Consider the following 55,543-nt stretch of genomic DNA (forward strand, 5'->3'; position numbering starts at 1 on the left):
GTGGCGCCGTACGCCCGTCAACCTGCTGACCGTGGACGGCACGCAGTACCTCGTGGCGCCGCGCGGCCACGTCCAGTGGACCCACAACATGCGGGCGGCCGGCGGCGGCGAGCTGCACCTGGGCAAGCAGGTGCAGCCGTTCACCGCCGTCGAGCTGACCGACGACGAGAAGCCCGCCCTCCTGCGCGCCTACCTCAAGCGCTGGAAGGCGGAGGTGGGGGTCTTCTTCGACGGGGTCGGCCCGGACTCCACGGACGCCGAGCTGCGCGCGATCGCCCCCAAGCACCCGGTCTTCCGGATCACTCCGACCGCGTGACCCCGGAACCCGAGGGGCCCGAACCGTCGGACGCGTCCGGCCCGTCCGTCGGCCCCACCGCGCCCGGCCCCGCCGCGCCCGGACCTGCCGACTCCGGATCCCCGGACACGTCCGGCGCCTCCGAAACGGCGGCCGTCACCTCCGCCGCACCGGCCCCGGGGTCGACCGAGGCCGCCCCCGACCCCGACTCCGACTCCGACCGCTCCGACTCCGCCCCCGCCTGCGCCGCCTCCGACTGCGCCGCCACGCCTCGGAGCGTCGTCCCGCCCGTCGGCGCCATCCGGCGGTCGAGGACGTCGAGCGCCCGCCGGGCGACTCCGTTCGAGCGGACGAGGCCGGCCAGCGAGCTGGAGCCCCGGGTGATGTCCGCGAACGCGTTCCAGGCCGGGCGCAGCCCCGTGAGCGTGGCGTGCAGCAGTCCGGGCCGGCGCTCGAAGAGGGCGAGCATCCGCCGTCCGACCGCCATCTCCACGCCGAGGCCCGCCTTGATGGCGAAGGCGTAGTTCAGCGCCTGGCGGCGCGCGTCGACGGCGTCGTTCGACTCGGCGATCCGTACCGCCCACTCCCCCGCGAGGCGGCCCGAGCGCAGCGCGAAGGAGATGCCCTCCCGCGTCCACGGCTCCAGGAGTCCCGCCGCGTCGCCGCAGACCAGGACCCGGCCGCGCGAGAGCGGCGAGTCGTCGCTCCGGCACCGCGTCAGATGCCCGGAGGAGATGGACGGCTCGAAGCCCGCGAGCCCGAGGCGGGCGATGAAGTCCTCGAGATAGCGCTTGGTGGCCGCGCCCTCGCCGCGCGCCGAGATGACGCCGACGGTGAGCGTGTCGCCCTTGGGGAAGACCCAGCCGTAGCTGCCGGGCATCGGCCCCCAGTCGATGAGGACCCGTCCCTTCCAGTCCTCGGCCACCGACGCCGGAACCGGGATCTCCGCCTCCAGGCCGAGGTCGACCTGGTCGAGCTTCACTCCGACATGGGCCCCTATCCGGCCCGCGCTGCCGTCGGCGCCGACGACGGCCCGGGCCAGCAGGGTCTCGCCGTCCGCGAGGACGACGGCGACCGTGCGCCGGTCGGGCACGGCGGGGCCGTGCTGTTCGACCCGGGAGACGGTGACGCCCGTGCGCAGCTCGGCGCCCGCCTTCTGCGCCTGCTCGACGAGACCGGCGTCGAACTCGGGCCGGTTGATGAGGCCGAAGAGCATGCGGCGCGAGCGGCGCGTGCGTGCGAAGCGGCCGTTCAGGGAGAAGGTGACGGCGTGCACCCGGTCCTGCAGGGGCAGTTCGAAACCGGGCGGGAGCGCGTCCCGCGAGGGGCCGATGATGCCTCCGCCGCAGGTCTTGTACCGGGGCAGTTCGGCCTTCTCCAGGAGCAGCACGCGGCGTCCGGCGACCGCGGCCGCGTACGCCGCCGAGGCGCCGGCGGGACCGGCCCCGACGACGACCACGTCCCAGACCGTCGCGGCGTCCTGCGACTCTTCCGCGCGTACCTCTTCGGCGTCTGCGTTCTCGCTGCTCACGATGTGCTTCTGCTCCTGATCCGACGATGATCCAAGCTCTCGGGGCATCCTACGGCGCGGCCCTCGGGACCCCGCGCCGTAGGATCGGCGATACGTTCGCCGTACCACCGATACACGGCGACACCCTCACAACGTCGCACCCACCAGGAGCGTGCCCATGACCGCGAATCCGATCGCCGAGACCGTCGCAGGCCTGATGCCCCGTGCCAAGACGGAGCTCACGGAACTCGTGGCATTCGAGTCGGTGGCGGACGAGGCGGTGGCTCCCCGCAGCGAGTGCGAGGGGGCGGCGAACTGGGTGGCGGACGCGCTGCGCGCCGAGTCCTTCGAGGACGTGGCCCTGCTCGACACCCCCGACGGTTCGCAGTCGGTCTACGGCGTGTTGCCCGGCCCGGCCGGCGCGCCGACCGTCCTCCTCTACGCGCACTACGACGTGCAGCCGAAGCTGGACGAGTCGGCGTGGGTCACGCCGCCGTTCGAGCTGACGGAGCGCGAGGGACGCTGGTACGGGCGTGGCGCGGCGGACTGCAAGGGCGGGTTCATCATGCATCTGCTCGCGCTGCGCGCCCTGAAGGCGAACGGCGGGGTGCCCGTCACGGTCAAGATGATCGTGGAGGGTTCGGAGGAGCAGGGCACGGGCGGGCTCGAGCGGTACGCCGAGGCGCACCCGGAGCTGCTGACGTCGGACGCGATCGTGATCGGCGACACGGGCAACTTCCGGCTCGGTCTGCCGACGGTCACCGCGACCCTGCGCGGCATGACGATGATCCGGGTCCAGATCGACACCCTTGAAGGCAACCTGCACTCGGGCATGTTCGGCGGCGCGGCGCCCGACGCGCTGGCCGCGCTGATCCGGGTCCTGGACACGCTGCGCGCCGAGGACGGTTCGACGGTCATCGACGGTCTGCCGGCGGACGCGGTGTGGGAGGGCCTGCAGTACCCGGACGACGACTTCCGTGCGGACGCGAAGGTCCTGGCGGGCGTCGGTCTCCCGGGCAACGGCACGGTCGCGGACCGGCTCTGGGCCCGTCCGGCCGTCACCGTCATCGGCATCGACTGCCACCCGGTGGCCGGTGCGACGCCGTCGATCCCGTCGACCGCGCGGGCGCAGATCAGCCTGCGGGTGCCGCCGGGCCAGGACGCCGCCGAGGCGACGAAGCTGCTGTACGCGCACATCGAGAAGCGTGTGCCGTGGAACGCCCGGGTGTCGTTCGAGCAGGTCGGCCAGGGCCAGGCGTTCCGGGCGGACGTGACGAGCCCGGCGTACGTCTCGATGGCGGAGGCGATGAAGGTCGCGTACCCCGGTCAGGAGATGCAGACCTCCGGCATGGGCGGCTCGATCCCGCTCTGCAACACGCTCGCCTCGCTCTACCCGGAGGCGGAGATCCTGCTCATCGGTCTGAGCGAGCCGGAGGCGCGGATCCACGCGGTGAACGAGTCGGTGTCGCCGGAGGAGCTGGAGCGGCTCGCGGTGGCGGAGGCGCACTTCCTGCAGAACTACGCCCGCTCGAAGCAGGGTTGAGCGGACCGGGTTTAAGCGTTGGGCGAAGCTCGCCGAAAGCGTAGTTCGATGCGGCGGACCTGCGGGGCTCCGTAGGTTCGCCGTATGGAACTGATGGAACTGAGCGAGATCAATCCCCGACTGCACATGCTGCACTTCTCCATAGGCCAGGCCTATCTGTGGCGGGACGGGGAGGAGTTGACCCTGATCGACGCCGGCTGGGTGGGCTCGGCGGACGAGATCGAGACGGCGGTACGGGGCGTGGGCCTGGACCCCGCCCGTATCCGCCGGATCGTGCTCACCCACTGCCACCGCGACCACGTGGGCTCCGCGCAGGAGTTGGCCGACCGCTTCGGCGCGCGGATCCTGGCCCACCGCCTGGACGCGCCGGTGATCCGGGGCGAGGCCCCGGTCCCCGAACCGGACCTGCTCGACTGGGAACTCCCGCTGTACGCACACGGCCTGACCGTCCCCGAGGCCCCGCCCACCCGCGTCGACCGGGAGGTGGAGGACGGCGAGGAGCTGGGCTTCGGCGACGGCGCGATCGTGGTGCACACCCCGGGCCACACGCCCGGTTCGATCGCGGTCCATCTGCCGGAACACGGCGTCCTGTTCACCGGCGACACGGTCGCGTCGGTGCAGGGGGTGACCTTCGGCGTGTTCCACGTGGACCGCGATCGCGCGATGCAGTCGATGCGCCGCCTGGCCGACCTGAAGCCCTCGGTCCTGTGCTGCGGCCACGGCGCCCCGGTGACGGAGGACACGGCACGCCAACTGGCGGAGGCGGTGGGCTAGTTGTTACGGGAGGCGGCCAGAGTGGTCAGCCGACGGGGACGCCCGCCTCCAGGTTGAGGACCGTGCCGCGTTCGCGGGCTCTGAGGGCCCAGCGGAGGCGGCGGTAGCGGACCGGGGGGAGGAGTTCGGCGGCCTCGTCCTCGGTGACGAAGCGCCAGCCGCGGAGTTCGGCGCCGGGCAGCAGGAGCCGGTCCGCCTCCGCCGAGGCGAGGCGGCCGCCGTCGAAAAGGAGGCGCAGGCCGCCGAAGCCGGGGGGCTGGGGGCGTTCCCAGTCGACGAGCAGAAGCCGGGGAACGGCGTCGAGTTCTATCCCTATCTCCTCGGCCACCTCGCGCATGCCCGCGCGGGCGGGCGGCTCGCCCGGTTCGACGACGCCGCCGGGGAACTCCCAGCCCGGCTTGTAGGTGGGATCGACGAGAAGGAAACGATCCTGCTCGTCGAAGAGCAGGACTCCGGCGGCCAGCGTCTCCCCGGTGGGTTCGGGCGTCTGGACGATGCCGCAGGGGGCCGCGAGGCCGGCGTGGACGGCCTCGGCGACGGCCTTGGCGGTCTCGGCGGGCGTGAGGAGCGAGTTGTCGACGGTGTAGGCATCGGCGGCGAGCCAGCCCAGCGCGTCGCGGAACGGCTCGATCCGGGCGTGGCACCACTGGCGGGCGCGCTCGGCGCCCTCCGGATCGTCCTCGCCCGCGGCACGGCTGTCGAGGCGGGCCCGCAGGATCGTTTCATCGGGGGCGAGCACCACATGCCGCACCTCGATACGGCGCGCCGCGAGACCGCCGAAGATCTCGTCCCGGTACTCCTGCCGGATCAGCGTCATGGGGACGACGAGCACCCCGCCGACCTCGGCGAGCAGCGCGGCGGCGGTGTCGACCACCATCCGGCGCCACATCGGCAGGTCCTGGAAGTCGTCCACCTCGTCCCGCCGCTTCTGCGGCAGCAGCAGGTCCAGGAAGCCGCCGGTGAGCTCGGGGTCGTACAACGTGCTGTTCGGGATCAGATCGACCAGCTCACGCGCGGTGCTGGTCTTGCCCGCGCCGAACGCACCGTTGATCCAGACGATCACGATTCCCCCTCTTCGGTAGCCCCAAGTGGCTTGCCCGCAACACCCTGCCATGGAAACCCCCGGGCACACCCCGGGCTGGGCGGCCACCCCGCGAACGTCCGTGCGGGCCGGTGCGTAACACTTCGGCGCGGACTCTCGTTGGTCCGGCGAGGCAAGGGGGTGCGGTGATGACCCGTACGGTATTGCAGAGGTTTCCCGCGGGCGGCCCGCGGGGCAGTTGGCCCGCCGAGGAGTTCGCGAGCGCGCGCCGGGACGAGGGGCTCCCGGCGGAGGTCGTGATGGACCTGGAGTCCGACGCGTTCCTGGTGGTCGTACGGCAGCGGATGCCGGAGACGGTCGGCCGGTACGCGGGGAGGCGCGGTGCGGTGACGACGGCGGGCGTCTGACGGCCTGGGTTGGCTGCCCTCGTAGGGGCCCCGCCGCGCCGTCACATGGACGCGCGGGCCGCCGCCGCGGCGCCGAGGAGGCCCGCGTCCGTGCCGGTGAGGGCCGGGGCGACGGTGAGGTCGCGGACGAACGAGAGCGTGGCGTACTCCCGCAGGCTGCGCCGGAGCGGCTCGAAGAGGACGTCCCCCGCGCCCGCGACGCCGCCGCCCACGACGGCTATCGAGACCTCGACCAGGGTCGCGGTCGCCGCGATCCCGGCCGCGAGGGCCCGTGCGGCGCGCTCGTAGGAGGCCACGGCGACCGGGTCGCCGGCCCGCGCCGCCGCCGCGACCGCCGCCGCCGACGTGTCGCCGTCGGGGCCAGGACGCCAGCCGCCCTCCAGGGCGCGGCGGGCGATCTGCGGGCCGCTGGCGATCCGTTCGACGCAGCCGCGCCCGCCGCAGGCGCACAGGTCGCCGTCCAGGTCCACGCTGATGTGACCGATGTGGCCGGCGTTGCCGGTGGGGCCGGGGTGGACCCGCCCGTCGAGCACGAGACCGCCGCCGACGCCCGTCGAGACGACGAGACAGAGGGCGTTGTCGTGGCCCCGGGCGGCGCCCTGCCAGTGTTCGGCGGCGGTCATGGCGACGCCGTCGCCGACGAGCGTGACGGGCCGTCCGCCGGTCGCCTTCCCGACCCGCTCGACCAGCGGGAACCCGCGCCAGCCGGGGACGTTGACCGGGCTGACCGTACCGGCGGAGGCGTCCACGGGGCCCGCGCTGCCGATGCCGACCGCGCGCACCGAAGGCCACAGGGGCGAGGCCTCCAGGTCCGCGAGCACCGCCTCGACCGCCCGCATCACCGTCTCGCCGTCCTCCTGGGCCGGAGTGGGCCGCTGGGCCCGTACGAGAATGTCGCCGGCGCCGTCGACCAACGCACCGGCGATCTTGGTGCCGCCGAAGTCGAGGGCGGCAACGAGGTCAGTCTGCATGTGCGCGGTGTCTCCAGAGAGGCGAGAGCGGTAGATCGCTGTGACGTACAGTCTCCCCTGCCCTGACAACGTTGTCCAGGGCCTATGCTCGGACGAGACAGAGCCGATACCGAGGAGATTCGCAGACTGTGGCCGACACCGCCCGCCGCCCCGAGCACCGTTACGGCAATCGGCCCACGATGAAGGACGTCGCCGCCCTGGCCGGCGTCGGGCTCAAGACGGTCTCCCGCGTCGTCAATGGCGAACCGGGGGTCACCCCGGACACCGAGCGCCGCGTGCAGGAAGCCATCGACTCGCTCGGCTTCCGGCGCAACGACAGCGCCCGCGTGCTGCGCAAGGGCCGTACGGCTTCCGTGGGTCTGGTCCTGGAGGACCTCGCCGACCCGTTCTACGGTCCGCTCAGCCGTGCCGTCGAGGAGGTCGCCCGAGCCCACGGGGCGCTGCTCATCAACGGCTCCAGCGCGGAGGACCCGGACCGGGAGCAGGAGTTGGCGCTCGCGCTCTGCGCGCGGCGGGTCGACGGACTGATCGTCATCCCGGCCGGTTCCGACCACCGTTACCTCGAACCGGAGATCAAGGCCGGTGTCGCCACCGTCTTCGTGGACCGCCCGGCGGGCCGGATCGACGCGGACGTCGTCCTGTCGGACAGCTTCGGGGGCGCGCGGGCCGGGGTGGCCCATCTGATCGCCCACGGGCACCGCCGGATCGGGTTCATCGGCGACCAGCCCCGGATCCACACGGCGACGGAGCGCCTGCGCGGCTACCGGGCGGCCATGGAGGACGCCGGGCTCGCCGTCGCCCCGTCGTGGGAGTCGCTCGGGACGACGGAGCCCGACCGGGTACGGGAGGCGCTGACCGCGATGCTCGCGGGCCCGGAGCCGGTCACCGCGCTCTTCGCGGGCAACAACCGGGTCACCGTCACGGCGGTCCGCGCCCTGGCCGGCCGCGCGCACCCGGTGGCGCTCGTGGGCTTCGACGACATCGAACTGGCCGACCTGCTCGGCATCACCGTGATCGCGCAGGACGCGGCGGCGCTCGGCCGCACGGCCGCCGAGCGCCTCTTCCGCCGCCTGGACGGCTTCGAGGAGCCGCCCGCCCGCGTGGTCCTGGACACCCGGCTGATCCCCAGGGGCTCGGGCGAGACGCCCCCGCCGGCGACCGCGTAGCCGGTACGTCAGGTCCGTCGGGTCCGCCAGGTCCTTCGGGTACGTCTGGCACATCCGGTACGTCACAGGGGGCCGCGCACGACCGCGAACGTGGTGCAGTCCGTGTCCTCGTTCACGATGTCGCCGTTCATGGCCAGCGGCTGCTCACCCGGCGGCACCCGCGCTTCGAGGTCGGCCATCAGATAGCCGGCCGGGTGCTTGATCCAGCGATCGCCGCGCAGCACCATCCGGCGCCCGGCCTCCTCGTACGCGCCGACCATGCGGAACGACCCGCTCGGCACACCGGGGTTGTCGGGGTGGGCGGAGAACGAGAACACCGCCTCCAGGGCCCCGGTCGAGGTCGCGGTGATCCGTAGCGAGAGCCGGGTCACGCCCTGGGTGCAGTGGTAGCTCCCGCGCCAGTTGCCGACCACGGGAATCGGCGCGGGTGTGGGCGACGTCGTCGTCGGGGCCGGCTGTGGGCCGAGGGACGCGCTGGAGGCCGAGACGGACGAAGTCGGCGTACCTGTCGGGGAGTGGGCGCCTCGCGCGCCCCCGGGGCCGCCGGCCACGTACCAGGTGAGGCCGCCCGTCGCCAGGACGGCGGCGGCGACCGCGGCGGCGATCGGGCCCCCGCGCACGCCCTTCCGTACGGGAGGCTGCTTGCCGGGCACGGTCGCGCCGGCGGGAGCGGGCGGCTCGGAAGGTTCGGGCACGGCAGGCGGTGCAGGCGGCAGGGGACGTACGGCGGACTGGGTCGGCGCAGCCGCGTCCAGCGCAGCCGCGTCCGGCACCGCCGCGTCCGTGACGGTGGGCGTCGGGGTCGGCGTGTCCGCCACCGGCCCCTCAGCCTCCCGCACGGAGTCCGCCAAGGCCCCCGGCAGCCAGGCCGGGCCCGCCGCGGCGGCCGGTGCGAGGTCGTCGAGGAGCTGGCGTACGGAGGGCCGGTCGCCGGGTTCCTTGGCCAGGCAGCGGGCGACGATTTCGCGAACCCGGGGCGGCAGGCCGTCGAGTTCGGGCTCCTCGTGGGCGACGCGGAACATCACGCGCGCGGGGCTCGCTCCGTCACCGCCCGCCGACGTGCCGCCGAACGGCCCGTGGCCGGAGGCGGCGAAGGCGAGGACCGAGCCGAAGGCGAAGACGTCGACGGCGGGCGTGACGTCGGCCCCGGTGAGCTGCTCGGGAGCCATGAAGCCCACGGTGCCGAGGACGACTCCGCTGCGGGTCAGCGCGGAGGTCGCCTCGGCCGAGGCCGAGATGCCGAAATCGATGACGCGCGGGCCGTCGGCGGCGAGCAGGATGTTGGACGGCTTCAGATCGCGGTGGACCACTCCGCAGGCGTGGATCGCCTCCAGGGCCTCGGCGAGCCCCGCCGCCAGCGACAGCACCGACGGCTCCGGCCAGCCGCCGTGGCGCCGTACCGCCTCGTCGAGGGAGGGGCCCGGCACGTGGACCGTGGCCAGCCAGGGCGGGTCGCCGTCCGGGTCGGCGTCGACCACACCGGCGGTGAAGACCCCGTTGACCGCGCGGGCCAGCCGGACCTCTCGGGCGAACCGGCGCCTGAACTCGGCGTCCCGGGCGAGTTCGGGCCGGATCACCTTGACGGCGAGAGCCCGGCCCCCGCGCGAACGCGCGAGATAGACGGAGCCCATACCGCCTCTGCCCAGCAGACCGGTGATCGCGTACGGGCCGACCTCCTCCGGGTCCTCGCCCGCGAGCGGCCGCACACGGTTCTCCATCCCGCCCCACCCCCTGGGGAAATCCTAGGGGTGCCACGCCGATCGGTCCGCTGTTCGGAAGATCGACCGGCACCCCTGGAGCGGTGCGTTCGGGACGGCGCCTCGGCTACTGCGCCGTCGCCGTCAGGTCGCCGCGGCGCGGGGCCGCGAAGCGGTCCAGGTCGGCGCGGGTCAGGCCGGTGAGGGCGTCGACCTCGGCGGTGTCGAGGGCGCCGCAGTCGATGCCGCGCAGGAGGTAGGAGCTGAGCGCCTTCGCGGTGGCGGGCTCGTCCATGACGTCGCCGCCGGCGTGGTTGGCGTAGGCGGAGAGGCGCTTGGCGGCGGCCTCGAAGCCCTCGCGGTAGAAGGCGAAGACGGCGGCGTACCGGGTCGGGATGTGGCCCGGGTGCATGTCCCAGCCCTGGTAGTAGGCGCGGGCGAGGGCGCGGCGGGTGAGGCCGTAGTGCAGGCGCCAGGCCTCGTGCACGTGCTCGGTGGAGCCGACCGGGAGGACGTTGGTGGAGCCGTCGGAGACCCGTACGCCCGTGCCCGCGGCGGCGACCTGCATGATCGCCTTGGCGTGGTCGGCGGCCGGGTGGTCGCTGGCCTGGTAGGCGGCGGAGACGCCCAGGCAGGCGCTGTAGTCGAAGGTGCCGTAGTGCAGGCCGGTCGCGCGGCCCTCGGCGGCGCCGATCATGCGGGCGACGGCGGCGGTGCCGTCGGTGGCGAGGATGGACTGGCTGGTCTCGATCTGGATCTCGAAGCCCAGGCGGCCGGCGTCCAGGCCGTGGGACTTCTCGAAGGCCTCCAGGAGGCGGACGAAGGCCGAGACCTGCTCGGGGTAGGTGACCTTGGGGAGGGTCAGGACGAGGCCGTCGGGCAGGCCGCCGTTCTCCAGGAGGCCGGTGAGGAAGACGTCGGTGGTGCGGATGCCGCGGTCGCGTACGGCGGCCTCCATGCACTTCATCCGGATGCCCATGTACGGGGCGGCGGTGCCGTTCGCGTACGCCTCCGAGATCAGCCGGGCGGCGCGGGCGGCGTCCTGGTCCTCGTCCTGGCCCGCGTACCCGTCCTCGAAGTCGACCCGGAGGTCCTCGATGGGCTCGCGCTCCAGCTTGGCCCGTACGCGGCCGTAGACGTCCTCGGCGAGGGAGTCGGAGAGGCCGAGGACGGCGGCGAAGGAGGCGGCGTCGGGGGCGTGCTCGTCGAGGGCGGCGAGGGCCTGGTCGCCCCAGGAGCGGATGGTTCCGGCGTCGAAGACGTTGCCGGGGACGTAGACGGTGTGGACGGGCTGGCGGGTGCCCGGGTCACCCGGGTAACGCCGGTCGAGCTCGGCGTCCACGCTTGCGAGGGAGGCGCTGATGCCCTCGCTGACCGCGCCTGCGAGGCTCGTCGACACCTTCTCCTGCTGACCCATCCCACATCCTCCTGTTTTCCGCTTCACGGAATCAACAATCCGTATAGCGAAGTTAGTAGCCCGTCAGGACCTGAGTCAATGGTTGTCCGAAACGGCCGGGGGCCGCGCGGTGATCATCACCACGCGGCCCCCGGACCGAACAGAACCCCAGGTCAGCCCTTACGGGCCTGAACCTCCTGGGTCAGCTGCGGCACGACGTCGAAGAGGTCGCCGACCACGCCGTAGTCGACGAGGTCGAAGATCGGGGCCTCGGCGTCCTTGTTGATGGCCACGATGGTCTTCGAGGTCTGCATACCCGCGCGGTGCTGGATCGCACCGGAGATGCCGGAGGCGATGTACAGCTGCGGCGAGACCGACTTGCCGGTCTGGCCGACCTGGTTGGAGTGCGGGTACCAGCCGGCGTCGACGGCGGCGCGCGAGGCGCCGACGGCGGCACCGAGCGAGTCGGCGAGCGCCTCGATGATCCCGAAGTTCTCGGCGCCGTTCACGCCGCGGCCGCCGGAGACCACGATGGCGGCCTCGGTCAGCTCCGGGCGACCGGTCGACTCGCGCGGGGTGCGCGAGGTGACCTTGGTGCCGGTGGCCTGGGCGGAGAAGGTGACGGCGAGCGCCTCGACGGCGCCGGCGGCCGGGGCGGCCTCGACGGGGGCCGAGTTCGGCTTGACCGTGATGACCGGGGTGCCCTTGGAGACACGGGACTTGGTGGTGAAGGAGGCGGCGAACGCGGACTGCGTCGCGACCGGGCCCTCGTCACCGGCCTCCAGGTCCACGGCGTCGGTGATGATGCCGGAGCCGATGCGGACCGCGAGACGGGCCGCGATCTCCTTGGCCTCGGCGGAGGACGGGACGAGCACGGCGGCCGGGGAGACGGCCTCGTACGCGGCCTGCAGCGCGTCGACCTTGGGGACGACGAGGTACTCGGCGAACTCGGGGGCGTCGGCGGTGAGGACCTTCACGGCGCCGTGCTCGGCGAGGGCCGGGGCGGTGGCCTCGGCGCCGGCGCCGAGGGCTACGGCGACGGGCTCGCCGAGGCGGCGGGCCAGCGTCAGCAGCTCCAGGGTGGGCTTGCGGACGGCGCCGTCGACGTGGTCGACGTAGACGAGAATCTCAGCCATGGGGATTCAATCTCCTGCGAACGAAAAGGGGGCGGGTCTCAGATGGCTCGCGCGAGCCCTAGATGCTGTGCCAACCCGGGGGATGACCCCCGGGCCCCCAGCGGCTAAATGAACTTCTGGCTCGCGAGGTACTCGGCCAGCTGCTTGCCGCCCTCGCCCTCGTCCTTGACGATCGTGCCGGCGGTGCGGGCCGGACGCTCGGCGGCGGAGTCGACCGCGGTCCAGGAACCCGCCAGGCCGACCTCCTCGGCGTCGATGTCGAGGTCGTCGAGCTCCAGGGACTCCACCGGCTTCTTCTTGGCGGCCATGATGCCCTTGAAGGACGGGTAGCGCGCCTCGCCCGACTGGTCCGTCACCGACACGACGGCCGGGAGGGACGCCTCCAGCTGCTCGGAGGCGGTGTCGCCGTCACGGCGGCCCTTGACGACGCCGTCCTCGACGGAGACCTCGGAGAGCAGCGTGACCTGCGGGACGCCGAGGCGCTCGGCCAGGATCGCCGGGAGGACACCCATGGTGCCGTCGGTGGAGGCCATACCGGCGATGACGAGGTCGTAGCCGGTCTTCTCGATGGCCTTGGCGAGCACGAGCGAGGTGCCCATGACGTCGGAGCCGTGCAGGTCGTCGTCCTCGACGTGGACCGCCTTGTCGGCGCCCATGGACAGCGCCTTGCGCAGCGCGTCCTTGGCGTCCTCGGGGCCGACCGTGAGCACGGTGACCTCGGCGTCGTCGGCCTCTTCGGCGATCTGCAGCGCCTGCTCGACCGCGTACTCGTCGAGCTCCGACAGCAGGCCGTCGACGTCGTCGCGGTCGACGGTCAGGTCATCGGCGAAGTGCCGGTCGCCGGTGGCGTCGGGCACGTACTTCACACAGACAACGATCCTCAAGCTCACGCCGGCTCTCCTACTGCATCGTCATAACTTGGCTGCCTTGTTGCTCGCAGCATAGGCGCCTGAAGGGCGGGTTTCCGGTCGGGGCGGCCGACCGCTCCCACCGGGATATTACTCGCCAGTACAGCCGTTCCGTTACCGCTGAGCAAGCGCTCAGGTGTGTGACCTTGGCAACGTCCAGGTTAGGGCACCCTCAGTCACGCAGAGCGTTGAAGCGTCCCTGGTGGTAGAGGAGCGGACGCCCCTCCCCCGCCGGGTCTCCGGCGACGGCCTCGGCGATCACGATCCGATGGTCCCCGGCCGGGACGCGGGCCACCACCCGGCACACCAGCCAGGCGAGGACGTCGTCCAGGATCGGGACGTCCTCGGGGCCCACGCTCCACCGGGTCGGGGCACCGAACCGGTCGGCGCCGCTGCGGGCGAAGGTGGCGGCGAGCTCCTCCTGGTGTTCGCCGAGGACGTGGACGCCTATGTACTCGACCTCGGAGACCACGGGCCAGCTGGAGCTGGAGGTCCCCACGCCGAAGGAGAGCAGGGGCGGTTCGGCGGCCACGGAGGTGAGGGAGGTGGCGGTGAAGCCGACGGGGCGGTCCCCGTGGGCGGTGATGACCGCGACCCCGGCCGCGTGCCGCCGGAAGACGGAGCGGAGGAGGTCGGGAGAGGCCGTTCGGGCGACCGGAGGGGCGGATCGGCGCTGGGCGCCGATCGCGCGGAGGTCGGGCGTGACCGTCGTCTGGGGCGTGACCGTCGTGTCGGGCGTGACCGTCATGGAGTTGTCCTTCTGCGGGGGCGACGTGCGGGGGGACCGGGGGTTCTCAGACACCCGGACAGCGCGCGCTCGCGTGACGGGCCAGGTCGACGTGGACCCGCCCGTGGAGAAGGAGTTCGGAAGACACGTCGTCAGCCTGACGATCGATGGCCGGTGCAGTCAAGCGGGTACCGGGATGTGGGAGATGTGTCACCGCGTCAGACCGCTCGCCCCAGGGCCGCGATGACGTCGGCGCGCCGGGGCTGGCCCGAGGCCCGTACGACGACGCGCCCCGCACGGTCGAGGACGAGCACGGTGGGGGTGCGGACGATGGCGTACTTCCGTACGAGGTCGAGGCGCTCCTCGGCGTCGATCTCGACGTGGCCCACGCCCTCGACCATTTCGGCGACCTCGGCCAGCGTGCGCCGCGTGGCGCGGCACGGCTGGCAGAACGCCGTGGAGAACTGGACGAGGGTGGCCCGCTCCCCCAGCTCGACCCCCGCCTCCGTACCGAGCCCACCGTCGCCCGGCGCCACGGACCGTCCCGCCATGTCTCCGTCTCCCTCTCGCTCCCCGAAACCCAACGCTCCCCTACTCTCCCCCGTGCAGCGCCCGCGACCGCCGAACGATTCCCGTCACGGCCACCGGGGGTGACGATTATCTCCCCGTACGAAGCCGTCAGGACTGGTCAGCAGGGCCCACATGGGGCACGATCTGCCCAAAGCCGAAAACCTACGGCCGCGTAACTTCCGCCGGGAGAACCCTCCCCAGGCACAGAAGAAGGGGTTCCTCTCAGATGGCAGAACTCGTGTATCGGCCGGTCATCGGTGCCGCACTGACCCTGTTCAAGGCACTGGACCTCAAGATCGACACGCAGGGTTCGGAGCACATCCCGCGGACCGGCGGCGCGGTGCTCGTCAGCAACCACATCAGCTATCTGGACTTCATCTTCACGGGCCTGGCCGCGCTGCCGCAGAAGCGGCTCGTCCGCTTCATGGCCAAGGACTCGGTGTTCCGGCACAAGGTGTCGGGCCCGCTCATGCGCGGCATGAAGCACATCCCGGTGGACCGTTCGCAGGGCGAGCACGCCTACAAGCACGCGCTCGAGTCGCTGAAGGCCGGGGAGATCATCGGCGTCTTCCCCGAGGCGACCATCTCGCAGTCCTTCACGCTGAAGAGCTTCAAGTCGGGCGCGGCGCGGCTCGCGCAGGAGGCCGGGGTCCCGCTGATCCCGATGGCGCTCTGGGGCACGCAGCGCATCTGGACCAAGGGCCGGCCGCGGAACTTCAAGCGCAGCCACATCCCGGTGACGATCCGGGTGGGCGAGCCGGTGGAGGCGCCGGCGGACCAGTACGCCGGCGCGATCACCCGGCGGCTGCGCGAGCGCTGCCAGGAGCTCCTCGAGGCCGCGCAGCGCGCCTATCCCGTACGCCCCAAGGACGCGAGCGACACCTGGTGGGTGCCCGCCCACCTCGGTGGCACGGCGCCGACCCCGGCCGAGGTGAAGGACGCCGGCTGACGGCGTAGCCGTACAGCCGGACCGTACGCCTCGATCGAGCCCCGCGGGCCCGCCGTTCCTACTCCGGGTCGCGGACGGTGATCCGTGCCCCGGGGCTCAGCTTCTCCAGCGACTCGGCGAGCTCCGCGCCGGCGGCGAGCAGTTCCTCGCGCGTCATGGGCGCGAGCGACTCCAGCAGGAAGATCGCGTTCACGGTGGCCTCGTCGATCCGGGTGCGCGGTCCCTGGCGCCAGTTCCAGCGGCGGCAGGTGACGCCGGCGTCGTCGCACCAGACGATCTCGCCCGGCTCCGGGTGCTCCACGGTCTCCTCGCCGCCCGCCACGGTCACGAACGGCTCGTCGCCGCCGGCCCGGACGAGGCGCATGGAGCCCTGGATGCGGTCGAGGTCCTCGCCGCCCGCCGGGATCAGGTGCGCGACGCTGATGGCGTTGTAGGCGTCGACGAGCCGGTTGATCCGGGGCAGTCCGCCGTCGGCGAGCGCGCGCTTGGCGAGCGCCTCCGCGGAGTTGCGGGTACGGGAGGGCTTGGCGCCGAACGCGGCGTACGCGGCGCGCCAGGCCGCGATGTGCGGGTCCTTGTCCGGGGCCTGGCCGGCGAGCCGCTCGGCGAGGCGGCGCGCCGCGTCGTCGAGGAGGGCCGCACTGGTGGCGTCGCTGGGGCCGTTGACGAGCCCGTGGGCCTCGACCGCGAGGTGCGTGAAGCCGGGGACGAGGGCGCGCACCTCGTCGGAGACGGTCAGGGTGAGGGGCATGGTCGTCCTTGCGTCGGAGGTCGTCAGAGGGCGGTCGGCAGGATCCGCAGGAGCTCCGAGCTGTCCCGCGCCGTCCGCATGGCGCTCACCACTCCCACATGCGGTACAGCGTACAGCACCGGATAGTCCACTTCACTGAACTCCGGATCGGGCAGGAACGCCAGCTTCTCCCCCTCCAGCGAGAACGCGGCCTCCCGGCCGGGCTCCCCACCGCGCGGATCCTGCCGGTGCCAGGTGTCCGAGCCCGGCAGCCGGATCGCGACCAGGCCGTGCAATACCTCGAACTTCTGGTAGCTGAACGCCGTCGGGATGGACTCGGCCCGCAGCAGCGCGGCGAGGGCGTGGGCCTTGGCGTGACAGACCCCGGTGCGCCGATCGAGGACGTCGGAGGCGCGCCAGGTGACGCGGGGGTCGCCGGTGTCGCTGGAGTGCGGGATCTCGTCCCGTACGAACTCGAACGCGGCCTGGGCGTATGCGTATACGTCGGGATGCCGGGCGCGCAGGGCGGCGGCGGTCTCCCGCACGAGGGGGTGCTCGTGGTCGACGACCTCGTCCGCGACGAGATATGCGGCGAGTTCGGGGTCCTGTTGGATCAGCTCCATAGCCGGGGACCCTAAGAAGACGACGGGCCGGAAGTCAATGGATTTCCGACCCGCCGCATACTTATGTTGATCGTGGAGCAGTTGGAGGGGCGCGCTACCGCGCCATCTCCTCCTTCAGCGCCTGGAGGAAGGCGTCGACGTCGTCCTCCGTGGTGTCGTACGCGCACATCCAGCGCACGTCGCCCGCGGCCTCGTCCCAGAAGTAGAAGCGGAACCGCTTCTGCAGCCGGGTGGAGACCTCGTGCGGGAGCCGCGCGAAGACCGCGTTGGCCTGGACCGGGTAGAGGATCTCCACGCCGTCCACCTCGCGCACGCCGGCCGCGAGGCGCTGCGCCATCGCGTTGGCGTGCTGGGCGTTGCGCAGCCACAGGTCCTTGGCGAGCAGCGCCTCCAGCTGCACCGACACGAACCGCATCTTGGAGGCGAGCTGCATGGACAGCTTGCGCAGGTGCTTCATGTGGCTGACGGCGTCCGGGTTGAGGACGACCACGGCCTCGCCGAACATCATGCCGTTCTTGGTGCCGCCGTAGGAGATCACGTCCACGCCGACCGCGTTGGTGAACGCCCGCATGGGCACGTTCAGGGACGCGGCGGCATTGGCTATCCGGGCACCGTCGAGGTGCACCTTCATGCCCTTGCCGTGGGCGTGCTCCACGATGGCCCGGATCTCGTCCACGGTGTAGACGGTGCCCAGCTCGGTGTTCTGGGTGATCGAGACGACCTGCGGCATGGCGCGGTGCTCGTCCTCCCAGCCCCAGGCCTGCCGGTCGATCAGCTCGGGGGTGAGCTTGCCGTCCGGGGTGGGCACGGTGAGCAGCTTGAGGCCGCCCATCCGCTCCGGCGCACCGCCCTCGTCCACGTTGATGTGCGCGGACTCGGCGCAGATCACCGCGCCCCAGCGGTCGGTCAGCGCCTGGAGGGCGGTGACGTTCGCGCCGGTGCCGTTGAAGACCGGAAAGGCCTCGGCGCTCGGCCCGAAGTGGCTGTGCATGATCCGCTGGAGGTGATCGGTGTACTCGTCCTCGCCGTACGCGACCTGGTGCCCGCCGTTGGCCAGCGCGACGGCCGCGAGCACCTCCGGGTGGACACCCGCGTAGTTGTCGCTGGCGAAGCCCCGGACCGACGGGTCGTGGTGACGACGGGCGTCGGTCTTCGCGGGCAGGCCGGCGGCGGTGGCCGGGTTCACGGCTTGGAGGTCAGCCACAGACGCTGTCCATTCACTTCCTGTGCGGGCCGCTCCCAGACGGAGGCGATCTCGTCGGCCAGATCCTTGACGTCGGTGAAGCCCGCGAACTTCGCATTCGGGCGCTCGGCGCGCATGGCGTCGTGCACCAGTGCCTTGACCACCAGGATCGCAGCCGCCGCCTTGGGCCCTTCGTCGCCCCCCGCCTTGCGGAAGTCGTCGCCCATGGCGAGCGTCCAGGCCTCGGCCGCGGCCTTGGCCGAGGCGTAGGCCGCGTTGCCCGCGGTCGGCTTCGAGGCGCCGGCGGCGCTGATCAGCACATAGCGGCCGCGGTCGCTGCGGAGCAGCGGCTCGTGGAAGGCGAGCGAGGTGGACTGGACGGTACGGATGAGGAGCTTCTCCAGGAAGTTCCAGTCCGCCAGGTCGGTCTCGCCGAAGGAGGCGCCGCCGCGCCAGCCGCCGACGAGGTGGACCAGACCGTCGATCCGGCCGAACTCCTTCTCGGTCTTGTCGGCCCACTCCCGGGCGGCGCCCAGGTCGAAGAGGTCGACCGTGTCGCCGATGACCGTGGCACCGCCGTGGGCGTACCGCGCGGCGTCGACCGCCTCGGCGAGGCGGGCCGGGTCGGCGTCCGCTCCGACGACGATGGCGCCGGCTTCGGCGAGGCGCATCAGCGTCGCCCGGCCGGCCGGACCGGCCGCGCCCGCGACCGCGATGACGGCACCTTCCAGCGACCCGCCGTTCCCGTTGCCGTTCATGGTCGTCCCCTCCTCCTCCGTGACTGGGTTCACGCGGCAGCCTGCTCGGCCCGCGAAGCGTTGGCGGCGGTGATGCCCTTGGTGGAGGCGATCACGCCCTTCAGCTTCTTGGAGAGGGCCTCATAGAACATGCTGAGCGGAAACTCGTCCGGAAGCACGTCGTCGACGAGCTTGCGGGGCGGGAGCGTCAGGTCCAGGGCGTCGGGGCCCTTGGCCCAGCGCGATCCGGGGTGCGGGGCGAGGTAGGTGGAGACGAGGTCGTACGCCTTGAACCAGTGGACCAGCTTCGGGCGGTCGATGCCGTCGCGGTACAGCTTCTCGATCTCGGCGCAGAGCTGGTTGGTGACCTCGGGGGCACGCTGCCAGTCGATCTTGAGCTTGTTGTCCGTCCAGCGCACCACGTCGTGCTTGTGGAGGTACGCGAAGAGGAGCTGGCCGCCCAGACCGTCGTAGTTGCGGGTGCGGTCACCGGTGACCGGGAAGCGGAACATCCGGTCGAAGAGCACCGCGTACTGCACGTCGCGGCCGTGCGTGTTGCCCTCGGACTCCAGCTTCACGGCCTCCTTGAAGGCGGTGAGGTCGCAGCGCAGCTCCTCCAGGCCGTACATCCAGAACGGCTGGCGCTGCTTGATCATGAAGGGGTCGAACGGCAGGTCGCCGTGGCTGTGGGTGCGGTCGTGGACCATGTCCCAGAGCACGAAGGCGGCCTCGCAGCGCTTCTGGTCCTCGATCATGGCCGCGATGTCCTCGGGCAGCTCGATGCCCAGGGTGTCGACGGCGGCCTCGGTGACCTTGCGGAAGCGGGCGGCCTCGCGGTCGCAGAAGATGCCGCCCCAGCTGAAGCGCTCGGGGGCCTCGCGCACGGCGATGGTCTCGGGGAAGAGGACGGCCGAGTTGGTGTCGTAACCGGCGGTGAAGTCCTCGAACGTGATGCCGCAGAACAGCGGGTTGTCGTAGCGGGTGCGCTCCAGCTCGGAGAGCCACTCCGGCCAGACCATGCGCAGCACGACCGCTTCGAAGTTGCGGTCGAGGTTGCCGTTCTGGGTGTACATCGGGAAGAGCACCAGGTGCTGGAGCCCGTCCTGACGGTCGGCGGCCGGCTGGAAGGCCAGCAGGGAGTCCAGGAAGTCCGGGACCTCGAAGCCGCCCTCGGCCCACTTGCGCAGGTCGGCGACGAGCGCGCGGTGGTACGCGGCGTCGTGCGGGAGCAGCGGGGAGAGCTGCTCGACCGCGGCCGCGATGCGCTCGACGGTGGCCTCGACGAGGGCACGGGACGGCGCGCCCTCGCCCTCGAGGTCGATGGAGCCGTCCTTGCTCTGCCACGGACGGATCTCCTCCACGGCATTCTTGAGCTCGGGCCAGCCAGGGTGCTCGACCACCGGAGCAGCGGCTGCTATCCCCCCACTGGTCACGTCAGCCACAAGAATTTCCGTCATTTCACTTCCTCCACAGGAGAACCTCGCGTCAAGACACCGTATCCGTCCGCGGTTCCCCCGGACAAGGGGGGTAAGAGAAATTATCCTGCGGCACCCCCATGGTCACCGTGAATTTTCCTGCCGGACGGCGCCGAGGCGCTCGCATCCGCACCTGCGGGGCGGGCCCGGCTCGTGAAGTGCGGGATGACCTTGTCGCCCCATTGACGCAAGGTCTCCAGACAGGCCTCCTGCGGCACGGTCCCCATCTGCATCAGACACATGACCTCGTCGGCCCCCGCGTCCCGGAGCTGCTCCACGTATGCGATCGCGTCCTCGGCGGTGCCGTAGGCGTGGTCGGCGTTGAAGGTGGCCGTGGCGGTGGGGCGGACCGGGATGCTCTGCTCGTGCAGCCGCGCCTCGACCTGCTCTGCGGCGCGGCGCATCTCCGCCGCCTCGTCGGCGCCGTCCACCACCGCCTCGTCGGGGACGCCCGCGCCCCCGTACCAGTGGCCGATCGACTGCGCGAAGAACCGCTGGCCCCGGATGCCGATCCGGCGCGCCTCGGCGCGGTCGTCGAGGACGATCGTGGGGCAGAGCACGGAGAAGTGGTCGTTGACGACGGTGGAGACGAACCGCTCCCCGGTGCGCTCGGCGCGCGCGGTGTCGTAGACACGGCGCATCCCGGCGATCGACTCCGGGCCCGCGAAGCCCATGACCAGCGCGCCGATGCCGAGCTCGGCGGCCTGGACGAGCGTCTCGGTACGGCTGCAGGCGAGGAAGAGGGGCGGGTGCGGGGTCTGCCGCGGGCGGGGCAGGATCGGATGCGGATCGATCCTGATCAGCTCGGAGCGGTACTCCAGCTCGTCCTTCTGCCAGGCCCGGCCGATGATGCGCAGGGCGTCCTCGACCTCCTGGGTCGTCCGGTCCCGGTCGACCCCGCACAGCGAGGTCTCCTGCGCGGTGCCGCCGCGCCCGGCACCGAGGTCGAGTCGGCCGCCGGAGAGGAGGTCGAGCATGGCGGCTCGTTCGGCGACGCGGGCGGGGTGGTTGAAGTTGAACGGCATGCAGACGACACCGTGGCCGACCCGGATCCGGCTCGTGCGCGCGGCGACGTAGCTGAGGAAGATCTCGGGGGCGGACATGTGGGCGTACCACTTCAGGGAGTGGTGCTCGACGGCCCAGATCCGGTCGAAGCCCATCTCCTCGGCCAGGACGGCCTGCTCGACGCAGTCGTGGATGACCTGATGCTCGTGTTCTACGGTGGGGTCGGCCAGCTGTGCCTCGAAGATCACGGAGAACTGCACGTGCCCTCCAGGGGGTTGTCTCGGGGTGCTGCCCTCTCTTTCAATTCGTCATATGACTAGTCGTCAGTCCAAGAAGAGGCAAGAGCCGGAGCGGGGATTGCCGCAGACGGCGTGGGCGGTGCTCGGACTGCTCTCGTTCCCCGGCGAGCGCACCGGCTACGAGCTGAAGAAGTGGGCGGACGCGTCGCTGCGCTTCTTCTACTGGTCGCCGGCGATCAGCCAGATCTACGCGGAGCTGCGCCGGCTCGAGACGTGCGGGTACGTGACGTCCGCGCGCTCGGGCCCCGAGGAACTCCGGGCCAAGCGGCGGTACGCGATCACCGAGGCGGGCCGGGCCGCGCTCGCGGAGTGGGCCGGCGGCGACGGTGGTGCGGTGGTGCTGAAGCACCCGCTGGTGCTGCGGGTCTGGCTGGGGCACCTCGCCGAGCCGGACCGGCTGCGGGCGCTGGTGGAGGAGCACATCGACCGGACGCGCGCCGAACTGAAGGAGGCCCGGGACGCCCTGGCCCACGCCGAGGCCGTACCGGAGTGGCGCCATCCGGCGGTCGCGCTGCGCTGGAGCGTACGGCAGCACCTGGCGGAGCTGGAGCTCGCGGAGGCGATGCTGGCGGACCTGCGGGCTCCCGGGGGTCCCCCGCCCGGCCCCTAGGACGCTGGGCGGGTACGTCGGAGGGGTGGGTTCCGACGCCCCGCGCGCATGCGCTTCCTTCTTCCGGTGAAGTCATTAGGCTGCGCCCCGAGCCGCACCGGGAGCCCGGAGGGACCTGGGCCCGGACATCGACGGAAGCGAGAAGATCTTGAGTTTCCTCACCATCGGTCACCGCGGAGTCATGGGCGTCGAGCCCGAGAACACCCTGCGTTCCTTCGTCCGCGCCGAACAGTCCGGCATGGACGTCATCGAACTGGACCTGCATCTGAGCAAGGACGGCGCCCTCGTCGTCATGCACGACGCGGACGTCGGCCGGACGACCGACGGCAGCGGCCCGATCGCCGAGAAGACCCTCGCGGAGCTGCGCGAGCTCGACGCGGGGGCCGGGGAGCGCGTCCCCGTCTTCGAGGAGGTCCTGGACGCGGTGCGGTCCCCGCTCCAGGCGGAGATCAAGGACGCGGCCGCGGCCCGGGCGCTCGCCGAGGTGATGCTCCGGCGCGACCTGGTCGGCCGGGTGGAGGTGCTCTCCTTCCACGACGAGGCCCTCGCCGAGGTCGCGCGCCTGGTCCCCGGTGTCCGTACGGCCCTTGTCGCCGAGGAGTGGGGCCCGGACCTCGTGGACCGGGCGAAGGCCGTCGGCGCCGGGGCGCTCGTCCTGAGCATCCGCAACCTCACCCTGGAGACGGTCGAGCACGCCCACGCGGAGGGGCTGCGGGTGATCGGCTGGGTGGTCAACACCCAGGACCACCTGCGGCTGGTCCGCGCCCTGGAGCTGGACGGCGCGACGACCGACTACCCGGAGATCCGCCGCACCGGCCGCTTCACGGCCTGAGCCGGGGGCCCGGCTCGGACCGACTCAGATCAGCGGCTTGACCAGGAGCTCGAACTGCAGGTCGTCCCGCTGCGGGAAGCCGTGGCGCTCGTCGCCGTACGGGAACGGGGTCATCCGGCCCGTACGGCGGTAGCCGCGCCGCTCGTACCAGGCGATGAGCTCCTCGCGCACCGAGATCACGGTCATGTGCATCTCGGTCACGCCCCACATCTCGCGGACCCGGCGCTCCGCCTCCTCGATGATCCGACGGCCGAGGCCCGCGCCCTGAAGCTCGGGGCGCACGGCGAACATGCCGAAGTAGGCGGCCTCGTCCCGGTGTTCGAGCTGGCAGCAGGCGACGATCTCGCCGCCGCGCTCCACCACCATCAGCCGGCTGCCGGGCGTGGTGATGACGGCCCGAACGCCCTCCTCGTCGGTCCGCCGCCCCTGGATGATGTCCGCCTCCGTGGTCCAGCCGCCGAGGCTGGAATCGCCGCGGTAGGCCGACTCGACGAGGGGGACGAGGACCGGGATGTCGGCCTCCACCGCGTCGCGGTAGGCGATCCGGTCGGTGTCCTGGGGCGTGGCGGTGTCCATGCTGTTCGGGTCTCCCCTCGGGGGCGCTGACGATCCCCCCGAGGGTAACGCGCTCGGGTCGTGCTCCCCCACGTACTCCTGTGCGCTCGCGTACGCCGGTCCCGCCGCGGGCATCGACTCGGAGGGGAGACCACGGGAGGTGTGTCGTGCACGGACCGGCCACGACGGCCTGGCTGTTGCTGACGCTGTGCGGGGCGAGCGCGGTCTACTGCCTGCTGCGGGCGCGCCGCTGCGTGGGAGAGGAGCGCAGGACGGCCGCGGGCGAGGCGGTGATGGGGTTCGGGATGGCGGCTATGGCGCTGCCCGCGACGGTCGTGACGCCGCCGGCGTGGGCGTGGGCGGTGTACGCGGCGGTGTTCGGGGCGGCGGCGCTGCACGCGCTCGTGTCGGTGCGGCGCGGCGGTCACCATCTGCACCACCTGGTGGGTTCGCTGGCGATGGTCCACATGGCGTGGCCCGGCGCGGGGCAGGGCGCGGCGCACGGCGGTCATGGGGGCGGCGGCGGCCTGCCGCTGGTGACGGGCGCGCTGCTCGTCTATTACGTGGCGTACGTGCTCCGCTCGGGCGCGCGACTCGTCCCGGTGGCGGGTCCCGCGGCGGCCGTCGTGGTGGCGGGGCCCGGGGGCGGTCCGGCACCGATGTGGGTCGTACGGCCGGAGTTCACGCTCGTGTGCCGGCTGTCGATGGCCCTCGCGATGCTGGCGATGCTCGTCACGCTGTGAGCCGCCTGCCATCGGAACGCGAGACCGTGGCGTACGTCACTTGGCGCGCCAGGCCGTTACCTCCGCGTTGCACGGCCTCATAGGCTGACGCCATGTTGGTCTCCCTCGCGTTGCTCGCGCTCGGCGTCCTGACCGCCGTCGCGGCCCCTCGACTGCTCTCGCGGTCCGACTGGGCGGAACGCGAGCCCGTGGTGGCGCTCTGGATGTGGCAGTGCGTGGTGGCGGCCGTACTCCTGTGCTTCGCGCTCTCGATGACGTTCAGCGCGGCCGCCGCCTGGCACGTCGTGCGCGGCCAGGTCTTCGCCCCCGCGCCGCGCCAGGTGATCGAGGCGTACGAATTCGGCGCCCACCAGCCCTGGTCGGCGGCGCTCGCCGTGATCCTCGCATGTGGCGGTCTGTGGACCGGCGCGATGCTGACGCGGGAGATCCGCGGGGCGCGGGCCCGCCGCCGCCGGCGGCGCTGCGAACTCCTCGTCCGCTCCCCTCTGTTGCCGGGCGAGGAGCCGGGCAGTGAGCCGCTCGTGGTCCTGGAGGGCGAGCGGCCGGACGCCTGGTGGCTGCCGGGCACCACGCCCCAGCTGGTCATCACGACCGCGGCGCTGCGCCGGCTGAAGGGCCGCCAGCTCGACGCCGTCCTCGCCCACGAGCAGGGACACGCGCGGGCGCGCCACGACTGGCTGCTGCACTGCTCGGGCGCGCTGGCGAGCGGCTTCCCCGGCATCCCGGTCTTCGCGGCCTTCCGCGACCAGATGCACCGGCTGGTGGAGCTGGCCGCCGACGACGTCGCCTCGCGGCGGTTCGGGCGGCTGACGATCGCGCTCGCCCTGGTCGAACTCAACGAGGAGCGTGGGGTGTTCGGCCCCGGCACGACCTCCGGCGCGGACCTCCCCCGACGGGTCAACCGGCTCCTGACGGCCGCGCCCCGGCTCACTCCGGTGCGGCGACTGCGGCTGACGGCCGCCGCCGCCCTCGTGCCGGTGGTGCCCGTCCTCGTGGCGTTCGTCCCCGCGCTGCGGGCGCTCGGATAGCCCGGACAGGGGGCACGGCGCGGCTTCGGCGCGCGGGTCGGGGAAGATCGACCCATGCGCTCCTCCGCCGTGGTCTCCGGTGCTCTGCTCGTGGTGCTGCTCGTGCTGGTGGGGGTCGGGTGGTCGCCGCTGCTCTCCCTGGACCGGTCGGTCGCGGAGTCGCTGCACCGCAGCGCCGTCGCCGAGCCCGGGCTCACCCGGCTCAACCGGATCCTGAGCGACTGGGTCTGGGATCCCTGGACGATGCGCCTTCTGGTCGTCGTCGCGGCGCTGGTGCTGTGGTGGCGGCGCGAGCGGTGGCTCGCGCTCTGGCTGGCCGGCTCGCTCCTGGTGGCGGCGGGCGTGCAGCAGGGGCTGAAGGCGGCGGTCGGCCGGGAGCGGCCCGTGTGGCCGGATCCGGTCGACTCGGCGCAGTACGCGGCCTTCCCCTCCGGGCACGCGACGACGGCCACGGTGGGCTGTGGGCTGCTGCTCTGGGTGCTCGCCCTGCACTGGCGCGATTCCTGGCGCGGCTGGAGCGTGCTCGTGGTGACGGCCCTGGTCTCCGTGGCCGGCGCGGGGTGGACCCGGCTCTATCTGGGCGTGCACTGGCCGTCGGACGTCGTCGCGGGCTGGCTGCTGGGCTGGTGTGTGGTGGTTGTGGCGATCGTCACGTACCGCCGCTACGGCCCGGACGGCCGAAAAAGAGGGCGGCCGGAATCATCGGGCCCGAACCGGAGCAGAATGGGAGAAACGACGTGAAGCCGCCTGTTCTGGACGATCCCCCGCGTCGCCCAGAACAGACGGCCAACCCGCTGACCAGCCACGAAGGCGCGACAGCAGGCTGCGCTGAGTATATTGGCTGCGAGCCAGTCAACGCAGGAGTCAAGCATGTCCCCGCGTAGCCCATCGGTCAATGAAGAGCTTCGGCGACGCTCTCGGGAGCGACTGCTCCAGGCCACCGTCGAGGTCGTGTCGGAGCGCGGCTACGAGGCGACGACGCTGGGCGACATCGCCGAGCGCGCGGGTTCGGCCCGGGGGCTGATCTCGTACTACTTCCCTGGCAAACGCCAGCTGCTGCAGTCGGCGGTGCACCGGCTGATGCACCTCACGCTGGAGGAGGCGCTGGAGCGGGAGCCGCGCACGGAGGACGGGCGGGAGCGGATGGCGCGGGCCATCGACGCGATCCTGGGGCTCGCCGTGGACCGCCCGGTGCTGATGCGGACGCACATGGCGGGGATCCTGCAGGCCGAGGGGTTCGTGCAGTGTCCGGAGCAGCAGCGGCTCGCGTTCCTGCTGCGCGACACGGTGACCCGGTACGGCTCGGCGAACGTCGACGCGGACTATCCGCTGCTGCGGGCGCTGCTGATGGGCGCGGTGGTGGCGGTGCTGCTGCCGGGGGCGCCGATGCCGGTGGCGCGGCTGCGGGCGGAGCTGTTCCAGCGGTACGGGCTCGACTGGGAGCAGGGCATGCCGCCGGACGGGGGTCCGCCCGACGGCATGCCGTTCACCGCCCCGGTGTCACCGGAGCGGGTGCCGCGTCAGTCCCTGTCCCCGTGCCCCCAGCCGCCGTCGAAGTCGTCGAAGTAGTCCGGCTGCGTCTGGACGTTGAGCTCGTCCATCCGGATCCGCTTCGCCTCGTCCGTGCGACGGTCGTCGAGCTTCAGCACGTCGAAGCCCTTGACCAGGTCGTTCGAGTAGATGTAGCCGTTGTAGTAGTACGCCGACCAGGAGCCGCCGCCGACCAGCGTGTCCGCGGAGATCGGGCCGCGCTCGAAGTACGCGATCTCCTTGGGCTTGCGGGAGTCGGTGAAGTCCCAGACGGAGACGCCGCCCTGGTACCAGGCCTGGACCATGATGTCCTTGCCCTTGACCGGGATCAGCGAGCCGTTGTGGGCGACGCAGTTCTCGGTGTCTGCCTGGTGGCGGGGGATCTTGAAGTAGCTGCGGAAGACGAGCTTGCTCTTCTTGCCCTTGCCGACGATGTCGTAGATGCCGTCGGCACCCCGGTTCGGGCCCACGGCCTCGTTGCAGGTGGCCGCGCCGCCGCCGCCGAGCTCGTCGGTGAAGACGACCTTGTTGGCCTTCTGGTTGAAGGTCGCGGAGTGCCAGAACGCGAAGTTGACGTTGTCCTGGACCTGGTCGATGACCTTCGGCCGCTCGGGGTCCTTGATGTCGAAGATGATGCCGTCGCCCATGCAGGCGCCGGCCGCGATGTCCTTGCCGGGCAGCACGGTGATGTCGTGGCAGCCGGTGGTCTTGGAGACGCCCGGGTTGGTCGGGCCACCCGGGTTGCCGCCGCCGTCCGGACCCTCACCGGGGAACAGGACGGGGAAGGAGACGATCGCCGACTTCTCCGGCGCCTTGCGGGGCACCTTGATGACCGTGATGCCGTCGTGCGGCGGCTGGCAGTCGGGGAAGGCGGAGTTGGGCGAGTACGAGGAGACGTAGACGTACACGTCCCTCTTCTTGGGCACCAGCGTGTGGGTGTGCGAGCCGCACGCGGTCTCGACGGCCGCGACGTACCTCGGGTTGCGGATGTCGCTGATGTCGAAGATCTTCATGCCCTCCCAGGAGGACTTCTCCGTGGCCGGCTGGCTGACGCTGGCACAGGAGTTGTCGCTGCGGGAGGAGTCGGTGGACAGGAAGACGAGGTTGCCGGAGACGGAGATGTCGTTCTGCGATCCGGGACACAGGACCTGGGCGACCGTCTTCGGGGCGCGCGGGTTGCTGATGTCGAAGATCCGGAAGCCGTCGTAGTTGCCCGCGAAGGCGTACTTGCCCTGGAACGCGAGGTCGGAGCCGGTGCCCTTGAGCGCGTCCTTGGGGATGTTCACGAGGTGCTGGATGTTGGCGCTGTGGACGATCTCGTCCACGCCGGGTATCTCGCCGCTCTGGATGGCCGACCGCGCCTCGGCCGCGGTCTCCGAGGAGACCGTGGACCGCGCGGTGGCGTCACCCGGGTCGGGCGTGGCGGCCGCGGGGCCGGCCGCGAGCAGGCTGACCAGCAGTCCGGCCGCGGCGGTCGCCACACCCAGGCCTCTGATCCGAGCGCGCGGGGTACGCGTGATGCGCGTCGTACGCAACGAAGTCACTCCGTCCTCCCTTGTGTCCGTTCGCAGTTGAACGGTTGATGGACCCCGGCAGTATCGTCCTTAGCGTGCACATCTCAACAGATGGCAACACACATGTAATGAAGGTTTTTGATCAACGACCCGTGGAAGCGTGCTAGGAACGGTCCCCCCGGCCCTCTCCCCCGGAACCACCTCTGGAGGTCGTCTTGTTGAACCGCCGCCGCATCCGCGGAGCCGTCGCCGTGGCGCTGAGCGCCGTCGCCGTGCTCGCCCTGGCCGCCTGCGACTCGGAGCCCGGCGGGGACACGCCGCAGAGCAAGGGCTCCTCGGAGCCGGCGGTCGTGGCACCGGGGAAGCCCGGTGAGCCGGCGCGACGGATATCCCCCGCCGAGGCCTCCAAGCTGCTGCCCGACGACAAGCCCAACGCGGCGGACTTCAGTTACGCGCAGATGATGATCGTCCACCACCGGCAGGCGCTGACGATGACCGCGCTCGTCCCGGAGCGGGCGGCGTCGGACCAGGTCAAGAAGTTGGCGGAGCGGATCACGGCGGCGCAGCAGCCGGAGATCGGCGCGATGGAGGGCTGGCTGAAGAACAACGGCGGCCCGCGCGACCAGGGCGGTCACGACCACCACACGATGCCGGGGATGGCGACCGAGGCTCAGTTGGCGCAGTTGAAGAAGGCGAAGGGCGCGGCCTTCGACGAGCTGTTCCTGAAGCTGATGATGACCCACCACGAGGGCGCGGTGACGATGGCCGCGGAGGTGCTCGGCAACGGGAACAACGTGCTCGTGGAGGAGATGGCGAACGACGTGATCGCGCAGCAGTCGGCCGAGATCAACCGGATGCGGAAGATGTAGCGCGACGCGGGTCCGCAGACGGGCGGGTTGGGTCCGCAGAGGCCCGGCTCGGGTCCCCGAGGCCCTGCTCGGGTCCGCCGAGGCCCCGTTCCGGGCCTCGGGTCCCGTCGCGCACCTCCCCTCCGGGGGCTTCCGGTGGGATGCTGGAAGCCTCTCGGCGGGCATCCCCGCGGCGGGAAGGAGTACGGACGTGCTTCGAGTCGCTGTCGTCGGTTCCGGGCCCAGCGGGGTCTACACGGCCCAGTCGCTGGTCCAGCAGTCGGTGGTGCCCGGGGTGCGGGTCGACGTCCTGGACCGGCTGCCCTGCCCGTACGGCCTGGTCCGCTACGGGGTCGCGCCCGACCACGAGAAGATCAAGTCGCTCCAGCAGAACCTGCGCGCGGTCCTGGAGGACGAGCGGATCGCCTTCGTCGGGGACGTCGAGGTCGGCGCGCGGGGGCTGACCCCGGCCCGGCTCCTGGAGCTGTACCACGCGGTCGTGTACTGCGTGGGCGCGGCGCGGGACCGCCGGCTCGGCGTGCCGGGCGAGGACCTGGCGGGCAGCTGGTCGGCGACGGACTTCGTCTCCTGGTACAGCGCGCACCCCGACGCGGTGACCGACGGCTTCGCCGGGGCCGGAACCGGTCTGGACGGCCGCTCGGCGGTCGTGATCGGCGTCGGCAACGTGGCCGTCGACGTCACCCGGATCCTGGCCCGCGGAGCGGACGAGCTGCGGCACACGGACGTGCCCGAGGGCGCGCTGCGGGCGCTGGAGGCCAGCCGGGTGCGCGAGGTGCACATGGTGGGCCGACGCGGCCCCGGGCAGGCCAAGTTCACGACGAAGGAGCTGCGGGAGCTGGGCGGGCTGCCGGGCGCGCGGGTGCGGGTGGATCCGGCGGACCTGGCCCTGGACCCCGCGTACGCCGACCCGACGGGGCTGCCCGCCGTGAACCGGCGGAACGTGGAGGTCGTCCGCGGCTGGGCGGCCGACGGCGCGGGGTCCGACGCGCCGCGAGGGATCCATCTGAGGTTCTTCCTGCGGCCGGTGGAACTGCTCGGCGAGAACGGGCGGGTGGCCGCGGTCCGCTTCGAGCGGACCGAACCGGACGGCGCCGGAGGCGTGCGGGGCACGGGCGCGTACGAGGAGATCGAGGCGCAGTTGGTGCTGCGGGCTGTCGGGTACAAGGGGGTCCCGTTGTCCGGGCTGCCCTTCGACGAGTCCCGGGGCACGGTCCCGAACGAGGCGGGCCGGGTGCTGCGCGACGGCGTCCCGTCGCTCGGCGAGTACGTGGCCGGCTGGATCAAGCGGGGGCCGACGGGCGTCATCGGTACGAACCGCCCCTGCGCGAAGGAGACGGTGGCCTCGCTGCTCGCCGACGCGGCGGTCCTGACCGACCGGCGGCTCACGGGCGACCCGCTCGACGCGCTGCGGGCGCTGGGCCACGAGCCGGTGGCCTGGCGGGGCTGGCTCTCCATCGAAAGCGCGGAATCCGCCCTGGGCCGGTCGCTCGGCCGCGGCCGGGTCAAGATCCCCGACTGGGCGGGGCTGCGGGAGGCGGCGGGCAGGGATGGCTCCTAGGTCCTGGGCTCCCGGGCGGCCTGGGCGTCCGCCGCGCGCAGGACGCTGTCGAGGAGACCGGGGAAGAGCGTGTCGAGGTCGTCCCGGCGCAGGGCGTTCAGCTTGGCGGTGCCCCGGTAGACCTGCTCGATGACGCCGGCCTCGCGCAGCACCCGGAAGTGGTGCGTACGCGTCGACTTCGTGACCGGGAGTTCGAAGAACGAGCAGCTCACCTCGGCGCCGTCCGCCTGCGCCATGTCGCTGACGATCCGCAGCCGTACCGCGTCCGAGAGCGCGTGCAGCACACCCTCCAGGCGTATCTCGTCCCGCGTGGGGTGGTCCAGGACCCGGGGCTTGGTCGCGGTTGTCACGGCGGCTCCACTTCATCCGGAAGCCGCCATTGTACGATAATCCTCGTAGTTTGACAGTCGCCGTACTACGACGGCTATCGTACGAAGACCCCCGGGAGGCCATCCGCAAGGCCCCCGCCAGAGGAGTCCGTCATGAGCGTCGCCCTGTTCGAGCCCTACACCCTGCGGTCGCTGACCATCCCGAACCGGGTGTGGATGGCCCCCATGGACCAGTACTCGGCGGAGGCGTCGGGCCCGAACGCGGGCGTGCCGAACGACTGGCACTTCGCCCACTACGCCTCCCGCGCCACCGGCGGAACGGGCCTGATCCTCGTCGAGGCGACGGCCGTCTCCCCCGAGGCCCGGATCAGCCCCGCCGACCTCGGCATCTGGAACGACACCCAGGCGGAGGCGCTGGGCCGGATCGCCCGCTTCCTCAAGGAGCACGGCACGGTGCCGGGCATCCAGCTCGGGCACGGCGGCCGCAAGGCGTCCACCAAGCGCCCCTGGGAGGGCCGTGGACCGGTCGGCCCCGGCGAGCACGGCTGGCAGCCGGTCGGCCCGAGCCCGCTCCCGTTCGCCGAGGACCACCCCGTACCGACCGAGCTGACGGCGGAGCGGATCGCGGAGATCCCGGGGCAGTTCGCGGAGGCGGCGCGCCGCGCACGCGGCGCCGGCTTCGAGGTCGTCGAGGTGCACGGCGCCCACGGGTACCTGATCAGCAGCTTCCTCTCGCCGTACGCCAACCGCCGCACCGACGCCTACGGCGGCTCCTTCGAGAACCGCACCCGCCTCGCCCTCGAGGTCGTGGACGCCATCCGGGGCGCGTGGCCCGAGGAGCTGCCGGTCTTCTTCAAGATCTCGGCCACCGACTGGCTGGAGGAGCAGGGCTGGACCGGCGACGACACCGTCCGCTTCGCGCGCCTGCTGCACGAGCACGGCGTCGACCTCCTGGACGTCTCCAGCGGCGGCAACGGAGGCCCGGCGAGCATCCCCGTCGGCCCCGGCTACCAGGTGCCCTTCGCCGCCCGGGTGAAGGCCGAGACGGGCCTTCCGGTCGCCGCCGTGGGGCTCATCACGGAGAGCGGGCAGGCGGAGAAGATCGTCGCCAACGGCGAGGCGGACGCCGTCCTGCTCGGGCGGGAGCTGCTGCGCGACGCGTCCTGGGCCCGCAGGGCGGCACGCGAGCTGGGCGCGAGCACGCACGCGCCGACGCAGTACGCCTGGGCGATCTGAGACCGGGCCTCAGCAGGGACCGAAGCAGGGTCCCGCCGGTTCACGGAACACGCCTCCCACCTGGGGAGACGCCGCCGCGGGCGCCACTGTCGGTGGTCGGGTGCAGACTGGCCCGTATCCGCGACAACGGCGTCCTGGAGGTGTCGGCCATGCCCGACGTAGTCCTGACCGTAGGTACCCGCAAAGGCCTGTTCATCGGCCGACGACGCGCCGGCCGGTGGGAGTTCGACGATCCCCACTTCAACGCGCAGGCGATCTACTCGGTCGCCATCGACACCCGCCGCTCCACGCCGCGGCTGCTCGTGGGCGGCGACAGCGCGCACTGGGGTCCGTCCGTCTTCCACTCCGACGACCTCGGCTCCACCTGGACCGAGCCGGCGAAGCCGGCCGTGAAGTTCCCCCAGGACACGGGCGCTTCCCTGGAGCGCGTCTGGCAGCTGCACCCGGCGCCCGCGCACTCCCCGGACGTCGTCTACGCCGGGACGGAGCCCGCCGCCCTGTTCAGGTCCGAGGACGGCGGGGAGTCGTTCGAGCTGGTCCGTCCGCTCTGGGAGCACCCCACCCGGTCCCGCTGGGTCCCCGGCGGAGGCGGCGAGGCCGTGCACACCGTCGTGACCGACCGGCGCGATCCGGCCGCCGTGACGGTCGCGGTGTCGACGGCCGGGGTGTTCCGGTCCCGGGACGGCGGCGCGAGCTGGGACCCTGCCAACCACGGGGTGTCCGCGGTCTTCCTGCCCGACCCCGACCCGGAGTTCGGGCAGTGCGTGCACAAGATCGCGCAGGACGCGGGCGACCTGGACCGGCTCTATCTGCAGAACCACTGGGGGGTGTTCCGCAGCGACGACGCGGGTGGCAAGTGGACGGACATCGGCTCCGGACTGCCCTCCGACTTCGGCTTCACCGTCGCCGCGCACCCCCATCGGGCCGATGTGGCCTATGTGTTCCCCATCAACGCCGACTCCGACCGCGTGCCCGCCGGCCACCGCTGCCGCGTCTACCGTACGAGCGACGCCGGCGCGACCTGGGAGCCGCTCAGCACCGGCCTTCCCGAGGGCGACCACTACGGCACGGTGCTGCGCGACGCGATGTGCACGGACGACGGGGACCCCGCGGGCGTCTACTTCGGCAACCGCAACGGCGAGCTGTACGCGAGCGCGGACGACGGCGACACCTGGCAGCTCCTCGCCGAGCACCTGCCGGACGTCCTGTGCGTACGGGCGGCGGTCATCGACTGAGGGGCCGCTGAGCCCTGGCAGCCTCCACTACTCGGTGATACCGTATAGTGGTACTCGGTGGTACGCAGTACTGATGCGACCGAGGAGGTTCGCCATGGACGACCTGACGGAGATGCTCAAGGGCACGCTCGAAGGGTGCGTGCTCGAAATCGTCAACACCGAAGAAACCTACGGGTACGCCATCACGCGTCAGCTGAACGAGCTCGGCTTCACCGATGTCGTCGAGGGGACGGTCTACACCATCCTGCTGCGACTGGAGCGGAACGGGCTCGTCCAGGTGACGAAGCGACCGTCCGGGGTCGGTCCGCCGCGCAAGTTCTACGCGCTCAACGACGCCGGACGCGAGGAACTGGCGAAGTTCTGGACGAAGTGGAGTTACGTCTCATCACGCATCGACAGGCTCAAGGAGGGCGGCCGATGAACTTCTGGGAGACCATCACAGGCAGCGATCTCACCCGGGAATGGAAGGCGTTCGAGGCCCGGGCCGAGGCCCTGCCGGACGACTACCGGGCGGCATGAGAAGAGATCAAGGGCCACCTCCTCCCCCACGGGAGCTTCACCGGCCGCAACCTGATGCCGATCCTCGACGCGGCCCTGGGCCTGCTCGAAGAGACCGCGGCGGACGGGCAGAGCGTCCACGAGGTCCTCGGCGACGACATCCGAGGCTTCTCCACGGCGCTGGCCGGCGGAGAAGGGGCGCGCACCTACCGCGACCGGTGGCGCGAGCAGCTGAACAGGAACGTCGCGAGGAAACTGAGCCGGCTGGGAGGCTGACATGGGCATCCAGGACATTGTCGAAGGCAAGAAGCAGTGGCGGGCGCACATGGCTCGGGTCAAGGCGCTGCCGCCGGACTACCAGATCGTCTACAAGGAGATGCAGAAGTACTTCTTCAAGGTCGGACCGGTCAACCTGCCCGACGGGCCCCTGCTCCCCGGGATCGTCGACTTCTTCGAGGAGGGCGCCGCCTCGGGCAAGGGCGTCCTGGAACTCATCGGCACGGACGTCGCCGCCTTCTGTGACGGCCTGGTCGCGGACTCACGCACCAACGCGGACGTCTACCAGGAGTCCCTCGGCGAGGAGTCCGGCACGGCCGGCAAGTAGCACCCGTCACCTCCCCGCACTCCCCTTTGTCTTCAGCTTCTGAAAGGAAGTCACCATGCCTTCATTTGGCATGCCCATGCCCAGACTGGGGGACGACGGTCACCCGTCGTCGACCGCCGTCTCCGCCGTCGGGCTCCGTAAGTCGTACGGCGACAAGCTCGTCCTCGACGGAATCGATCTGCGCATCCCGGCCGGGTCCGTGTTCGCGCTGCTCGGCCCGAACGGCGCTGGCAAGACCACCGTCGTGAAGGTCCTCTCCACACTCATCACCGCCGACGCCGGCGAGCTGCACGTCGGCGGGTACGACCTGGCCGCAGAGCCGCAGGCGGTCCGTGCCGCGATCGGTGTCACCGGGCAGTTCTCCGCCGTCGACGGTCTGATCACCGGCGAGGAGAACATGCTCCTCATGGCGGACCTGCACCACCTGTCCAAGCGCGAGGGACGGCGCGTTGCCGCCGAACTCCTGGAGCGCTTCGACCTCGTGGAGGCCGCGAAGAAGCCCGCCTCCACCTACTCGGGCGGTATGAAGCGCCGGCTCGACCTCGCGATGACGCTGGTCGGCAGCCCGCGGATCATCTTCCTCGACGAGCCGACGACCGGCCTCGACCCGCGCTCCCGGCACAACATGTGGGGCATCATCCGCACCCTCGTCGCCGACGGTGTGACGGTCTTCCTCACCACCCAGTACCTGGAGGAGGCCGACGAACTCGCGGACCGCATCGCCGTGTTGAACGACGGCAGGATCGCCGCCGAAGGCACCGCCGAAGAGCTCAAGCGGATCGTCCCCGGCGGGCACATCCGGCTCCGCTTCACCGACCCGGTCGCATACCAGTCCGCCGCCGACACCCTGCGCGAGGTGACCCGGAACGACGAGGCGCTGTCGCTGACCCTCCCCAGCGACGGCAGCCAGCGCGAACTGCGCTCCCTTCTCGACTGGCTGGATTCCACCGGCATCGAGGCGGACGAGCTGACCGTCCACACCCCCGACCTCGACGACGTGTTCTTCGCCCTGACCGGCCCGGCCGACGTCCCCCACCAGACCCAGGAGAACGCCCGATGAGCTCCCTCACGCTCGCTGTACGCGACTCGAACACGATGCTGCGCCGCAATCTGCTGCACGCCCGGCGCTATCCGTCGGGAACGCTGAACCTGCTGCTCACGCCGATCATGATGCTGCTGCTCTTCGTCTACATCTTCGGCGACGTGATGAGCGCGGGCATCGGCGGCAGTGGCGCCGACCGCTCCGACTACATCGCCTACATCGTCCCGGGCCTGCTCCTGATGACCGTCGGCAGCACCGTGATCGGGGCCGCGGTGTACGTCTCCATGGACATGACCGAGGGCCTCGTCGCCCGCTTCCGCACGATGGCGGTCTACCGTCCTTCGGTCCTCATCGGGCACGTCGTCGGCGGCGTGCTGCAGTCCGTCATGAGCGTGGTCCTCGTCGGCGCCGTCGGCGTGGCCATCGGCTTCCGCTCCACGGACGCCACCGTCGTGGAGTGGCTGGCGGCGTTCGGGCTCGTCACGCTCTTCGCCCTGGCGCTGACCTGGATCGCGGTCGGCATGGGCCTGGCCAGCCCGAACCCCGAGGCGGCGAGCAACATGGCCATGCCGCTGATCCTGCTCCCCCTCATCTCCAGCGCCTTCATCCCGGCCGCCACCATGCCGGGCTGGTTCCAGCCGATCGCCGAGTACCAGCCCTTCACGCCCGCGATCGAGACCCTGCGCGGCCTGCTGCTCGGCACGGGGATCGGGAACAACGGCTGGATCGCCGTCGCCTGGTGCCTCGGCCTGACCGCGCTCGGCTACCGCTGGTCGACGGCGCAGTTCAACCGCGACCCGAAGTAGGCCGGCGCGCTCGGTGGACGAGCCGGCTAACGCACCACGCGGTAGCGGAGGTAGACGAACTTCTCGTTGAAGGTGCGGGTCTCGACGAGTTCGAGATCCACCCGGCGTTCGTGCCGGGGAAAGAACGGAATGCCGCCGCCGACCAGGACCGGGTGGACGATTACCCGGTACTCGTCGATCAGATCCGCCGCGGCCGCGTCGACGGCGAGCGTCGCGCCGCCGATCGCGATCTCGCCCTCGCCCGGTTCGGCCCGCAACCGCTCGATCTCCTCCGCCAGGCTGCCGGAGGCGAGGCGGGCCCGGCCCTGCACCTCCGTCAGCGTCCTGGAGAAGACCACCTTCGGGAGCGGGTTCCAGATCTCGATCCACTCGCGCTCCGCCTCGCCGAGTGAGGGGTCCTCGGCGGCGGTCTCCCAGTAGAGCATCGTCTCGTACAGCCGGCGCCCCAGCAGGTGGACGCCGACCTTGCGCGTCTCGTCGATCCAGAAGCGGAAGACTTCCGCGTCGGGGGCCGTCCAGTCGAAGCCGCCGTCCGGCCCGACGATGTAGCCGTCGAGCGAGACGCCCATGGCATAGGTCACGCTGCGCATCAGAAGCCCTCCTCGGAACCGGTTTCGCAGTATGACCGCCGGACACCGCGGGACTCATCGCGACGCGCGGGCGGGCGCGTCCCGAAGCCCGCTAGGGGGTGTCTCGTCGATCAGGCCGGATCAGGGAGCGGCGTCTGGTGCCGTGCATCGCAAGGCGGAGGAGGGCGTCAACGCGGTGGGGGCACCTCCCGTGCCCGAAGGGCTACGGGGGAGTTGGCAACCGACGACAACGCGGCGAGGCACGGTGCCAGGCGACGCGAGCCCGGCATGATCGACGAGACACCCCCTACGGCAGGCGCCAGTCCACCGGCTGGGCGCCCATCCGCTCCAGGTGCTCGTTGGTGCGGCTGAACGGGCGCGAGCCGAAGAAGCCGCGGTCCGCCGACATCGGCGACGGGTGAGCGGACTCGATCGCCGGCAGATCGTTCAGCAGAGGACGCAGGTTGCGCGCGTCGCGTCCCCACAGGATCGAGACCAGCGGCTTACCGCGGGCGACGAGCGCCTTGATGGCCTGCTCCGTGACCGCCTCCCAGCCCTTGCCGCGGTGGGCCGCCGGCTTGCGGGGCGCCGTCGTCAGCGCCCTGTTGAGCAGCAGGACGCCCTGCTGGGTCCACGGCGTCAGATCGCCGTTGGACGGGCGGGGCAGGCCCAGGTCGGTGTGCAGCTCCCGGTAGATGTTCTCCAGGCTGCCCGGCAGCGACCGCACGTCGGGCGAGACGGCGAAGCTGTGCCCGATCGCCATTCCCGGTGTCGGGTAAGGGTCCTGGCCGACGATGAGTACACGCACCCCGTCGAAGGGCTGCTGGAACGCGCGCAGGATGTGCGGGCCGGCCGGGAGGTAGGTGCGACCGGCCGCGATCTCCGCGCGCAGGAAGTCGCCCATGGCGGCGATCTGCCCTGCCACCGGCTTCAGCGCGTCGGCCCAGCCGGGCTCCACAAGTTCGTTCAATGTCTGAGCTGCCACAACACGTCACTCTAGTGGCGCACACCGACATCTCCCGAACCCGGCAACGACCGCCCACCCCCTCCGCGTTCTCGTTCGAAGCGCGCTCCCTGAACGCGCCCTCCCGGGTAGCCTGCCGTCGTCACTTCCCCCTCTTCCCGGAGCCGGTTCATGAGGTCACGCAGGCGTTCGTCCGTCGACCGGCGGCTCCCGTGACGGCCGGCTCCGAAGGCCTGGTCGTCGGGGTCGACTCGGGCGGCTCCGGGCTGCGGATCGCCCTCGTGCGCGCCTCGGACGGGCGGGCCGTGGAGACCGTCACGTCCCGTGAGCCGGTGCGGACCGGCCCCGGCGGGATCGAGGCGGCCCATCTGCTCGGGCAGCTGCTGCCCGCCGTCGCGTCGCTGCGCGAGCGCGCCGGGTCCGGGCCCGTCGTCGCCGTGGCCGTCGGCGCCGCCGGGATGGCGACGCTCGGCGAGGAGCTGCGGGCCGTTCTGCCCGGCGCGCTGCGGGAGGCCCTGGGCGTACGGTCCCTCGCGCTCGCGGCCGACGCCGTCACCGCCTACGCCGGGGCGCTCGGGCAGCGGCCCGGTGCGGTCGTCGCGGGCGGCACCGGCCTCATCGCCCTCGGTACGGACCTCAAGACCTGGCGCCGGGCCGACGGCTGGGGCCACCTCCTCGGCGACTGCGGCAGCGGCGCCTGGATCGGCAGGGAAGGCCTGGAGGCGGCGATGCGCGCGTACGACGGGCGGCGGGGCGGCTCGGCCGCGCTGCTCGCCCGCGCGGAAGCCCGGTTCGGCCCGGCCGCCGGGCTGCCGGCCGCGCTGTACCCGCGGACCGACCGGCCCGCCGTGCTCGCCTCGTTCGCCCCGGACGTGGCCGGCTGCGCCACCGAAGGCGACCCGGTCGCGGCCGACGTCCTGCGGCGGGCCGCCGCGCACGTGGCCGAGGCGGCGGCCGCCGTGTGCCCGGCCCCGGGTGCGTACGAAGTGGCCCTGACCGGTGGCCTGTTCAAACTCGGCGACCCTCTCCTCGTACCGCTCCGGGCCGAGCTGGCCGGACAACTGCCGCACGCCCGGCAGACGTCGGCGGCCGGGGATCCGCTCGACGGCGCCCTCGCGCTGGCGGCGGCGCTGGCCACGGACGCGCTACGGCTGCCCGTGGAGCCGAAGTTGTTGCATGTGACCACGTAAGTCACGCTTCGGACAAAGGGGGACAGATAACGCTCAGCCGCACCTCACCGCACTGCGCGGCGGGCAAAACCAGTAGCATGCGGCCGCATGAGCTCCCCCACTGGGCCCGCTTCCGGCCTGCCTGTACGAATGCCGCGACCCCGCCAGCCTGGACGGCACCGTCGCCCCGAACCCGCGGCGGCGCCCGAGGGCGCTCCCACCCTGGTCCTCGCCGTCCCCGGCGCCCCGTCGGCCGCCATACGCTCGCTGGCCGAAGAGGTCGTGAGCATCGCCCGTTCCGAGCTGCCCGGCCTGGAGGCCGCGATCGGCTACCTGGACGGTGACGACGCCGAGTACCCCACTCTCGGAAGCGTCCTCGCGCGCGCCGAGACCGTGCGCACCGAGCGGTACCAGCTGGCCGTGGCCGCCGGCCGTGAGGTCAGCGCCCCCGAGGGCGCGGCCGCCGTCGTCGTGCCGCTGCTCGCCGGTCCCGACAGCGCCCTGATGCGCCGGATCCGCCAGGCCGTGATGGACAGTGGCAACGTCGCCGAGCTGACGGACGTCCTCGGTCCGCACCCGCTGCTCGCCGAGGCCCTGCACGTGCGCCTGTCGGAGGCCGGTCTGGCCCGCGCCGACCGCGCGCGGCTCTTCACGGTCGCCACGGCCGCCGACGGCATCGTGCTCGCCACGGTCGGCGGCGAGGAGGCCGTCCAGGCCGCCGGCATCACCGGCATGCTCCTCGCCGCGCGCCTGGCCGTCCCGGTGATGGCCGCCGCGCTCGACCAGGAGGGTTCGATCACCGCGATCGCCGAGCAGCTGCGCGGCTCCGGCTCGGAGCAGCTCGCCCTCGCCCCGTACCTGATCGGCCCCGAGCTGGCCGAGGGCCTGCTCGACGCGGCCGCCAAGGAGGCGGGCTGCGCCGCCGCCGAGCCGCTGGGCGCGTACCCGGCGATCGGCAAGCTGGTGCTCTCGCAGTACACGGCCGCGCTGGGCATCGCCCCGCAGCAGCCGCAGGGCGCCCCCACGCACTGAACGGCAGCACACGCAGGAATGGCCGAGGGCCCGCACCGGACGCGTTCCGGCGCGGGCCCTCGGCCGTCGTACGGCCCGGTCGGGCGGCGGGTCGGGCGTCCGGGTCAGGCGAAGACCACGCAGGAGGCCGCCGGGGCCTCGACGGAGCCCGCGCGGTGCGGGATGCCCGTCTCCGGGTCCACGTCGAACCAGGTCACGTCGCCGGAGCGCTCGTTGGCCGCGTAGAGCCGCCGCCCGGACGGGTCGAGGATCAGGTCGCGCGGCCAGCGTCCGCCGCAGTCCACGGCGGTACGGAACTCGGCCCGCTCTCCGCTCGGGTCGAGGGCGAGGACGGCGAGGGTGTCGTCGCCACGCACGGCGGCCCAGAGGAAGCGGCCGTCGGGGGCGACGACGACCTCGGAGGGGTAGCTCGGCCCGGGAGTCCCGGCGGGGACGACGGGGGCCTCCCCGAGCGGCTCCAGGGTGCCCGCCTCCCCGTCCCAGCGGCAGACCGTGACGGTGGGCTCCAGCTCGTTCAGGACGTAGGCGTGGGTGCCCGCCGGGTGGAAGGCCAGGTGGCGCGGGCCTGTGCCCGGCTTGAGCGCGGCCTCGCCGTGCGGCCGCAGCGCGCCGGAGACGGGGTCGAGGGCGTAGATCCGTACGGAGTCGGTGCCGAGGTCCACCGCGGTCGCCCAGCGCCCGCCGGGGGCCGCCAGGACCTGGTGGGCGTGCGAGCCGCTCTGGCGGTCGACGACGGGCCCCGAGCCCTCGTGCCGTACGACGTCGGTGGCGGCGCCCAGGGAGCCGTCCGCCGCGATCGGCAGGGCCGTGACGCTGCCGGAGGTGTAGTTGGCGGTGAGGACATGGCCCCGGGTGACGGCGAGGTGCGTGGGGGCGGCGCCGCGCACGGGCGCGGGCGCGCCGAGCGGCCGGGGTACGGCCCCGGAGACGTCGAAGGCGGCCGCGGCGCCCTCCTCGGTCTCGGAGACGGCGTAGAGGACGAGACCCTTGCCCTGGTCCTGGCCCCGGTCCGCGAGGGCGAGGTAGGACGGGTCGGGGAGCGCGTCCGTCGCGCCGGTGACGGTCAGGGCGCCGGTCTCCGGGTCCACGTCGGCGGCGAGGATGCCCCGGCCCCCCGCCGAGGTGAACGACCCGATGAAGGCCCGTCCCCGTACCGGTTCACGCGCGTCCGTACCGCCCATGGCGTCTCCCCTCTCCACCGGGGCGGTCGGCCGACGGCCCCGTCGTCGGGGCTGACGTTAGCAGGCGGTCTAGACCAACTTGGATCAAGAGGCTTGGGTCAAGGAGCTTGAGACGGGGCTTCGGTCAGGCGGCCGGGACGAGTGGGGCGCTCGGCGCCGTGCGCAGGGGCGCGGCCAGTTCGACCAGGGCCCGCTCCAGGCCGTGGAGGTGGCCGAGGGCGGCTTCGGCGCCCGGGTGGCCGGCCATCGGCGGGGCCGTGGGCTCCTCGGCGGTCGAACGGCGCGCGGGGTGGGCCGGCGGGACGAGGGCGTGGACGGCCGCCTCGACGCGCCAGGAGGCGGCGGCGAGCCGGGCGTCGTGCGAGGCGTCCGGGTCGGCGGCGACCGCCGAGAGGCCCCGGATCTCGCGAGCGCAGTCGTCGAGCAGGTCCAGGACCCGGCGGGCGCGGGCCTTGCGGGCCCGCAGCGGGCTCAGCGGGTGGACCAGCGGCGCGAGCGACAGCCGGACCCGGCCGATCAGCACCTCGAGCTGGGCGGCGTGCGGCGCGGGGTCGGCCTCCGGGTCGCCGGCGAGGCGGCGCGCGGCGGCCGTGGTGCAGGCGTGCACGCAGGTCACGGCCCGCTCGATCCAGGCGTTGGTGGCGGCGTGCGTGGTCACCGGCAGCAGGGCCACGCCGACGGCCGCGCCCAGCGCGCCGACCGCGGTCTCCTCGAAGCGCAGGACCAGCAGGCCCGGGTGGAGCACACCGAGGAGCCCGTAGAGGAGACCGGCCATGACGGTCACGAAGAACATCATCCAGCTGTACGAGAGCGCTGCCGTGTAGAAGATCCCGAAGACGCAGACGGCCACCAGGGCGGCCGTCGGGGCGGGCGCGCCGGCCAGCGGGATCGCGATCAGGAAGCCGGCGGCGATGCCGGTGACCGTACCGACGACCCGGCGGAAGCCGCGGACCAGGGTCTCGCCGCGCGAGGCGGTGTTGACGAAGATCCACCAGGCGGTGCCGACGGCCCAGTACCAGCGCTCGTGCGAGATGAACTGGCCGGCCGCGAGCGCGACCGCGCAGGCGGCGGTCGCCTGGAACGCCTGCCGGGTGGTGGGCCGGGCGAGCCCCCTGCCGGGCAGCGGGGCGGGCGCGGCGGGCGGCGGGACGCGCCGCTCGATGCACCAGGCCACGAACCGGACCGCGCCCGCGGCCGCGAGGGCCAGGCCCACCGCCGCGTACAGCTCCGGCAGCTGCGCGGGCAGCGCGTGCAGGAACTGGGTGACGAAGAACATCATGAACGCGAAGATGCCGAGCGCGTGCCCGCGCGGGCCCCAGCGGCGCGCGTAGACGCCGGCGAAGACCACGAGCAGCCAGGACGCGTCGCGCAGCAGCGGAGTGCTGTGCAGGGCGGTCGCGAGGGCGAGGACGGGGAAGCCGACGGCGGGGAGCAGGGCGGTCGTCACGGCCTGGCGGCGCACGGTGGGGTCGCCGACGGTGAAGAGCGCGAGCAGGGCGGCGAGGCCGCCCGTGATCGAAGCCGTGAGGGAGAGTCCGCAGAGTTCGGCGGCGGCGACCGCGAGGGCGATGCCGAGGACGGCGCGCGAGGAGACGCGCAGCCGGACGCGGCCCGGATCGGGGGCCACGAACATGAGCCTGACCAGCCGGCGGCCGGCGGCCCGGCCCTTCTTCACGACGGTCGTTCCGCCCCCGCTGCCGTACACACACCCTCTTCGCGTCATCTCGTGCCCCGGCCTGCTTGTGGCGGCCCCTGGACATGGGAAAGGCGCCGCGGTCCGGTTCCGGCCTCGTCGCCGGTCCGGCGCGTGCGGCGCCATCAGTTCACTCTGTACCCCGAGGAAAACACCTGGTCACCCACTGGCTCAACCGGCACGCCGAACACTGGGCCATTGGTACAGTCGACGGGCGTGGAAATCGGCCAGGAGGGAGCCAACGGACCATGGCGGTGGACGAGCTCGACACGCGGATCCTGCGGCTCCTGATCGAGCAGCCGCGCACCAGCGTGCGCGAGTACGCACGGATCCTCGGAGTGGCCCGGGGCACGGTGCAGGCCCGGATCGACCGGCTCGAGCGGGACGGCGTGATCACGGCGACCGGCCCCGTCCTCTCCCCCGCCGCGCTCGGCCACCCCGTGCTCGCGTTCGTCCACATCGAGGTGACCCAGGGGCATCTGGACGAGGTCGGCGACGCGCTCGCCGCCGTGCCGGAGATCGTCGAGGCGTTCTCGATCACCGGCGGCGGGGATCTGCTGACCCGGGTGGTGGCCCGGGACAACGGGCACCTGGAGGACGTGATCCAGCGGCTGATCCAGCTGCCGGGCGTCGTCAGGACGCGTACGGAGATGGCGCTGCGCGAGCGGGTGGCGCACCGGCTCCTGCCGCTGGTGGAGTCGGTCGGGCGGGGGTCGTCCCGTAAGGGATGACGGGGTTCGCCGGGTCGGGGACCAGGGACTTTCGGTCCTGGGGGCGGCGTGCGCGGGTTGAGATGCTTGACCGTATGAGCACCTCTCCGACTGCGGTCGTCTTCGATCTCGACGGAACGCTGGTGGACAGCGAGCCGAACTACTACGAGGCCACCCGGCGGACGCTCACGGCCTTCGCCGGCGACACGGACTTCGACTGGGAGCGGCACACCGCCTTCATCGGGATCGGGACGCTGGAGTCGCTGGAGATCCTGGGCGCCCACTACGGCATCGAGGCGCCGGTCGAGGAGCTGCTCGACGCCACGAACCGGTCCTATCTGGCGCTGGCGCGCGCCTCGACCCCGGTCTATCCGGAGATGCGGACGCTCGTGGAGCGGCTGTACGCGACGGGGACACCGATGGCGGTGGCCTCCGGTTCGTCCCGTGCCGCGATCGAGGCGGTCCTGACGGGGACCGGCCTGGACGCGTTCCTGACGACGCTGGTCTCGGCGGAGGAGGTCGAGCGCGGCAAGCCGGAGCCCGATGTCTTCCTGGAGGCCGCGCGGCGGCTCGGCGTGGCACCGGAGCGGTGCGTGGTGTTCGAGGACGCGGCGCCGGGTGCGCTCGCGGCGCGGGCGGCGGGCATGCGGTGCGTGGCGCTGCCGTACGTGGCGGCGACGGCGGACGACCCCGCGTTCCTGGCGGCCGATCTGCTCTTCCGGGGCGGTCAGGCGGAGTTCACGGCGGGGGCGGCGCTGCGCCTGCTCAAGCTGGAATCGGTCGAGCCCGCCTGACGGCGGGAAGCCTCCCGCCTCAGCCGCCGGCCAGCGGGCCGGGCTGACCCTGCGCAGGGAGGCCCGGCTCGTCCGCGGTGGACCGCAGGAGCCGGAGGAACGCCTTCAGCCCGGCGATGATCTCCTCGTTGTCGGTGAGGCGGTTGACCGTGGCCTCGAACTCCCGCGCCAGGGCGGCGATCCTGCGGTCGGTGTCGTCGGCGCGCCGGTGCGCGGAGAGGCCCGACGCGTCGACCGTGCGCCGCAGTTCGGCCAGGGCGCGGTACTGCTCCTCCGCCTTGCCCTCCAGGACCTGGGCGCCGCTCTCGAGACGATCCACCCGCGCGCGCAGCTCGACCACGTCGTCGCGGGGGTACGTGACGTCCCGGAGCAGCACCCCGAGGCGGCGGCGCAGCTGCGCGAACCACGCGCCCGCCGGACGGAAGAAGGTGCTCAGGACGAAGAGGCCGGCGAACCACCAGCCCGCCGCGCGCCCGGTCGCGAGCGTGCCGAGGACCACGGCGACGGCGCTCAGGAGATGGCCGGCGACCGCGACCCGCAGCATGAGCCGGGCGATCCGGGAGGCCTCGGCGTCCCGTTCCTTGGAGACCGTGAGGCCCTTCTCGCGGCTGAGCGCGATCTCGGCCCGAACGGCGTGGGCCCGGAAGTACAAGTTCCAGGGGGCGGTGAGGAGCAGCAGGAGCCACAGCAGCCCCAGGACGCCCGCTCCGACCCCCAGGACCAGGCCGGGCGGCGCTCCGACCGCGTAGGCCACGACCAGCGCAAGGACGGCCGCCCCCGCGACCACGAACGCGCCCACGACCTTGCTCATGCCGCCCCCACTCCGAGCTCACCGAGTTCCGGTCATCGTCCCGCTCCGGTCGGCGGCCGGCATGAGTACGGGTACTCACCTCGGCGTCACGCCCAGGAGGCGGCATTGCCCCGGTACGCGCGGCGGCGCACCGGGGCAAGGAACACGTCGGAGCGCCCGTCAGGACCCCCAGGCCTCCAGCTCGTAGATCCGTGCGGCGGGGTCCGTGCTCTGGGTGGGGCGGGTGATGTCCAGACGTACGTAGCGTGCCGTCCTGCCCACCGGGTGCGTGGTGGTGGCCGCCGTGTTGCCGGTGACGTTCGCGACGGTCGTCCAGGGGTCGGCGGTGGAGCCGCGGACCTGGAGGGTGAAGTCCCGGGTGTTCCAGGCCGCGTTCTCGCCGCCGGCCGCCGCGTGCTTCACCGTGAGGCGGTCGAGCGTGCGGGCGGCGCCGAGGTCGACCTCCAGCCACTTCGCGGCGGTGGTCGTGCACCACTTGTCGGTGGTGCCTCCGGAGACGGTGCCGTTGACCGCCTTGGCCGGGGTCTCGTTGCCGTTGCACTGGCCGGACGCGGTCGCCGGGCGGCCCAGGGCGAGGTTGGACTCCGTACCGCCCGTCGACCAGGCGACCGTGGTCGTGGCGGCGGGTGAGCGGCCGTATTCGGTGGAGACGGCCTCCACGTCGAGGGTCGTCGACGTCTCCGTACCCGCACGGTCGAGCCGGGGGACGAAGAGGGCGTCGTTGGGGGTGGCGCCGAGGTACGTACGGGTGGAGTCGGCGTTGCGCCGGTAGACCTCGTAGTGGTGGACGGAGCCCGAGGCGGAGGGCGTCCAGGCCAGGCGGAGGGACTTGGCGGTGGCGCTCAGGTCGGTGACGCCGAGCACGGTGACGCCGGTCGGGGCGGCGGCGGAGTCCACGGCACCGTCGTGGACCGCGAGTTGGCCGACGCGGATGTCGTACGAGGGGACGGACCCTGCGGCCTCCAGGCCGATCTGGGCGATGGTCCGGCCGGCGAAGGCGGAGAGGTCGAGGGTCTTGCGCTCCCAGCCGGTGGTGGCGGTCGAGCCGAGGTCGAGGGTGGTGAAGGTGGTCGGCGCGTCGGTGAAGGAGACGGCCGCCTTCAGCCGGGTGGGGCCGGCCGCCGGGGTCTTCAGGACCACGGACAGCTTGGTGTCGGCGGCGACCGGCAGCCTCGTCTGGTAGAGCCGCACGGTGTTCACCGCGTCGAGGGTGCCCGTGAGCCGCAGCGAGGAGCCGCCCTCGTAGGCGTCGGTGAAGTCGATGGTCGGGCTGAGCTTCGAGCCGGTGGAGGTGACCAGCCAGCGGTAGGTGGGCGGCACGTCCTGGAGGGAGAGGTTGTTCCAGCCCGTGGAGGAGACGCGGACGCCCCCGGAGTTGTAGAAGTCGCCCTGGCCCGCGCCGAAGGAGGTGACGAACGGCTTGGCGGTGACGGCCGAGGACTCGGGGATGTAGTGCGCGAGCCCCTTCCAGGCCGAGGTCGTGGTCGTGTTCGACGGGTCGCCGTTGGCGCCGTCCCAGTAACGGGCCTCGCGGGCATGGGAGTCGGCCCGGCCGCTGGACGAGGTGAAGGTCCATTCGGGGCGGTAGATGCCGAGCGACGTCACGTGCGGCTGTCCGGCGGGGAAGACCGAGGCCCACGGGACGGAGGTGTTGGAGCCGTTCGCCTCGGTGTCGATGCCCGAGTACAGCTCGTACTCGCTGCGGCCCAGACTGCGCGCGAGCGTACGGGAGTTGCTCAGGCCTGAGGCGCTCCAGCCGAAGTCGAGGAACATCGAGTCGGAGGTCCGCTGCGAACCCTCCTGCAGGAACGAGTCGTTGGCGGAGGTGAGCGAGTCCTGCCAGCTCACCGCGCCCGACTCGGTCATCGCGTCGTACCACATGAACTCGACGGGGCCGAGGGAGCGGGCGTACCGCATTTCGTTGCGGAGCTCGGTGGCGAGGGCCGCGTCGCCGCCCGCCGTCTCCTGGTTGATGAACCAGCCGTCGAAGCCGTAGTGCTGGGCGACTTGGGCGAGCTTGTCGGCGACGGGGTAGGTGGAGCCGGACTTCTGGGCGAAGTCGCGGACCCACTGGATCTGGCCGCCATAGGCGGTGGGCGGGAAGAAGACGGTGCCGTAGACCTTGACGCCGTTGCGGTGGGCGGCGTCGATGACGGTCGCGTTCGGGGCGAGGATCAGGCCCTCGCTCGCGGAGCCGCCCCAGAAGACCAGCTTGTCGATGTACTGCCAGTGGCCGAAGGCGTAGTAGTGCGGGTTGGTGGAGCCCTGTGAGGGGTTGTTCGAGGTCGGGCCGAAGGAGACCAGCGAGGCGATCTTCCCCTCTCCCGCGCGGGCGTTGGCGTTGGCCTTCAGGGCCGGGTCGGAGACGCGGGGCTTCAGCGGGACGCGGGAGCGGTTGAACCGCGCGTCGGGGTCGGTGGCGGGGTCCCAGTTCAGGATCGTGTTGGGGTGCCAGTACGAGGCGTAGGGCTGGTCGCCGGCGGCGGCCGGGGCGGCCGCGGAGGCAGGCGCGGGGGTAGGCGCGGCGTGGGCCGCGGGCGGTGCGAGGGGCGCGAGGCCGAGCAGGGCGGCGAAGAGCGCCGCGGCCGTCAGCAGGGGCAGGTGTCGTCTCATCCGGTTCTCCGGTCCAGCGGGAGGGGTGGGGGTGCTGGGCGTACGGAAGTGCGGCGGTACGAGCGTGCGGTGCTTCGAGGCCGGAGGCTAAACGGCTTTAGTCGAACGGGTCAAGGGGCGGGCGGCGCCGTGGACTCACGGACGGTGAGGCGCGGTGTCGGGTTCTTGACGTCCCGCGCCGAGGCCGGGTCGTCGACAACCGCGAGGAGTTCCCGCGCGACCTGCTCGCCGAGGGCGAAGGTGTCGCGGGAGAGCGCGGTGAGGGAGGGGTGGACGATGCGGGCGAGGGCGGAGTCGTCGAAGGAGACGAGGGAGAGCTCGCCAGGGACGGCCACACCCATCTCGGTGGCCACGCCGAGCCCGGCGACGGCCATCACGTCGCTGTCGTAGATGATCGCCGTCGGCCGCTGCGGCCGGGCGAGCAGGGCCCGGGTGGCGGCGGCGCCCTCGGCGTCGCTGAAGTCCGTCGGCAGCGAGACGGCCTCGGTGAGGCCGAGCCGCCGGGCGCTGTCCCGTACGGCCCGGATGCGGCGCTGGGTGTGCTGGAAGGCGGGGAGCCCGGCCAGGTGCGCGATACGGCGGTGGCCGAGGGCGGCGAGGTAGTCGACGATCGACACCATCGCCTCGCGGTCGTCGGCCCAGACGCTGGGCAGGCTGCCGTGCCGGCCGGGGCCGCCGAGGACGGTCGTGGGCACGCCGAGCTCTTCGAGGACGGGGATCCGGGGGTCGCGGACCTGGAGGTCGACCAGGACGAAGCCGTCGACGCGGTGCTCGGAGGTCCAGCGCCGGTAGACCTCGATCTCGGCGGCCGTGTCCTCGACGACCAGCAGGTTGAGCGCCGTGCCGCGGGTGGAGAGTCCGGCCTGCAGTCCGCTGAGCAGCTGGCTGAAAAAGGGTTCGAGACCGATGGTCCGCGCGGGGCGGGCCAGGACGAGGCCGACCGCGCCGGCCCGCGCTCCGCCGAGGGCGCGCGCGGCGCTGTGCGGGCGCCAGTTCATCTCCTCCGCGACCCGCAGGATGCGGGCGCGCGTCGTGTCGCTCACCCCCGGGCGACCGTTGAGCGCGAAGGACACGGCGCCCTTGGACACCCCGGCCCGGCGGGCGATGTCGGCGATCGTCGGTCTGGCCACGCGGCGCCCCCTCGGTCTCGCGCACGGCCGGTCTCACCCGATTCCGATGCGCGCGCAGTGTCTTGACAGCGGAGTGTAGCGGGAGCATAGTCCCCCATCGCTAGACCGGTTTAGTAATGCGTTCCGTACGTCCGCACAGTCCGCCAGCACAGACCGGGAGACCCTTCATATGCGAACAAGCAGCCACTGGATACGGCTGGCCGTGGCCGCGGTCGCCGCGGTGACCCTCGCCGGCTGCGGCCTCGGCGACCCGAGCGGCTCGGACGACGCCGGCGGGGGCGGCGGAACCGAGGTCAAGGGCAAGGTCTCCCTCCAGACCTGGGCCCTGAAGCCGAAGTTCACCGCGTACATGGAGGGCGTGATCGACGCCTTCGAGAAGAAGAACCCGGGCGTCGAGGTCGAGTGGCTCGACCAGCCGGGCGACGGCTACTCCGAGAAGGTGCTCAGCCAGGCGGCCGGCGGCACCCTGCCCGATGTCGTCAACCTGCCGCCGGACTTCGCGCTGCCACTGGTGAAGCAGAACATGCTGCTCGACGTGGCGGGCGCCGACCCGAAGTTGGCCGCCGACTACGTCGAGGGCGGCACCGCCGCGTACACCTTCGCCGGCCACCAGGGGACGTACGGCTATCCCTGGTACCTCAACACCGACGTCAACTACTGGAACTCCACGCTGCTCACCCGCTACGGCCTCGACCCGAAGAAGCCGCCGGCCTCCTTGGACGAGCTGATCGCGGCGGCCAGGACGGTGAAGGAGAAGTCGAAGGGCTCGGTCTATCTGATGAGCCGCAAGCCGGGGCTGATGGACTTCGCCAACGCCGGGGTGAAGCTGATGTCCGAGGACGGGAAGAGCTTCACCTTCAACACCCCCGAGGCCGCCGCCCTCCTGGACACCTACCGCGGCGCGTTCAAGGAGGGGCTGCTGCCCAAGGACGTGCTGACGGAGACGTACGCGGGCAACACCAAGCTGTTCTCCTCCGGCACCGCCGCCTGGACCACGGCGGGCGGCAACTACATCACCTCGCTGGCCACGGACAACCCGAGCCTCGCGCCGCAGGTGGTCTCCTCCCCCGCGATGGGCACGCCGCCGCTGTACGTCCAGGGCCTGTCGGTCTCGAAGGCGACCAAGAACCGGGCCACCGCGCTCGCGCTCGCGCGCTGGGTCACCAACGCCGAGAACCAGGCCGCGTTCGCCCACCTCACCAGCATCTTCCCGTCCACCAAGGCCTCCGCCTCGGACCCGTTCTTCAGCAAGAGCGACGGGACGAACGCCGGGGACGCCAAGGTCACCGCGTTCGGCTCGCTGGCGAAGGCCACGATGCTGGAGCCCGTCCAGGCCAACGACGCGATCAAGACGGTGGTCAACCAGCAGATCGCGCTCGCCCTCAACGGCCAGGCCGGTTCGAAGGAAGCCCTGGACACCGCGGTCGAACGCGCCAACCAGCTCCTCAAGGACTGACCACCGGACCGATCACGGAACGAACACCGGACCGCGAGCGGCGCCGACTTCCCCCGGCGCCGCTCCCCCACCCGGAAGGCACCCCATGACCCACCGGCGCTGGTTCACGCCGTGGCTGCTCGCCGCGCCGGCCGTCGTCTGGCTCCTCGTCTTCAACCTGTGGCCCGCGCTCAACACGGTGATCCTGTCGTTCACCAACGCCAAGCCGCTGGGCGGCGGCCGGTTCACCGGTCTCGAGAACTACGAACGCGCCCTGAACGACGAGCAGTTGACCGACGCGCTGATCAACAGCATCGTCTATCTGCTGATCTGCCTGCCCCTGCTGACCCTGCTTCCCCTGCTGCTCGCGCTGCTCGTGGAGAAGAAGCTGCCGGGCATCACCTTCTTCCGTACCGCCTTCTACACCCCGGTGGTCGCCTCCGCCGTCGTGGTCGCCCTGATCTGGGGCTGGCTCCTGGACGACCGCGGGCTCCTCAACGGGATGCTCGGCCAACTCGGCCTCGCGGACCGGCCGGTGGACTTCCTCACCGACCGCTGGCTGCTGCTCTTCAGCGCCATCGCCCTGACCGTGTGGAAGGGCCTCGGCTACTACATGGTCATCTACCTCTCCGCGCTCGGGAACGTCGGCCGTGAGCTGCACGAGGCCGCCGCCGTCGACGGCGCGTCCGCCGTACGCCGCTTCTGGCACGTCACCCTGCCCGGGGTGCGGACCACGATGATGCTCGTCTCCGTCCTCATCTCGGTCTCCGCCCTGCGGGTCTTCTCCGAGCTGTACGTCCTCTCCCACGGCACCGGCGGTCCGGGCGGCCGGGACATGTCGGTGGTCATGCTCATCCAGATGTACAGCCGCGGCTTCTCCGGGCACATCGGCTACGCCTCCGCCCTGAGCCTGCTGCTCTTCGTGATCACCGTCGGCCCGATGCTGCTCCTCGCCCGGCTGAACCGGAAGGCGTCCTGACCATGCCCGTACGAGCCTCACGGGGTTTCGGCACACCCGGCCCGGCCGCGCGGGCGGCCCGCTACGCGCTGCTCCTCCTGGTCCTGCTGCTCACGGTCGGCCCGTTCCTGTGGCAGCTGTCCACCTCGCTCAAGGGACCGGGCGAGGACGTGTACTCCCGCACACCGGACTTCCTGCCGAGCGATCCGACGTTCTCCAACTACGCGCAGGTCGCCGACACCATCCCGGTCTGGACGTACGCCCTCAACTCGCTGACGGTCGCGGCGATCGCGGTCCTCGGCAACGTGGTCGGGGCCACCCTCGCCGGCTACGCGCTCTCCCGGCTGCGCTTCCGGGGCGCGCGGCTCGTGCTCGGCCTGTTCCTGGCCACGCTGGTGCTGCCCGGAGAGGTCACGATCGTCTCCCAGTACGTGACCGTACGGAGCATGGGCCTGACGGACACGCTGCTCGGGGTGGCGCTGCCGGGGGCGATCGCCATGCTGAACGTCCTGCTGATGTACACGGCCTTCCAGGCCGTCCCGCCCGAGCTGGACGCCGCCGCGCTCGTCGACGGCGCGAACGTGTGGCAGCGCCTGGTCCATGTGGGGCTTCCCAACGTGCGGGGCATGCTGAGCGTCGTGGTGATCTTCACCTTCATCGGTGCGTGGGACGACTTCCTGTGGCCGCTGATCGTGCTCAACGACCCCGAGCGGTACACGCTCACCGTGGGGCTGCAGTACCTCGACGGCACGTTCACCGCCAATCCGCGGCTGATCGCGGCCGGGACCATGATCGCCTTCCTGCCGATCGTGGCCGTCTTCGCCGCGCTCCAGCGGTTCTTCTTCAAGGGCGTCGAGGAAGGCGCCATCAAGGGATGACCTGGGGAAAGGAACCCATGCCGAGCACGCCCGCTGCACGCGACACCCCTCGCTTCGGCGTCAACTACACCCCGAGCCAGGGCTGGTTCCACCACTGGCTGGACTTCGACCTCGACCCCGTCCGCGCCGACCTGGACTCGATCGCCGCCCTCGGCCTGGACCACGTCCGGGTCTTCCCGCTCTGGCCCGTCTTCCAGCCGAACCGCACCCTGATCCGCCCGCGCGCGGTCGAGCAGCTGGTGTCTCTCGTGGACGCGGCGGCCGAGCGGGGCCTGGACGTGGCCGTCGACGGGCTGCAGGGCCATCTGTCCAGCTTCGACTTCCGGCCCTCCTGGACGCTCACCTGGCACCGGCGCAACATGTTCACCGACCCGGAGGTCCTCGACGGTCAGGCCGCCTATCTGCACACGCTGGCCTCGGCCCTCGCGGACCGGCCGAACTTCCTGGGCATGACGCTCGGCAACGAGATCAACCAGTTCTCGGGCGACCCGCACCCCGATCCGGACCGGATCACACCGGCCGAGGCCGAGAGCTGGCTGCGGCGCATGCTCGGGGCATGCGAGCGCGGGGCGCCCGGACGGCTGCATCTGCACGCGGAGTACGACGCCGCCTGGTACCTGGACGACCACCCCTTCACCCCGGCCCAGGCGGCCCGGCTCGGCGCGGTCACGGCCGTCCACTCCTGGGTCTTCAACGGCACCGCCCAGCGCCACGGCCCCGACTCCGTCGCGACCGGGCAGCACGCCGCCTATCTGATCGAGCTGTCGAAGGCCTGGGCCGACGACCCGGCGCGCCCGGTGTGGCTCCAGGAGGTCGGGGCGCCCGCCCCGCTCATCGCGCCCGACCGGGCCGCCGCCTTCACCCGTACGACGGTGGCGGCGGCGCTCGACTGCCCGGACCTCTGGGGCGTCACCTGGTGGTGCTCCCACGACGTCGACCGGTCACTCGCCGACTTCCCCGAACTGGAGTACAGCCTCGGCCTGTTGACCAGCGAGCGGAAGGTGAAACCGGCCGGGCGTGCGCTCGCCGAGGCCGTCGCCGAGGTCCGTGCCCGGGCACACCACCGGCCCCTTCCACGGACCACGGCGCTCGTCCTCGACCTGCCGGACGAGGCGCCGAAACGCTCGACGTGCGCGCCGGGCGGGGCCTTCTTCGAGGCCTTCATGCGGCTCGCGGCGGACGGCGCGCGGCCGGCGGTCGTACTGGCGTCGCGGGCCTCGGACCGCGATCATCTCAGCGCACGCGGGATCACCGAGACGGTCTCCGTCGACGACGTCGACCTGACCTGACGACGACCACGTTCTCTCTCACGTGATGGAGCGACTTGCATGCATGACGACCGCACCCTGACCGAGTCCCGTCTCAAGCGCGTCCTGGAAGAGCGGATCCGCCCCGCGATCCACCCGGAGTCCGTACCCCTGGAGGTGGGGATCTGGACCGCGCCCGACGAACCGGTGCCGGTGGCCGAGGGGATCGCCGCCCCGCGCACCCCGATCGCCGCGGGTGACGCCTGGGGCGCGCCCTGGGGTACGAGCTGGCTGACCGTCTCCGGGGTGGTGCCGGAGGCGTGGGCGGGCCGGACGGTGGAGGCGCTGATCGACCTGGGCTTCGACGCGAACATGCCCGGCTTCCAGTGCGAGGGTCTCGTCTACCGGCCCGACGGCTCGCCGGTGAAGGGGCTCAATCCGCGCAACCAGTGGGTGCGGATCGCCGAGCGGGCCGTCGGTGGCGAGGAGGTGCTGCTGCATGTGGAGGCCGCGTCCAATCCGGTGATCCTGGACTACCACCCCTTCCTGCCGACCGAGTTGGGCGAGAAGGAGACCGCGGGCGACACCCCGCAGTACCGGTTCGCGCGGATGGACCTGGCGGTCTTCGACGAGACCGTGTGGCAGCTGGTGATCGATCTGGAGGTGCTCGGCGAGCTGATGGCGGAGCTGCCGGTGGACGGCGCCCGCCGCTGGGAGATCCTGCGGGCCGTGGAGAGCGCCCTGGACACGGTCGACCTCCAGGACGTGAACGGGACGGCGGCCGCGGCCCGTTCACGTCTCGCGGAGGTGCTGGCCTCGCCCGCCGAGCCGTCGGCGCACCGGATCAGCGCGGTGGGCCACGCCCACATCGACTCGGCCTGGCTGTGGCCGCTGCGCGAGACCGTCCGCAAGGTCGCGCGGACCACGGCGAACATGACGGCGCTCCTGGAGGACGAGCCGGACTTCATCTACACGATGTCGCAGGCGCAGCAGTACGCCTGGATCAAGGAGCACCGTCCCGAGGTGTACGCGCGGGTCAAGAAGGCGGTCTCCGAGGGCAGGTTCGTCCCGGCCGGGGGCATGTGGGTGGAGTCGGACACGAACATGCCGTCGTCGGAGGCGATGGCCCGTCAGTTCGTGCACGGCAAGCGGTTCTTCCTGGAGGAGTTCGGAGTCGAGAACGAGGAGGCGTGGCTGCCGGACACCTTCGGATTCGCGGGCGGACTGCCTCAGATCATCAAGGCGGCCGGGTCGAAGTGGCTCCTGACGCAGAAGATCTCGTGGAGCCAGGTCAACTCCTTCCCGCACCACACCTTCTGGTGGGAGGGCATCGACGGGACCCGGATCTTCACGCACTTCCCGCCGATCGACACGTACAACTGCTCGATGAAGGGCAAGGAGATCGCGCACGCGGTCCGCAACTTCAAGGACAAGGGGCGGGCCCGGCACTCGATCGCGCCGACCGGCTGGGGCGACGGAGGCGGCGGCACGACGCGCGAGATGGTCGCGAAGGCGGCCCGGCTGCGGGACCTGGAGGGTTCGGCGCGGGTGCGCTGGGAGCGGCCCGCGGAGTTCTTCGCGAAGGCGGAGGCGGAGTATCCGCACGCGCCTGTCTGGGTGGGCGAGTTGTACCTGGAGCTGCACCGGGCGACGCTGACGAGTCAGGCGCGGACCAAGCAGGGCAACCGGGCGAGCGAGAACCTGCTGCGGGAGGCCGAGCTGTGGGCGGCCACCGCGTCCGTACGGTCCGGAGTGCCGTATCCGTACGAGGAGTTGGACCGGATCTGGAAGACGGTGCTGCTGCACCAGTTCCACGACATCCTGCCCGGCTCCTCGATCGCGTGGGTGCACCGGGAGGCGGAGCGGACGTACGCGGCGGTCGCCGAGGAGCTGAACGGCATCGTCGACCGGGCGCAGCGGGTCCTCGCCGGCGACCCGGTGGCGGGCGGCGAGCTGGTCTTCAACGCGGCCCCGCACGCGCGCGCGGGCGTCCCGGCGGGCGGGGCGGGGGCCGTCGTGGCGGCTTCGGCCGACGCCACGGCGCAGGCGCGGCCCGGCGGCGGGTTCGTCCTCGACAACGGGCTGCTGCGGGTGACGGTGGACGGGCGGGGCCTGGTGGTGTCGGCGGTCGACCTGGCGACCGGCCGGGAGACGCTGGCCCCGGGCGCGGCGGCGAACCTGCTGCAGATCCACCCCGACTTCCCGAACATGTGGGACGCCTGGGACG

The 55,543-nt window shown here is 72.2% G+C and carries 54 protein-coding genes and 1 pseudogene (2 of these 55 cut by a window edge); 30 read left to right on the top strand and 25 right to left on the bottom strand.

The genetic code is table 11. The features are described 5' to 3' along the window. Positions 1-316 carry the 3' portion of a nitroreductase family deazaflavin-dependent oxidoreductase gene (locus tag ACWCO8_RS08710; protein ID WP_451031623.1) on the top strand. The gene continues 161 nt to the left of window position 1, outside the view, so 316 of the gene's 477 nt are visible here — the last part of the coding sequence; its start codon lies off the left edge, out of view; it ends in the stop codon at positions 314-316. Here the strand turns inward: ACWCO8_RS08710 and ACWCO8_RS08715 are convergent. Continuing rightward, a complete protein-coding gene (locus ACWCO8_RS08715) occupies positions 300-1,826 on the bottom strand; it encodes a geranylgeranyl reductase family protein (protein ID WP_451031624.1) in 1,527 nt (508 codons plus the stop codon). The genes ACWCO8_RS08710 and ACWCO8_RS08715 overlap by 17 nt on opposite strands. Positions 1,827-1,983: 157 nt before the next feature. Between ACWCO8_RS08715 and ACWCO8_RS08720 the strand changes: the two genes are divergently transcribed. After that, positions 1,984-3,348: a dipeptidase gene (locus tag ACWCO8_RS08720; RefSeq protein ID WP_362008647.1), complete on the top strand. Its 1,365-nt coding sequence runs from the start codon at positions 1,984-1,986 to the stop codon at positions 3,346-3,348. Positions 3,349-3,441: 93 nt separating this feature from the next. Continuing rightward, the gene (locus ACWCO8_RS08725; RefSeq protein WP_451031917.1) at positions 3,442-4,122 is read left to right on the top strand and encodes an MBL fold metallo-hydrolase; all 681 of its coding nucleotides are present in this window, start codon (positions 3,442-3,444) and stop codon (positions 4,120-4,122) included. Positions 4,123-4,147: 25 nt separating this feature from the next. On the opposite strand, the gene ACWCO8_RS08730 is transcribed toward ACWCO8_RS08725, so the two are convergent. After that, positions 4,148-5,185, bottom strand: a complete 1,038-nt coding sequence (locus tag ACWCO8_RS08730; protein ID WP_451031625.1) for an NUDIX domain-containing protein — start codon at positions 5,183-5,185, stop codon at positions 4,148-4,150. A gap of 167 nt (positions 5,186-5,352) precedes the next feature. Between ACWCO8_RS08730 and ACWCO8_RS08735 the strand changes: the two genes are divergently transcribed. Beyond that, the gene (locus ACWCO8_RS08735; RefSeq protein ID WP_451031626.1) at positions 5,353-5,571 is read left to right on the top strand and encodes a hypothetical protein; all 219 of its coding nucleotides are present in this window, start codon (positions 5,353-5,355) and stop codon (positions 5,569-5,571) included. A gap of 41 nt (positions 5,572-5,612) precedes the next feature. Here the strand turns inward: ACWCO8_RS08735 and ACWCO8_RS08740 are convergent, their stop codons facing one another. Beyond that, positions 5,613-6,542: an ROK family protein gene (locus ACWCO8_RS08740; RefSeq protein ID WP_451031627.1), complete on the bottom strand. Its 930-nt coding sequence runs from the start codon at positions 6,540-6,542 to the stop codon at positions 5,613-5,615. 179 nt (positions 6,543-6,721) lie between these two features. Here ACWCO8_RS08740 and ACWCO8_RS08745 point away from each other — a divergent pair, with 179 nt between their 5' ends. Then, positions 6,722-7,708: a LacI family DNA-binding transcriptional regulator gene (locus tag ACWCO8_RS08745; protein WP_451031918.1), complete on the top strand. Its 987-nt coding sequence runs from the start codon at positions 6,722-6,724 to the stop codon at positions 7,706-7,708. Between the two features lie 62 nt (positions 7,709-7,770). Here ACWCO8_RS08745 and ACWCO8_RS08750 read toward each other — a convergent pair whose 3' ends face one another. The 6 genes from ACWCO8_RS08750 to ACWCO8_RS08775 all read right to left on the bottom strand — a co-directional run bounded on the left by ACWCO8_RS08750 (position 7,771) and on the right by ACWCO8_RS08775 (position 14,123). Continuing rightward, entirely contained in the window at positions 7,771-9,426 is a 1,656-nt protein-coding gene (locus ACWCO8_RS08750) for a serine/threonine-protein kinase (RefSeq protein ID WP_451031628.1), read from the bottom strand. A 106-nt stretch (positions 9,427-9,532) separates the two neighbouring features. Beyond that, positions 9,533-10,822, bottom strand: coding sequence for a DUF6986 family protein (locus tag ACWCO8_RS08755; protein ID WP_451031629.1), 1,290 nt, complete (start codon positions 10,820-10,822; stop codon positions 9,533-9,535). Positions 10,823-10,974: 152 nt separating this feature from the next. Next, positions 10,975-11,937 (bottom strand): electron transfer flavoprotein subunit alpha/FixB family protein, encoded by a 963-nt coding sequence (locus tag ACWCO8_RS08760; RefSeq protein WP_451031630.1) that lies wholly within the window; start codon positions 11,935-11,937, stop codon positions 10,975-10,977. Positions 11,938-12,041: 104 nt separating this feature from the next. Continuing rightward, entirely contained in the window at positions 12,042-12,827 is a 786-nt protein-coding gene (locus ACWCO8_RS08765; protein ID WP_451031631.1) for an electron transfer flavoprotein subunit beta/FixA family protein, read from the bottom strand. A gap of 190 nt (positions 12,828-13,017) precedes the next feature. Then, complete coding sequence (locus tag ACWCO8_RS08770; protein ID WP_451031632.1) at positions 13,018-13,593, bottom strand: flavin reductase family protein; 576 nt, start codon at positions 13,591-13,593, stop codon at positions 13,018-13,020. A gap of 197 nt (positions 13,594-13,790) precedes the next feature. Continuing rightward, the gene (locus tag ACWCO8_RS08775; protein WP_451031633.1) at positions 13,791-14,123 is read right to left on the bottom strand and encodes a TlpA family protein disulfide reductase; all 333 of its coding nucleotides are present in this window, start codon (positions 14,121-14,123) and stop codon (positions 13,791-13,793) included. 245 nt (positions 14,124-14,368) lie between these two features. Between ACWCO8_RS08775 and ACWCO8_RS08780 the strand changes: the two genes are divergently transcribed. Continuing rightward, the gene (locus ACWCO8_RS08780) at positions 14,369-15,091 is read left to right on the top strand and encodes a lysophospholipid acyltransferase family protein (protein WP_362010263.1); all 723 of its coding nucleotides are present in this window, start codon (positions 14,369-14,371) and stop codon (positions 15,089-15,091) included. Positions 15,092-15,149: 58 nt separating this feature from the next. Here the strand turns inward: ACWCO8_RS08780 and ACWCO8_RS08785 are convergent, their stop codons facing one another. The 6 genes from ACWCO8_RS08785 to ACWCO8_RS08810 all read right to left on the bottom strand — a co-directional run bounded on the left by ACWCO8_RS08785 (position 15,150) and on the right by ACWCO8_RS08810 (position 21,104). Then, positions 15,150-15,842 (bottom strand): B3/B4 domain-containing protein, encoded by a 693-nt coding sequence (locus tag ACWCO8_RS08785; RefSeq protein ID WP_451031634.1) that lies wholly within the window; start codon positions 15,840-15,842, stop codon positions 15,150-15,152. 23 nt (positions 15,843-15,865) lie between these two features. Then, the gene (locus tag ACWCO8_RS08790; protein WP_451031635.1) at positions 15,866-16,444 is read right to left on the bottom strand and encodes a transglutaminase domain-containing protein; all 579 of its coding nucleotides are present in this window, start codon (positions 16,442-16,444) and stop codon (positions 15,866-15,868) included. Positions 16,445-16,538: 94 nt separating this feature from the next. Next, positions 16,539-17,648 carry a threonine aldolase family protein gene (locus ACWCO8_RS08795; RefSeq protein ID WP_451031636.1) on the bottom strand — a complete coding sequence of 370 codons (1,110 nt, stop codon included), beginning with the start codon at positions 17,646-17,648 and terminating at the stop codon, positions 16,539-16,541. Then, a complete protein-coding gene (locus tag ACWCO8_RS08800; protein ID WP_451031637.1) occupies positions 17,627-18,385 on the bottom strand; it encodes an SDR family NAD(P)-dependent oxidoreductase in 759 nt (252 codons plus the stop codon). Before ACWCO8_RS08800 ends, ACWCO8_RS08795 begins: the two co-directional genes overlap by 22 nt. Positions 18,386-18,414: 29 nt before the next feature. After that, the gene (locus tag ACWCO8_RS08805; RefSeq protein ID WP_451031638.1) at positions 18,415-19,821 is read right to left on the bottom strand and encodes a DUF6421 family protein; all 1,407 of its coding nucleotides are present in this window, start codon (positions 19,819-19,821) and stop codon (positions 18,415-18,417) included. Between the two features lie 80 nt (positions 19,822-19,901). Further along, the gene (locus ACWCO8_RS08810; protein ID WP_451031639.1) at positions 19,902-21,104 is read right to left on the bottom strand and encodes an LLM class flavin-dependent oxidoreductase; all 1,203 of its coding nucleotides are present in this window, start codon (positions 21,102-21,104) and stop codon (positions 19,902-19,904) included. A gap of 97 nt (positions 21,105-21,201) precedes the next feature. Between ACWCO8_RS08810 and ACWCO8_RS08815 the strand changes: the two genes are divergently transcribed. Both ACWCO8_RS08815 and ACWCO8_RS08820 read left to right on the top strand, forming a co-directional pair. Continuing rightward, positions 21,202-21,753, top strand: coding sequence for a helix-turn-helix transcriptional regulator (locus ACWCO8_RS08815; RefSeq protein WP_451031640.1), 552 nt, complete (start codon positions 21,202-21,204; stop codon positions 21,751-21,753). A 148-nt stretch (positions 21,754-21,901) separates the two neighbouring features. Further along, complete coding sequence (locus ACWCO8_RS08820) at positions 21,902-22,585, top strand: glycerophosphodiester phosphodiesterase (protein ID WP_362010243.1); 684 nt, start codon at positions 21,902-21,904, stop codon at positions 22,583-22,585. Positions 22,586-22,609: 24 nt separating this feature from the next. On the opposite strand, the gene ACWCO8_RS08825 is transcribed toward ACWCO8_RS08820, so the two are convergent. Next, complete coding sequence (locus ACWCO8_RS08825) at positions 22,610-23,161, bottom strand: GNAT family N-acetyltransferase (RefSeq protein WP_451031641.1); 552 nt, start codon at positions 23,159-23,161, stop codon at positions 22,610-22,612. A gap of 146 nt (positions 23,162-23,307) precedes the next feature. On the opposite strand from ACWCO8_RS08825, the gene ACWCO8_RS08830 reads away from it, so the two are divergent. From ACWCO8_RS08830 to ACWCO8_RS08845, 4 genes are all read left to right on the top strand, one after another. Then, a complete protein-coding gene (locus tag ACWCO8_RS08830) occupies positions 23,308-23,883 on the top strand; it encodes a DUF5134 domain-containing protein (RefSeq protein ID WP_451031642.1) in 576 nt (191 codons plus the stop codon). Positions 23,884-23,975: 92 nt separating this feature from the next. After that, positions 23,976-24,911, top strand: a complete 936-nt coding sequence (locus tag ACWCO8_RS08835; protein ID WP_451031643.1) for a M56 family metallopeptidase — start codon at positions 23,976-23,978, stop codon at positions 24,909-24,911. Between the two features lie 54 nt (positions 24,912-24,965). Continuing rightward, the gene (locus tag ACWCO8_RS08840; protein WP_451031644.1) at positions 24,966-25,652 is read left to right on the top strand and encodes a phosphatase PAP2 family protein; all 687 of its coding nucleotides are present in this window, start codon (positions 24,966-24,968) and stop codon (positions 25,650-25,652) included. A 129-nt stretch (positions 25,653-25,781) separates the two neighbouring features. Next, positions 25,782-26,480, top strand: a complete 699-nt coding sequence (locus tag ACWCO8_RS08845; RefSeq protein ID WP_451031645.1) for a TetR/AcrR family transcriptional regulator — start codon at positions 25,782-25,784, stop codon at positions 26,478-26,480. On the opposite strand, the gene ACWCO8_RS08850 is transcribed toward ACWCO8_RS08845, so the two are convergent. After that, positions 26,432-27,985, bottom strand: coding sequence for an LVIVD repeat-containing protein (locus ACWCO8_RS08850; RefSeq protein ID WP_451031646.1), 1,554 nt, complete (start codon positions 27,983-27,985; stop codon positions 26,432-26,434). The genes ACWCO8_RS08845 and ACWCO8_RS08850 overlap by 49 nt on opposite strands. A 185-nt stretch (positions 27,986-28,170) precedes the next feature. Between ACWCO8_RS08850 and ACWCO8_RS08855 the strand changes: the two genes are divergently transcribed. Both ACWCO8_RS08855 and ACWCO8_RS08860 read left to right on the top strand, forming a co-directional pair. Then, positions 28,171-28,824 carry a DUF305 domain-containing protein gene (locus tag ACWCO8_RS08855; protein ID WP_362010225.1) on the top strand — a complete coding sequence of 218 codons (654 nt, stop codon included), beginning with the start codon at positions 28,171-28,173 and terminating at the stop codon, positions 28,822-28,824. Positions 28,825-29,014: 190 nt separating this feature from the next. Further along, entirely contained in the window at positions 29,015-30,382 is a 1,368-nt protein-coding gene (locus tag ACWCO8_RS08860; protein ID WP_451031647.1) for an FAD-dependent oxidoreductase, read from the top strand. Here ACWCO8_RS08860 and ACWCO8_RS08865 read toward each other — a convergent pair. Then, a complete protein-coding gene (locus tag ACWCO8_RS08865; protein WP_451031648.1) occupies positions 30,379-30,732 on the bottom strand; it encodes an ArsR/SmtB family transcription factor in 354 nt (117 codons plus the stop codon). The genes ACWCO8_RS08860 and ACWCO8_RS08865 overlap by 4 nt on opposite strands. A gap of 132 nt (positions 30,733-30,864) precedes the next feature. Here ACWCO8_RS08865 and ACWCO8_RS08870 point away from each other — a divergent pair, with 132 nt between their 5' ends. From ACWCO8_RS08870 to ACWCO8_RS08900, 7 genes and pseudogenes are all read left to right on the top strand, one after another. Next, positions 30,865-31,947 carry an NADH:flavin oxidoreductase/NADH oxidase gene (locus ACWCO8_RS08870; protein ID WP_451031649.1) on the top strand — a complete coding sequence of 361 codons (1,083 nt, stop codon included), beginning with the start codon at positions 30,865-30,867 and terminating at the stop codon, positions 31,945-31,947. 149 nt (positions 31,948-32,096) lie between these two features. After that, positions 32,097-33,182, top strand: coding sequence for a WD40/YVTN/BNR-like repeat-containing protein (locus ACWCO8_RS08875; protein WP_451031650.1), 1,086 nt, complete (start codon positions 32,097-32,099; stop codon positions 33,180-33,182). A gap of 94 nt (positions 33,183-33,276) precedes the next feature. Then, positions 33,277-33,603 (top strand): PadR family transcriptional regulator, encoded by a 327-nt coding sequence (locus ACWCO8_RS08880; protein WP_451031651.1) that lies wholly within the window; start codon positions 33,277-33,279, stop codon positions 33,601-33,603. Further along, positions 33,600-33,956, top strand: a pseudogene (locus ACWCO8_RS08885) (DUF1048 domain-containing protein). Before ACWCO8_RS08880 ends, ACWCO8_RS08885 begins: the two are co-directional and overlap by 4 nt. A gap of 1 nt (position 33,957) precedes the next feature. Next, the gene (locus ACWCO8_RS08890; protein ID WP_451031652.1) at positions 33,958-34,284 is read left to right on the top strand and encodes a DUF1048 domain-containing protein; all 327 of its coding nucleotides are present in this window, start codon (positions 33,958-33,960) and stop codon (positions 34,282-34,284) included. A 76-nt stretch (positions 34,285-34,360) separates the two neighbouring features. Continuing rightward, positions 34,361-35,344 carry an ATP-binding cassette domain-containing protein gene (locus tag ACWCO8_RS08895; protein ID WP_451031919.1) on the top strand — a complete coding sequence of 328 codons (984 nt, stop codon included), beginning with the start codon at positions 34,361-34,363 and terminating at the stop codon, positions 35,342-35,344. Continuing rightward, complete coding sequence (locus ACWCO8_RS08900) at positions 35,341-36,132, top strand: ABC transporter permease (RefSeq protein WP_451031653.1); 792 nt, start codon at positions 35,341-35,343, stop codon at positions 36,130-36,132. Before ACWCO8_RS08895 ends, ACWCO8_RS08900 begins: the two co-directional genes overlap by 4 nt. A gap of 26 nt (positions 36,133-36,158) precedes the next feature. Here ACWCO8_RS08900 and ACWCO8_RS08905 read toward each other — a convergent pair whose 3' ends face one another. After that, on the bottom strand, positions 36,159-36,722 hold the full coding sequence (locus tag ACWCO8_RS08905) for a dihydrofolate reductase family protein (protein ID WP_451031654.1): 564 nt from the start codon (positions 36,720-36,722) through the stop codon (positions 36,159-36,161). 286 nt (positions 36,723-37,008) lie between these two features. After that, a complete protein-coding gene (locus tag ACWCO8_RS08910; protein ID WP_451031920.1) occupies positions 37,009-37,671 on the bottom strand; it encodes a uracil-DNA glycosylase in 663 nt (220 codons plus the stop codon). Positions 37,672-37,877: 206 nt separating this feature from the next. Between ACWCO8_RS08910 and ACWCO8_RS08915 the strand changes: the two genes are divergently transcribed. Beyond that, positions 37,878-38,855, top strand: a complete 978-nt coding sequence (locus ACWCO8_RS08915) for an N-acetylglucosamine kinase (protein ID WP_451031655.1) — start codon at positions 37,878-37,880, stop codon at positions 38,853-38,855. A gap of 87 nt (positions 38,856-38,942) precedes the next feature. Continuing rightward, positions 38,943-39,866 carry a sirohydrochlorin chelatase gene (locus ACWCO8_RS08920; RefSeq protein WP_362010190.1) on the top strand — a complete coding sequence of 308 codons (924 nt, stop codon included), beginning with the start codon at positions 38,943-38,945 and terminating at the stop codon, positions 39,864-39,866. A gap of 104 nt (positions 39,867-39,970) precedes the next feature. On the opposite strand, the gene ACWCO8_RS08925 is transcribed toward ACWCO8_RS08920, so the two are convergent. Both ACWCO8_RS08925 and ACWCO8_RS08930 read right to left on the bottom strand, forming a co-directional pair. Beyond that, a complete protein-coding gene (locus ACWCO8_RS08925) occupies positions 39,971-41,047 on the bottom strand; it encodes a lactonase family protein (RefSeq protein WP_451031656.1) in 1,077 nt (358 codons plus the stop codon). Between the two features lie 124 nt (positions 41,048-41,171). Then, on the bottom strand, positions 41,172-42,680 hold the full coding sequence (locus ACWCO8_RS08930) for an FUSC family protein (RefSeq protein WP_451031921.1): 1,509 nt from the start codon (positions 42,678-42,680) through the stop codon (positions 41,172-41,174). Between the two features lie 308 nt (positions 42,681-42,988). Between ACWCO8_RS08930 and ACWCO8_RS08935 the strand changes: the two genes are divergently transcribed. Both ACWCO8_RS08935 and ACWCO8_RS08940 read left to right on the top strand, forming a co-directional pair. Beyond that, complete coding sequence (locus tag ACWCO8_RS08935; protein WP_451031657.1) at positions 42,989-43,471, top strand: Lrp/AsnC family transcriptional regulator; 483 nt, start codon at positions 42,989-42,991, stop codon at positions 43,469-43,471. 74 nt (positions 43,472-43,545) lie between these two features. After that, a complete protein-coding gene (locus ACWCO8_RS08940; protein WP_451031658.1) occupies positions 43,546-44,244 on the top strand; it encodes an HAD family hydrolase in 699 nt (232 codons plus the stop codon). A gap of 19 nt (positions 44,245-44,263) precedes the next feature. On the opposite strand, the gene ACWCO8_RS08945 is transcribed toward ACWCO8_RS08940, so the two are convergent. The 3 genes from ACWCO8_RS08945 to ACWCO8_RS08955 form a co-directional block, all read right to left on the bottom strand. Then, the gene (locus tag ACWCO8_RS08945) at positions 44,264-45,055 is read right to left on the bottom strand and encodes a hypothetical protein (RefSeq protein WP_451031659.1); all 792 of its coding nucleotides are present in this window, start codon (positions 45,053-45,055) and stop codon (positions 44,264-44,266) included. Positions 45,056-45,214: 159 nt separating this feature from the next. Then, positions 45,215-47,668 (bottom strand): endo-beta-N-acetylglucosaminidase, encoded by a 2,454-nt coding sequence (locus ACWCO8_RS08950; RefSeq protein ID WP_451031660.1) that lies wholly within the window; start codon positions 47,666-47,668, stop codon positions 45,215-45,217. A gap of 110 nt (positions 47,669-47,778) precedes the next feature. Further along, on the bottom strand, positions 47,779-48,798 hold the full coding sequence (locus ACWCO8_RS08955; protein ID WP_451031661.1) for a LacI family DNA-binding transcriptional regulator: 1,020 nt from the start codon (positions 48,796-48,798) through the stop codon (positions 47,779-47,781). A gap of 169 nt (positions 48,799-48,967) precedes the next feature. Between ACWCO8_RS08955 and ACWCO8_RS08960 the strand changes: the two genes are divergently transcribed. From ACWCO8_RS08960 to ACWCO8_RS08980, 5 genes are all read left to right on the top strand, one after another. Beyond that, complete coding sequence (locus tag ACWCO8_RS08960; protein ID WP_451031662.1) at positions 48,968-50,254, top strand: ABC transporter substrate-binding protein; 1,287 nt, start codon at positions 48,968-48,970, stop codon at positions 50,252-50,254. Positions 50,255-50,339: 85 nt separating this feature from the next. After that, positions 50,340-51,212: a carbohydrate ABC transporter permease gene (locus tag ACWCO8_RS08965; protein ID WP_362010168.1), complete on the top strand. Its 873-nt coding sequence runs from the start codon at positions 50,340-50,342 to the stop codon at positions 51,210-51,212. Positions 51,213-51,214: 2 nt separating this feature from the next. Beyond that, complete coding sequence (locus ACWCO8_RS08970) at positions 51,215-52,069, top strand: carbohydrate ABC transporter permease (protein ID WP_451031663.1); 855 nt, start codon at positions 51,215-51,217, stop codon at positions 52,067-52,069. Between the two features lie 17 nt (positions 52,070-52,086). Beyond that, the gene (locus ACWCO8_RS08975) at positions 52,087-53,358 is read left to right on the top strand and encodes a glycoside hydrolase 5 family protein (protein ID WP_451031664.1); all 1,272 of its coding nucleotides are present in this window, start codon (positions 52,087-52,089) and stop codon (positions 53,356-53,358) included. A 39-nt stretch (positions 53,359-53,397) separates the two neighbouring features. Continuing rightward, positions 53,398-55,543: the 5' portion of an alpha-mannosidase gene (locus ACWCO8_RS08980; RefSeq protein ID WP_451031665.1), read on the top strand. The gene runs 890 nt beyond the window's last position; 2,146 of the gene's 3,036 nt are visible here — the first part of the coding sequence; its start codon is at positions 53,398-53,400; the stop codon falls past the right edge of the window.

It is taken from the genome of Streptomyces sp. NPDC001927, assembly GCF_053594455.1.

Coding starts and splice junctions, on each gene's coding strand:
- ACWCO8_RS08720 (WP_362008647.1), top strand. CDS start 1,984: ATGACCGCGAATCCGATCGCCGAGACCGTCGCAGGCCTGATGCCCCGT.
- ACWCO8_RS08725 (WP_451031917.1), top strand. CDS start 3,442: ATGGAACTGAGCGAGATCAATCCCCGACTGCACATGCTGCACTTCTCC.
- ACWCO8_RS08735 (WP_451031626.1), top strand. CDS start 5,353: ATGACCCGTACGGTATTGCAGAGGTTTCCCGCGGGCGGCCCGCGGGGC.
- ACWCO8_RS08740 (WP_451031627.1), bottom strand. CDS start 6,542: ATGCAGACTGACCTCGTTGCCGCCCTCGACTTCGGCGGCACCAAGATC.
- ACWCO8_RS08745 (WP_451031918.1), top strand. CDS start 6,722: ATGAAGGACGTCGCCGCCCTGGCCGGCGTCGGGCTCAAGACGGTCTCC.
- ACWCO8_RS08750 (WP_451031628.1), bottom strand. CDS start 9,426: ATGGAGAACCGTGTGCGGCCGCTCGCGGGCGAGGACCCGGAGGAGGTC.
- ACWCO8_RS08755 (WP_451031629.1), bottom strand. CDS start 10,822: ATGGGTCAGCAGGAGAAGGTGTCGACGAGCCTCGCAGGCGCGGTCAGC.
- ACWCO8_RS08760 (WP_451031630.1), bottom strand. CDS start 11,937: ATGGCTGAGATTCTCGTCTACGTCGACCACGTCGACGGCGCCGTCCGC.
- ACWCO8_RS08770 (WP_451031632.1), bottom strand. CDS start 13,593: ATGACGGTCACGCCCGACACGACGGTCACGCCCCAGACGACGGTCACG.
- ACWCO8_RS08775 (WP_451031633.1), bottom strand. CDS start 14,123: ATGGCGGGACGGTCCGTGGCGCCGGGCGACGGTGGGCTCGGTACGGAG.
- ACWCO8_RS08780 (WP_362010263.1), top strand. CDS start 14,369: ATGGCAGAACTCGTGTATCGGCCGGTCATCGGTGCCGCACTGACCCTG.
- ACWCO8_RS08785 (WP_451031634.1), bottom strand. CDS start 15,842: ATGCCCCTCACCCTGACCGTCTCCGACGAGGTGCGCGCCCTCGTCCCC.
- ACWCO8_RS08790 (WP_451031635.1), bottom strand. CDS start 16,444: ATGGAGCTGATCCAACAGGACCCCGAACTCGCCGCATATCTCGTCGCG.
- ACWCO8_RS08800 (WP_451031637.1), bottom strand. CDS start 18,385: ATGAACGGCAACGGGAACGGCGGGTCGCTGGAAGGTGCCGTCATCGCG.
- ACWCO8_RS08805 (WP_451031638.1), bottom strand. CDS start 19,821: ATGACGGAAATTCTTGTGGCTGACGTGACCAGTGGGGGGATAGCAGCC.
- ACWCO8_RS08825 (WP_451031641.1), bottom strand. CDS start 23,161: ATGGACACCGCCACGCCCCAGGACACCGACCGGATCGCCTACCGCGAC.
- ACWCO8_RS08835 (WP_451031643.1), top strand. CDS start 23,976: ATGTTGGTCTCCCTCGCGTTGCTCGCGCTCGGCGTCCTGACCGCCGTC.
- ACWCO8_RS08840 (WP_451031644.1), top strand. CDS start 24,966: ATGCGCTCCTCCGCCGTGGTCTCCGGTGCTCTGCTCGTGGTGCTGCTC.
- ACWCO8_RS08845 (WP_451031645.1), top strand. CDS start 25,782: ATGTCCCCGCGTAGCCCATCGGTCAATGAAGAGCTTCGGCGACGCTCT.
- ACWCO8_RS08870 (WP_451031649.1), top strand. CDS start 30,865: ATGAGCGTCGCCCTGTTCGAGCCCTACACCCTGCGGTCGCTGACCATC.
- ACWCO8_RS08875 (WP_451031650.1), top strand. CDS start 32,097: ATGCCCGACGTAGTCCTGACCGTAGGTACCCGCAAAGGCCTGTTCATC.
- ACWCO8_RS08880 (WP_451031651.1), top strand. CDS start 33,277: ATGGACGACCTGACGGAGATGCTCAAGGGCACGCTCGAAGGGTGCGTG.
- ACWCO8_RS08890 (WP_451031652.1), top strand. CDS start 33,958: ATGGGCATCCAGGACATTGTCGAAGGCAAGAAGCAGTGGCGGGCGCAC.
- ACWCO8_RS08895 (WP_451031919.1), top strand. CDS start 34,361: ATGCCCAGACTGGGGGACGACGGTCACCCGTCGTCGACCGCCGTCTCC.
- ACWCO8_RS08900 (WP_451031653.1), top strand. CDS start 35,341: ATGAGCTCCCTCACGCTCGCTGTACGCGACTCGAACACGATGCTGCGC.
- ACWCO8_RS08905 (WP_451031654.1), bottom strand. CDS start 36,722: ATGCGCAGCGTGACCTATGCCATGGGCGTCTCGCTCGACGGCTACATC.
- ACWCO8_RS08920 (WP_362010190.1), top strand. CDS start 38,943: ATGAGCTCCCCCACTGGGCCCGCTTCCGGCCTGCCTGTACGAATGCCG.
- ACWCO8_RS08925 (WP_451031656.1), bottom strand. CDS start 41,047: ATGGGCGGTACGGACGCGCGTGAACCGGTACGGGGACGGGCCTTCATC.
- ACWCO8_RS08930 (WP_451031921.1), bottom strand. CDS start 42,680: ATGTTCGTGGCCCCCGATCCGGGCCGCGTCCGGCTGCGCGTCTCCTCG.
- ACWCO8_RS08935 (WP_451031657.1), top strand. CDS start 42,989: ATGGCGGTGGACGAGCTCGACACGCGGATCCTGCGGCTCCTGATCGAG.
- ACWCO8_RS08940 (WP_451031658.1), top strand. CDS start 43,546: ATGAGCACCTCTCCGACTGCGGTCGTCTTCGATCTCGACGGAACGCTG.
- ACWCO8_RS08945 (WP_451031659.1), bottom strand. CDS start 45,055: ATGAGCAAGGTCGTGGGCGCGTTCGTGGTCGCGGGGGCGGCCGTCCTT.
- ACWCO8_RS08950 (WP_451031660.1), bottom strand. CDS start 47,668: ATGAGACGACACCTGCCCCTGCTGACGGCCGCGGCGCTCTTCGCCGCC.
- ACWCO8_RS08960 (WP_451031662.1), top strand. CDS start 48,968: ATGCGAACAAGCAGCCACTGGATACGGCTGGCCGTGGCCGCGGTCGCC.
- ACWCO8_RS08965 (WP_362010168.1), top strand. CDS start 50,340: ATGACCCACCGGCGCTGGTTCACGCCGTGGCTGCTCGCCGCGCCGGCC.
- ACWCO8_RS08970 (WP_451031663.1), top strand. CDS start 51,215: ATGCCCGTACGAGCCTCACGGGGTTTCGGCACACCCGGCCCGGCCGCG.
- ACWCO8_RS08975 (WP_451031664.1), top strand. CDS start 52,087: ATGCCGAGCACGCCCGCTGCACGCGACACCCCTCGCTTCGGCGTCAAC.